The sequence below is a fragment of the Aquicoccus porphyridii genome, from assembly GCF_008369105.1.
Taxonomy (GTDB): Bacteria; Pseudomonadota; Alphaproteobacteria; order Rhodobacterales; family Rhodobacteraceae; genus Aquicoccus; species Aquicoccus porphyridii.
Genome location: NZ_VINQ01000012.1, coordinates 55,297 through 111,288, shown reverse-complemented (window position 1 = coordinate 111,288; position 55,992 = coordinate 55,297). Strand labels below are relative to the sequence as shown.

At 64.8% G+C, this 55,992-nt stretch carries 54 protein-coding genes (2 of these 54 cut by a window edge); 25 read left to right on the top strand and 29 right to left on the bottom strand.

Translation table 11 applies throughout. The annotated features are described in order from the left end of the window. The 6 genes in view from nosZ to FLO80_RS15065 are tightly spaced (at most 4 nt apart) and all read left to right on the top strand, a layout consistent with a single transcriptional unit that may run on beyond the window. On the top strand, positions 1-655 hold the end of the coding sequence (nosZ, locus tag FLO80_RS15090; protein WP_111362517.1) for a TAT-dependent nitrous-oxide reductase. It extends 1,307 nt beyond the left edge of the window; the window shows 655 of its 1,962 coding nt (coding positions 1,308-1,962); its start codon lies beyond the left edge, outside the window; it ends in the stop codon at positions 653-655. 3 nt (positions 656-658) lie between these two features. Continuing rightward, positions 659-1,993: a nitrous oxide reductase family maturation protein NosD gene (locus FLO80_RS15085; RefSeq protein WP_111362516.1), complete on the top strand. Its 1,335-nt coding sequence runs from the start codon at positions 659-661 to the stop codon at positions 1,991-1,993. Further along, the gene (locus FLO80_RS15080) at positions 1,968-2,861 is read left to right on the top strand and encodes an ABC transporter ATP-binding protein (protein ID WP_111362515.1); all 894 of its coding nucleotides are present in this window, start codon (positions 1,968-1,970) and stop codon (positions 2,859-2,861) included. The genes FLO80_RS15085 and FLO80_RS15080 overlap by 26 nt, the downstream gene beginning before the upstream one ends. Then, positions 2,858-3,679, top strand: coding sequence for an ABC transporter permease (locus FLO80_RS15075; protein ID WP_111362514.1), 822 nt, complete (start codon positions 2,858-2,860; stop codon positions 3,677-3,679). The genes FLO80_RS15080 and FLO80_RS15075 overlap by 4 nt, the downstream gene beginning before the upstream one ends. Continuing rightward, complete coding sequence (locus tag FLO80_RS15070) at positions 3,676-4,245, top strand: nitrous oxide reductase accessory protein NosL (RefSeq protein ID WP_111362513.1); 570 nt, start codon at positions 3,676-3,678, stop codon at positions 4,243-4,245. The genes FLO80_RS15075 and FLO80_RS15070 overlap by 4 nt, the downstream gene beginning before the upstream one ends. 4 nt (positions 4,246-4,249) lie before the next feature. Continuing rightward, complete coding sequence (locus FLO80_RS15065; protein ID WP_111362512.1) at positions 4,250-5,143, top strand: FAD:protein FMN transferase; 894 nt, start codon at positions 4,250-4,252, stop codon at positions 5,141-5,143. 5 nt (positions 5,144-5,148) lie between these two features. Here FLO80_RS15065 and FLO80_RS15060 read toward each other — a convergent pair whose 3' ends face one another. The 3 genes from FLO80_RS15060 to FLO80_RS15050 all read right to left on the bottom strand — a co-directional run bounded on the left by FLO80_RS15060 (position 5,149) and on the right by FLO80_RS15050 (position 8,013). Beyond that, positions 5,149-5,454, bottom strand: coding sequence for a hypothetical protein (locus FLO80_RS15060; protein ID WP_111362511.1), 306 nt, complete (start codon positions 5,452-5,454; stop codon positions 5,149-5,151). A 76-nt stretch (positions 5,455-5,530) separates the two neighbouring features. Continuing rightward, positions 5,531-6,688: a TIGR03862 family flavoprotein gene (locus FLO80_RS15055; RefSeq protein WP_111362510.1), complete on the bottom strand. Its 1,158-nt coding sequence runs from the start codon at positions 6,686-6,688 to the stop codon at positions 5,531-5,533. Further along, the gene (locus tag FLO80_RS15050; RefSeq protein WP_111362509.1) at positions 6,685-8,013 is read right to left on the bottom strand and encodes a mechanosensitive ion channel family protein; all 1,329 of its coding nucleotides are present in this window, start codon (positions 8,011-8,013) and stop codon (positions 6,685-6,687) included. The genes FLO80_RS15055 and FLO80_RS15050 overlap by 4 nt, the downstream gene beginning before the upstream one ends. Positions 8,014-8,078: 65 nt before the next feature. Here FLO80_RS15050 and FLO80_RS15045 point away from each other — a divergent pair, with 65 nt between their 5' ends. Continuing rightward, positions 8,079-8,384, top strand: coding sequence for an HNH endonuclease family protein (locus FLO80_RS15045; RefSeq protein ID WP_111362508.1), 306 nt, complete (start codon positions 8,079-8,081; stop codon positions 8,382-8,384). 115 nt (positions 8,385-8,499) lie between these two features. Here FLO80_RS15045 and FLO80_RS15040 read toward each other — a convergent pair whose 3' ends face one another. Together FLO80_RS15040 and FLO80_RS15035 are read right to left on the bottom strand one after the other, a co-directional pair. Beyond that, the gene (locus FLO80_RS15040; RefSeq protein ID WP_111362507.1) at positions 8,500-9,111 is read right to left on the bottom strand and encodes an enoyl-CoA hydratase/isomerase family protein; all 612 of its coding nucleotides are present in this window, start codon (positions 9,109-9,111) and stop codon (positions 8,500-8,502) included. Further along, a complete protein-coding gene (locus tag FLO80_RS15035) occupies positions 9,108-9,860 on the bottom strand; it encodes an SDR family oxidoreductase (protein WP_111362506.1) in 753 nt (250 codons plus the stop codon). The genes FLO80_RS15040 and FLO80_RS15035 overlap by 4 nt, the downstream gene beginning before the upstream one ends. 129 nt (positions 9,861-9,989) lie before the next feature. On the opposite strand from FLO80_RS15035, the gene FLO80_RS15030 reads away from it, so the two are divergent. From FLO80_RS15030 to FLO80_RS15020, 3 genes are all read left to right on the top strand, one after another. After that, a complete protein-coding gene (locus tag FLO80_RS15030; protein ID WP_111362505.1) occupies positions 9,990-11,522 on the top strand; it encodes a DUF2125 domain-containing protein in 1,533 nt (510 codons plus the stop codon). A 130-nt stretch (positions 11,523-11,652) separates the two neighbouring features. After that, positions 11,653-12,999 carry a TldD/PmbA family protein gene (locus FLO80_RS15025; RefSeq protein WP_111362504.1) on the top strand — a complete coding sequence of 449 codons (1,347 nt, stop codon included), beginning with the start codon at positions 11,653-11,655 and terminating at the stop codon, positions 12,997-12,999. Continuing rightward, positions 12,986-13,762, top strand: coding sequence for a 3'(2'),5'-bisphosphate nucleotidase CysQ (locus tag FLO80_RS15020; RefSeq protein ID WP_111362503.1), 777 nt, complete (start codon positions 12,986-12,988; stop codon positions 13,760-13,762). The genes FLO80_RS15025 and FLO80_RS15020 overlap by 14 nt, the downstream gene beginning before the upstream one ends. Before the next feature lie 53 nt (positions 13,763-13,815). Here FLO80_RS15020 and FLO80_RS15015 read toward each other — a convergent pair whose 3' ends face one another. The 6 genes from FLO80_RS15015 to puuE form a co-directional block, all read right to left on the bottom strand. Beyond that, positions 13,816-15,324, bottom strand: coding sequence for a fumarate hydratase (locus tag FLO80_RS15015; RefSeq protein ID WP_111362502.1), 1,509 nt, complete (start codon positions 15,322-15,324; stop codon positions 13,816-13,818). A gap of 110 nt (positions 15,325-15,434) precedes the next feature. Further along, on the bottom strand, positions 15,435-16,517 hold the full coding sequence (locus FLO80_RS15010; protein ID WP_111362501.1) for a fatty acid desaturase: 1,083 nt from the start codon (positions 16,515-16,517) through the stop codon (positions 15,435-15,437). A 167-nt stretch (positions 16,518-16,684) separates the two neighbouring features. Beyond that, the gene (locus tag FLO80_RS15005) at positions 16,685-18,115 is read right to left on the bottom strand and encodes a uracil-xanthine permease family protein (protein ID WP_111362500.1); all 1,431 of its coding nucleotides are present in this window, start codon (positions 18,113-18,115) and stop codon (positions 16,685-16,687) included. Between the two features lie 50 nt (positions 18,116-18,165). Beyond that, positions 18,166-18,651, bottom strand: coding sequence for an ureidoglycolate lyase (locus FLO80_RS15000; protein WP_111362499.1), 486 nt, complete (start codon positions 18,649-18,651; stop codon positions 18,166-18,168). Then, positions 18,648-19,466: a bifunctional allantoicase/(S)-ureidoglycine aminohydrolase gene (locus FLO80_RS14995; protein ID WP_111362498.1), complete on the bottom strand. Its 819-nt coding sequence runs from the start codon at positions 19,464-19,466 to the stop codon at positions 18,648-18,650. Before FLO80_RS14995 ends, FLO80_RS15000 begins: the two co-directional genes overlap by 4 nt. Then, on the bottom strand, positions 19,463-20,875 hold the full coding sequence (gene puuE, locus FLO80_RS14990) for an allantoinase PuuE (protein ID WP_111362497.1): 1,413 nt from the start codon (positions 20,873-20,875) through the stop codon (positions 19,463-19,465). Before puuE ends, FLO80_RS14995 begins: the two co-directional genes overlap by 4 nt. A 296-nt stretch (positions 20,876-21,171) precedes the next feature. Between puuE and smpB the strand changes: the two genes are divergently transcribed. The 4 genes from smpB (at position 21,172) to FLO80_RS14970 (ending at position 24,180) form a co-directional block, all read left to right on the top strand. Next, positions 21,172-21,648 (top strand): SsrA-binding protein SmpB, encoded by a 477-nt coding sequence (smpB, locus tag FLO80_RS14985; protein ID WP_111362496.1) that lies wholly within the window; start codon positions 21,172-21,174, stop codon positions 21,646-21,648. Between the two features lie 120 nt (positions 21,649-21,768). Continuing rightward, entirely contained in the window at positions 21,769-22,047 is a 279-nt protein-coding gene (locus FLO80_RS14980; RefSeq protein WP_111362495.1) for a hypothetical protein, read from the top strand. 91 nt (positions 22,048-22,138) lie between these two features. After that, positions 22,139-22,996, top strand: a complete 858-nt coding sequence (sseA, locus tag FLO80_RS14975; protein WP_111362494.1) for a 3-mercaptopyruvate sulfurtransferase — start codon at positions 22,139-22,141, stop codon at positions 22,994-22,996. Next, positions 22,996-24,180: an amino acid aminotransferase gene (locus tag FLO80_RS14970; RefSeq protein ID WP_111362493.1), complete on the top strand. Its 1,185-nt coding sequence runs from the start codon at positions 22,996-22,998 to the stop codon at positions 24,178-24,180. The genes sseA and FLO80_RS14970 overlap by 1 nt, the downstream gene beginning before the upstream one ends. A 186-nt stretch (positions 24,181-24,366) precedes the next feature. Here the strand turns inward: FLO80_RS14970 and dapA are convergent, their stop codons facing one another. Continuing rightward, on the bottom strand, positions 24,367-25,242 hold the full coding sequence (dapA, locus tag FLO80_RS14965) for a 4-hydroxy-tetrahydrodipicolinate synthase (RefSeq protein ID WP_111362492.1): 876 nt from the start codon (positions 25,240-25,242) through the stop codon (positions 24,367-24,369). Positions 25,243-25,400: 158 nt separating this feature from the next. Here dapA and FLO80_RS14960 point away from each other — a divergent pair, with 158 nt between their 5' ends. Next, positions 25,401-27,380: a lytic transglycosylase domain-containing protein gene (locus tag FLO80_RS14960; RefSeq protein WP_188078306.1), complete on the top strand. Its 1,980-nt coding sequence runs from the start codon at positions 25,401-25,403 to the stop codon at positions 27,378-27,380. On the opposite strand, the gene FLO80_RS14955 is transcribed toward FLO80_RS14960, so the two are convergent. Continuing rightward, positions 27,345-28,211 (bottom strand): DMT family transporter, encoded by an 867-nt coding sequence (locus FLO80_RS14955; protein ID WP_111362490.1) that lies wholly within the window; start codon positions 28,209-28,211, stop codon positions 27,345-27,347. The genes FLO80_RS14960 and FLO80_RS14955 overlap by 36 nt on opposite strands. Further along, the gene (gene mnmC2 / locus FLO80_RS14950; RefSeq protein ID WP_146611003.1) at positions 28,208-28,879 is read right to left on the bottom strand and encodes a tRNA (5-methylaminomethyl-2-thiouridine)(34)-methyltransferase MnmC2; all 672 of its coding nucleotides are present in this window, start codon (positions 28,877-28,879) and stop codon (positions 28,208-28,210) included. Before mnmC2 ends, FLO80_RS14955 begins: the two co-directional genes overlap by 4 nt. 64 nt (positions 28,880-28,943) lie before the next feature. Here mnmC2 and FLO80_RS14945 point away from each other — a divergent pair, with 64 nt between their 5' ends. Beyond that, positions 28,944-29,978 (top strand): NAD(P)/FAD-dependent oxidoreductase, encoded by a 1,035-nt coding sequence (locus tag FLO80_RS14945; RefSeq protein WP_111362489.1) that lies wholly within the window; start codon positions 28,944-28,946, stop codon positions 29,976-29,978. A 3-nt stretch (positions 29,979-29,981) separates the two neighbouring features. Here FLO80_RS14945 and FLO80_RS14940 read toward each other — a convergent pair whose 3' ends face one another. From FLO80_RS14940 to FLO80_RS14920, 5 genes are all read right to left on the bottom strand, one after another. Continuing rightward, the gene (locus FLO80_RS14940) at positions 29,982-30,788 is read right to left on the bottom strand and encodes an HTD2 family dehydratase (RefSeq protein WP_111362488.1); all 807 of its coding nucleotides are present in this window, start codon (positions 30,786-30,788) and stop codon (positions 29,982-29,984) included. Positions 30,789-30,829: 41 nt separating this feature from the next. Next, positions 30,830-32,710 carry a polysaccharide biosynthesis protein gene (locus tag FLO80_RS14935; protein ID WP_111363148.1) on the bottom strand — a complete coding sequence of 627 codons (1,881 nt, stop codon included), beginning with the start codon at positions 32,708-32,710 and terminating at the stop codon, positions 30,830-30,832. A gap of 284 nt (positions 32,711-32,994) precedes the next feature. After that, entirely contained in the window at positions 32,995-33,777 is a 783-nt protein-coding gene (locus FLO80_RS14930) for a carnitinyl-CoA dehydratase (RefSeq protein ID WP_111363146.1), read from the bottom strand. After that, positions 33,777-35,804, bottom strand: coding sequence for an acetate--CoA ligase family protein (locus FLO80_RS14925; RefSeq protein ID WP_111362487.1), 2,028 nt, complete (start codon positions 35,802-35,804; stop codon positions 33,777-33,779). Before FLO80_RS14925 ends, FLO80_RS14930 begins: the two co-directional genes overlap by 1 nt. A 15-nt stretch (positions 35,805-35,819) precedes the next feature. After that, positions 35,820-36,983 (bottom strand): acyl-CoA dehydrogenase family protein, encoded by a 1,164-nt coding sequence (locus FLO80_RS14920; protein WP_111362486.1) that lies wholly within the window; start codon positions 36,981-36,983, stop codon positions 35,820-35,822. 76 nt (positions 36,984-37,059) lie between these two features. Here FLO80_RS14920 and FLO80_RS14915 point away from each other — a divergent pair, with 76 nt between their 5' ends. Continuing rightward, on the top strand, positions 37,060-38,004 hold the full coding sequence (locus tag FLO80_RS14915; protein ID WP_111362485.1) for a GlxA family transcriptional regulator: 945 nt from the start codon (positions 37,060-37,062) through the stop codon (positions 38,002-38,004). Between the two features lie 4 nt (positions 38,005-38,008). Here the strand turns inward: FLO80_RS14915 and FLO80_RS14910 are convergent, their stop codons facing one another. Both FLO80_RS14910 and FLO80_RS14905 read right to left on the bottom strand, forming a co-directional pair. After that, positions 38,009-38,764 (bottom strand): class II aldolase and adducin N-terminal domain-containing protein, encoded by a 756-nt coding sequence (locus FLO80_RS14910; protein ID WP_111362484.1) that lies wholly within the window; start codon positions 38,762-38,764, stop codon positions 38,009-38,011. 27 nt (positions 38,765-38,791) lie between these two features. Continuing rightward, the gene (locus tag FLO80_RS14905) at positions 38,792-39,229 is read right to left on the bottom strand and encodes a VOC family protein (RefSeq protein WP_111362483.1); all 438 of its coding nucleotides are present in this window, start codon (positions 39,227-39,229) and stop codon (positions 38,792-38,794) included. 126 nt (positions 39,230-39,355) lie between these two features. Between FLO80_RS14905 and FLO80_RS14900 the strand changes: the two genes are divergently transcribed. The 4 genes from FLO80_RS14900 (at position 39,356) to FLO80_RS14885 (ending at position 42,711) form a co-directional block, all read left to right on the top strand. Continuing rightward, the gene (locus FLO80_RS14900; protein WP_111362482.1) at positions 39,356-40,834 is read left to right on the top strand and encodes an AMP nucleosidase; all 1,479 of its coding nucleotides are present in this window, start codon (positions 39,356-39,358) and stop codon (positions 40,832-40,834) included. A 132-nt stretch (positions 40,835-40,966) separates the two neighbouring features. Then, the gene (locus FLO80_RS14895) at positions 40,967-41,254 is read left to right on the top strand and encodes an HU family DNA-binding protein (RefSeq protein ID WP_111362481.1); all 288 of its coding nucleotides are present in this window, start codon (positions 40,967-40,969) and stop codon (positions 41,252-41,254) included. 214 nt (positions 41,255-41,468) lie between these two features. Then, positions 41,469-41,756 carry a sll1863 family stress response protein gene (locus FLO80_RS14890; RefSeq protein ID WP_111362480.1) on the top strand — a complete coding sequence of 96 codons (288 nt, stop codon included), beginning with the start codon at positions 41,469-41,471 and terminating at the stop codon, positions 41,754-41,756. Positions 41,757-41,835: 79 nt separating this feature from the next. Further along, positions 41,836-42,711, top strand: a complete 876-nt coding sequence (locus FLO80_RS14885) for a DMT family transporter (RefSeq protein ID WP_111362479.1) — start codon at positions 41,836-41,838, stop codon at positions 42,709-42,711. Between the two features lie 250 nt (positions 42,712-42,961). Here the strand turns inward: FLO80_RS14885 and FLO80_RS14880 are convergent, their stop codons facing one another. From FLO80_RS14880 to dapE, 3 genes are all read right to left on the bottom strand, one after another. Further along, on the bottom strand, positions 42,962-43,906 hold the full coding sequence (locus tag FLO80_RS14880; RefSeq protein WP_111362478.1) for an AEC family transporter: 945 nt from the start codon (positions 43,904-43,906) through the stop codon (positions 42,962-42,964). Then, entirely contained in the window at positions 43,907-45,013 is a 1,107-nt protein-coding gene (gene aroC / locus FLO80_RS14875) for a chorismate synthase (RefSeq protein ID WP_111362477.1), read from the bottom strand. A gap of 210 nt (positions 45,014-45,223) precedes the next feature. Beyond that, positions 45,224-46,372 (bottom strand): succinyl-diaminopimelate desuccinylase, encoded by a 1,149-nt coding sequence (gene dapE / locus FLO80_RS14870; RefSeq protein ID WP_111362476.1) that lies wholly within the window; start codon positions 46,370-46,372, stop codon positions 45,224-45,226. A gap of 301 nt (positions 46,373-46,673) precedes the next feature. On the opposite strand from dapE, the gene FLO80_RS14865 reads away from it, so the two are divergent. After that, entirely contained in the window at positions 46,674-48,287 is a 1,614-nt protein-coding gene (locus tag FLO80_RS14865; RefSeq protein ID WP_111362475.1) for a Hint domain-containing protein, read from the top strand. 8 nt (positions 48,288-48,295) lie between these two features. Continuing rightward, a complete protein-coding gene (locus FLO80_RS14860) occupies positions 48,296-49,354 on the top strand; it encodes a Hint domain-containing protein (protein WP_111362474.1) in 1,059 nt (352 codons plus the stop codon). A gap of 13 nt (positions 49,355-49,367) precedes the next feature. Here the strand turns inward: FLO80_RS14860 and FLO80_RS14855 are convergent, their stop codons facing one another. After that, the gene (locus FLO80_RS14855) at positions 49,368-50,021 is read right to left on the bottom strand and encodes an RluA family pseudouridine synthase (protein WP_111362473.1); all 654 of its coding nucleotides are present in this window, start codon (positions 50,019-50,021) and stop codon (positions 49,368-49,370) included. A gap of 113 nt (positions 50,022-50,134) precedes the next feature. Between FLO80_RS14855 and FLO80_RS14850 the strand changes: the two genes are divergently transcribed. Both FLO80_RS14850 and FLO80_RS14845 read left to right on the top strand, forming a co-directional pair. Beyond that, positions 50,135-50,554 carry a nuclear transport factor 2 family protein gene (locus tag FLO80_RS14850; RefSeq protein WP_111362472.1) on the top strand — a complete coding sequence of 140 codons (420 nt, stop codon included), beginning with the start codon at positions 50,135-50,137 and terminating at the stop codon, positions 50,552-50,554. A 42-nt stretch (positions 50,555-50,596) separates the two neighbouring features. Beyond that, positions 50,597-51,244, top strand: a complete 648-nt coding sequence (locus FLO80_RS14845; protein ID WP_111362471.1) for a class I SAM-dependent DNA methyltransferase — start codon at positions 50,597-50,599, stop codon at positions 51,242-51,244. A gap of 87 nt (positions 51,245-51,331) precedes the next feature. On the opposite strand, the gene FLO80_RS14840 is transcribed toward FLO80_RS14845, so the two are convergent. The 4 genes from FLO80_RS14840 to FLO80_RS14825 all read right to left on the bottom strand — a co-directional run. Further along, on the bottom strand, positions 51,332-52,738 hold the full coding sequence (locus FLO80_RS14840) for an FAD-binding oxidoreductase (RefSeq protein ID WP_111362470.1): 1,407 nt from the start codon (positions 52,736-52,738) through the stop codon (positions 51,332-51,334). Between the two features lie 95 nt (positions 52,739-52,833). Continuing rightward, the gene (locus FLO80_RS14835; protein ID WP_111362469.1) at positions 52,834-53,928 is read right to left on the bottom strand and encodes an acyl-CoA dehydrogenase family protein; all 1,095 of its coding nucleotides are present in this window, start codon (positions 53,926-53,928) and stop codon (positions 52,834-52,836) included. Between the two features lie 13 nt (positions 53,929-53,941). Then, positions 53,942-55,138 carry an acyl-CoA dehydrogenase family protein gene (locus FLO80_RS14830; RefSeq protein WP_111362468.1) on the bottom strand — a complete coding sequence of 399 codons (1,197 nt, stop codon included), beginning with the start codon at positions 55,136-55,138 and terminating at the stop codon, positions 53,942-53,944. Positions 55,139-55,148: 10 nt separating this feature from the next. Beyond that, positions 55,149-55,992, bottom strand: partial view of a 3-hydroxyacyl-CoA dehydrogenase NAD-binding domain-containing protein gene (locus FLO80_RS14825; protein ID WP_111362467.1) — the 3' end only. It continues 1,271 nt past the right edge of the window; 844 of the gene's 2,115 nt are visible here — the last part of the coding sequence; its start codon lies off the right edge, out of view — the gene reads right to left on this strand; the stop codon is at positions 55,149-55,151.

Sequence of the window (55,992 nt, the reverse complement as noted above, 5' to 3'; positions counted from 1 at the left end):
GTCGGACGTGCATTACCAGCCGGGCCACAACTCGACCTCGATGGGCGAAACGCTCGAAGCGGATGGCAAGTGGTATATCTCGATGAACAAGTTCTCGAAGGACCGCTTCCTCAATGTCGGGCCGCTCAAACCCGAGAACGAGCAATTGTTCTCGATCGAGGATGGCGGCATGACCCTCGTGCATGACGGGCCGACCTTTGCCGAACCGCATGACAGCATCATCGTGCGCCGTGACATCGTGAACCCGGTCAATATCTGGGATCGCAACGACCCGACATGGGCCGACGCGCGCGCCCAGGCCGAGGCCGACGGCGTGGATATCGACGACTGGATGGACACCGTGATCCGCGACGGCAACAAGGTGCGGATCTACATGTCGAGCCAGGCCCCGATGTTCTCGATGGAGAAGTTCGAGGTGACGCAGGGCGACGAGGTGACGGTGATCATCACCAACCTTGATGACATCGACGACCTGACCCACGGGTTCTGCATGGGCGATCACGGCATCGCGATGGAGATCGGACCGATGGCCACCGCGTCGGTGACCTTCACCGCCGCCAAGCCGGGGGTCTACTGGTATTACTGTCAGTGGTTCTGCCATGCGCTGCACATGGAAATGCGCGGCCGCATGCTGGTCAAGCCGAAGGCGGCCTGAGCCATGCTGCACCGGTTTGCCCTTGCGGCGCTTCTGTGCATCCTCGCCGCGCCGCTTGCGTGGGCGGCCGAGGTGCCTGTGCGGATGGGCGACGGTGCCCTGGAAGATGCCATCGCCGGGGCCGCACCCGGCGATGTGCTGATCCTGTCACCGGGCCGCTACCATGGCCCGGTGACCCTGTCGCATCCCATCACCCTTGACGGGCGTGGCGAGGCCGTGATCGACGGCGGCGGCACCGGATCGGTGATCACCGTGACCGGCGAGGACATCACCGTGCGCGGGCTGGAAATCACCGGCTCGGGCAATGATCATCAGGAAATCGACTCGGGCGTGCAATTGACCAAGACGGCCCGCCGTGCCGTGGTCGAGGACAACCGCATCCTCGGTAATCTCTACGGCGTCGACATCCACGGCGCGAATGACAGCATCGTGCGTGGCAACACCATCGTGGGGCGCACCGATCATCGCATGAACGACCGTGGCAACGGCGTCTATGTCTGGAACGCGCCGGGCGCGCAGGTGATCGGCAACGACATCCGCCTTGGCCGCGACGGCATATTCACCAACGTCTCGCGCCGCAACGTGTTTGCCAAGAACATCTTTCGCGACCTGCGCTTTGCCGTGCATTTCATGCACACGGGCGATTCCGAGATCCGAGGCAATATCAGCATCGGCAACACGCTGGGCTATGCGATCATGTTCTCCGATCGGGCGGTGATCCGGGACAACCTGTCGCTGGGCGACCGCACCCACGGGCTCATGCTCAACTATGCCAACAGCGCCGATATCACCGGCAACCTGATCCGTGGCGGCACGCATGAGAAATGCACCTTCATCTACAACGCGCACAAGAACCTGATCGCGGGCAACCGCTTCGAGGGCTGCGAGATCGGCATCCATTTCACCGCCGGGTCCGAGCGCAACGGCATTACCGGCAACGCCTTCATCGGCAACCGCACGCAGGTCAAGTATGTCGGCACCCGCGATGTCGAATGGAGCCTTGGCGGGCGCGGCAATTTCTGGTCCGACCACCCGGCCTTCGATCTCGATGGTGACGGGCTGGCCGACAGCGCGTTCCGGCCCAACGACCTGATGGATCACATCCTGTGGTCGCAACCTTCGGCCAAGCTCCTGATGGGCTCGCCCGCGGTGCAGCTCGTGCGCTGGTCGCAGGCCGCCTTTCCCGCCACGCTGCCCGGTGGCGTGGTCGATAGCGCGCCGCTTGCCCGTCCTGTCGAAATTCCGGTTCCGCCCGGGCTTCTGGCCGATGAGGCCGAGGCCATCGCGGCGGCGAAAACACGAAAGTTGAACGATGCTGACCCTCTCGAATCTCACTAAACGCTTCGACGGCGTGGCGGCGCTCTGCGACGTGTCGCTCTCGGTGGCGGCCGGTGAGCGCGTGGCGCTTCTGGGCCATAACGGGGCGGGCAAGTCCACGCTGATGAAGATCGTGCTCGGCCTCATCCCGCATGACGAAGGCACGGTCGAGGTGCTGGGCGCCGCGCCCGGATCGACCCGCGCGCGTGACGGCGTGGCCTACCTGCCCGAGAACGTGGCGTTTCACCCGGCGCTGAGCGGGCGCGAACAGATCGCCCATTACCTGCGCCTGCGCGGGCTGCCCGCCTCGGGCGCGCTGGCGCTGCTCGACCGGGTGGGCCTTGGCGATGCCGCGCACCGCCGCATCGGCACCTATTCCAAGGGCATGCGCCAGCGCGTGGGCCTCGCGCAGGCGCTCATCGGCACCCCGCGCCTCATGGTGCTCGACGAGCCGACATCGGGGCTCGACCCGGTGTCGCGGCGCGATTTCTACGCGATCCTCGACGGGCTGGCCGCCGAGGGCACGGCGATCCTGCTCTCAAGTCACGCCCTGACCGAGGTCGAGGCCCGCACCGACCGCATGGTGATCCTCTCGGGCGGCGCGATGGTGGCCGAAGGCTCAATGGCCGATCTGCGGCGCCGTGCCGACCTGCCGGTGCGTATCGCGGTGACACCCTCCGATATCCCTTGTTCGACCACCACGCTGCTCAAGGCGCTGCCGGGGTCCGTGCAACAGGGCGAACAGGTGATCCTCGCCTGCGCGCAGGACGAGAAACTTGCCGTGCTGGGCCGGATTGCCGGGCTGTCAGACCGGATCGCCGATATCGACATCCAGCCGCCCAGCCTCGAAGACATCTACAGCCATTACAGCCGGAGGGCCGGACAATGAATCGCATCCTCTCCATGGCGCAGACCGAGTTCCGCATCGCCTTGCGCAACCGCTGGGTGGCCGTTTCGGTCGCGATGATGGTGCTCTTTTCGCTGGTCCTCTCGGCGGCGGGCTCCGCGCCCACCGGCGCGCTGGGGGCGGACCGGCTTTCGGTGGTGGTGGCCTCGCTCACCTCGCTCGCGGTCTATCTCGTGCCACTCATTGCCCTGTTGATGAGTTTCGACGCGTTGGCGGGCGAGGTCGAGCGTGGCACGCTGCCGCTTCTGCTCACCTACCCGCTGTCGCGGACCGAGATCCTTCTGGGCAAGCTTCTCGCCCATGTCGCGGTGCTGGCCATTGCGCTCGCCGCCGGCTACGGGCTGGCCGCGCTGACCGCGTGGATGGGCGATGCGCGCGCGCTTGCCGGGTTGCCAGCGCTGTGGCGGCTCTTCTGGTCGTCGATGGTGCTGGGCGCGGTGTTCCTCGGCGCGGGCTATGGGCTTTCGGCGCTGTCGCGGCGCCCTTCGGGGGCGGCGGGGCTGGCGATCGGGCTCTGGCTCGGGCTGATCGTGCTTTACGATCTGGGGCTTCTGGCCGCGCTGGTCGCCGATGACGGCGGGCGCTTCACCACCGATATCTTCCCATGGGCGATGCTGGCCAACCCCGCCGATGCCTTTCGCCTGTTCAATCTCTCCGCGTCTGAGGCAATGGCCGCCACCACGGGCCTTTCGGGCGCGGCCAATTCCATCCCGGCCTGGGCCGCGCTCAGCTCGCTCGCGCTCTGGCCCTTTGCCGCGCTGGCGCTGGCCGTCGCAGCGTTTCGCAGGGTGACCCCATGAAACGCATTCTCCTTCTCGCCATCCTCGCGCTCGCCGCCTGCAAGGAAGAGGCGGCAGCACCCCCACCGCCCGCCACCATGACCGCCGAGGCGGCGGGCCATTTCTGCCAGATGGACCTCTTGGAACATCCCGGGCCAAAGGCGCAGGTGCATCTCGACGGCATGCCCCATCCGCTTTTCTTCAGCCAGGTGCGCGACGCCGAAGCCTATCGCCGGATGCCCGAGCAAAGCCACGCGATCCGCGCGATCTATGTCAGTGACATGGCCGTGGCCCCGGATTGGGAGAATCCCGGCGCCGACAACTGGATCACCGCCAGTTCGGCGATCTATGTGGTCGGGGCGGCCATCGTTGGCGGCATGGGCGCGCAAGAGTTTGTCCCCTTTTCCGACCGCGCCGCCGCCCGCGATTTCGCCGACCGGCACGGTGGCGTGCTGATGGATATGGACGATATTCCCGACCATCTCGTCTTTGCCCCTGAAAACGCGCCCGAGAACGCACCATCGGGCGACGATGACAGTGAATACCTCGACCGCCTGCGGGCGATCACCAACACGAGCGGAGGATAAACCCATGCGCCGCCTGACCCGCCGCCGCCTTCTGACCATTTCCGCCGCGCTGCCTCTGGCCGCGGGCCTACCCGCGCTGGCGTCCGGGCAACCCCGCACTTGGCGCGGCTTTGCCATGGGCGCGCGCGTCGAACTGCGCCTCGCCCATCCCGAAGGTGAGCGTCTTGCCCGCATGGCGCTGGCCGAGATTGCGCGGCTCGAACAGGTGTTCAGCCTCTACAAGACAGACTCGGCGCTGATGCGGCTCAACCGCGCGGGGCGGCTCGATGCGCCGCCACCCGAACTTCTCGAGTGCCTCGCCCTCTGCGCCTCGGTTCACGCGGCCAGCGGCGGGCGGTTCGACCCCACGGTGCAGCCCCTGTGGGCGGCGCTGGCCAATGCGCATGCCGCGGGCCGTGCCCCGGGCGAGGACGAGATCGCACAGGCGCGCGCCCTGATCGGCTGGCGCGGGGTGGACTTCACAAGCCAGGCGGTGCGCTTTGCCCGCCCCGGCATGGCGCTCACGCTCAACGGCGTGGCACAGGGCGTGGTGGCCGACCGGGTCGCCGCGCTTCTGCGGCGTGAAGGGCTGGAGCTTGGGTTCATCGACACCGGCGAGATGCAGGCCATCGGGCCGGACTGGCCGGTGCGGCTTGAGACCGGCGGCGCGCTCAGCCTGTCGGATCGCGCCTTGGCAAGCTCGGCCACGCTGGGCACGGTGCTGGATGCCGACGGCACACAGGGGCACATCCTTTCGCCCCTTGGGGAAACCCCGCCCGCCCGCGCGATCAGCATCTCGGCCCGCTCGGCGGGACTGGCCGACGCACTCTCGACCGCGGCCTGCCTCATGCCCGACGCGCAGGAGATCACCGATATGGTCGCCCGCTTCGGCGGTGCCCGGATCGAGGCGCTGACCTGATCGGCTCAGCCCTGCTCCGGGCCTTCCTGCCGCCGGATCAACCACGCGGCCCCCAGCCCCACCACGAGGCCCAGCCCGGTCAGCGAAGCCAGCACCAGCCGGATATGATCCATCAGCGCGCCGAGGTCGCCGCAATTGCCCCGGTCACAGGCCACGCCGGCCGCAGAATGCAGCCCCTGCAAGGCGACAAGGCACAGGATCGCGATTCCGAAGGCCATCGCCACGCCATGCCGCGCGCCCATCACGATTGGCAGGGCGGTGGCCACGGCCATGCCCGCGAACCAGAAGAACCCCAGGAAGAATAGCCCCATCTCAGCCCCTTTCGCGCGCGTGAACCGGTGTTCGCCCCCGTGTGCCACGCCACGGGCCACCGAACATTGACCATTGTCAATTCCGGCCCGCCACCCAGGCCGCCGCATGCGCCCCCGCCCAGCGTCCGGTGGCAAGGCAGGCCGTTAACAGATACCCACCCGTCGGCGCCTCCCAATTAAGCATCTCGCCCGCCGCGAACCAGCCCGGCCGGTCGCGCAACATCAAGCCCTGATCCAGCGCTTCGAACCGCAGTCCCCCGGCGGTCGAAATCGCCTCGTCCATCGGGCGCGGGCCGCCATGGCGCACGGGCAATGCCTTCAAGAGCGGGGCAAGGTCATCGGGCAGGGGCCGGGCGAACTCCATCACCAGCGCCTGTTTCACCGGGTCGAGCTTGAGCCGCTTGCGCAGCGTGTTGGCGAGGCTCTCCTTGGGCCGCCGCGCCGCCAGCCGGGCGCGGATGTCACTTTCCGTAAGGTCGGGCAGAAGGTCGAGCATCAGCGCCGCCCCGTCGCGCATTGCGCCCGAGACGGCATAGACCCCGCCGCCCTCGATCCCACGGGCCGAGATCACGAACTCCCCGCGCACCCGCACCCGTCCTGCATGCAGGATCACGTTCTTGACCGGCTGGCCGAAATGCCGCGCCATGTGGTCCGACCAATCGACTTTGAATCCCATATTGGCAGGCCGGAACGGGGTCAGCATGTCCGCAGGCAAACCGCCCGTCCACGCCCCGTCCGACCCCAACCTCGCCCAGCTCGCCCCGCCACAGGCCAGCACGGTGACATCGGGCGCCAGCACCTGTGGCCCCTCGGGCGTGTCGAACGCCGCGCCCCCGACCCAGCGCCAGCGCGTGCGGATCGCAACGCCCAGCCCGTCGAGCCGCCCGAGCCACGCGCGCAACAGGGGCGACGCCTTCATCGCGCGCGGAAAAACCCGTCCCGACGAGCCGGTGAACACCGCCTGTCCCAACCCTTCGGCCCATGCGCATACATCCGCAGGCCCGAACGCCGCCAGCATCGGGCGCAGCGCACCGGACCTGTCGCCATAAGCGGCAAGAAATGTCTCGAACGGTTCGTCCTTGGTCAGGTTCAGCCCCGATTTCCCGGCCATCAGGAGTTTGCGCCCGACCGAAGGCTTGGCCTCGGCCACGGTCACCGAAACCCCCGCCCGTGCCAGCACTTCCGCCGCCATCAGCCCCGCAGGCCCCGCCCCGATGACCAAGGCATGGCTCATGCGGCGGGCGGCGCGGCATTCGGCAGACCGCGATGATGCACGACACGCTGTGGATAGGGGATCTCGATCCCGGCATCCTTGAGCGTGTTCCAGATGCAGAACAGCACCTGGTGGCGGTACTTGTGGGGCAGGTCCTCGATCCCCTCGACCCAGTATTCCACGGCGAAATCAATCCCGCTCTCTCCGAAGGCGCGCAACTCGCATTCCGGCGGTTCCGGGTCCTGCCGGACGAAATCGAGCCGGGCAACCGCCGCCTCGATCAGCGGCGGAATGAGGTTGATGTCGGTGTCATAGCTGACCGAGAATTCGGCGTCATACCGGTGAACCGTGCCCGCGTCCGAGTAATTGACCACGCGGCTGGTGATGAAATCCTCGTTCGGCACCACGATCCAGCGCCCGTCGATGGTCTGAAGGATCGCCGCCCGGGCGGTCATCTTGACGATTGTGCCTTCCTCGCCATTGTCGAGCACGACATAATCGCCCACCGTGGTCTGCCCTTCGAGCAGGAGGATGATCCCGGAGACGAAATTCGCCGCGATCTGTTGCAGCCCGAGCCCGATCCCGACGCCGATCGCGCCCCCCAGAACGGCAATCGCCGTGAGGTCGATCCCCATGATCGACATGAGCAACAGGAAAGCCGCGCCGAAAATGATGATCTGGCTGGCCTTCATCGCCAGTTCGCGGGTGGCGGGGCGCAATTCCTCCTGCTTGCGGATGAATTCCTCGGACTGGCTGTTCGACCACCGCCCCAGCCAAAAGAGAAGCGCCCCGGACACGGTCCCGCGAATGATCGCGAGCGCCGAAAAGCTGATATTGCCCAGATTGACCGAGACCGCCGCCAGCTTCGCGGCGGCCAGCCCCAGCAGGTCGAAAAGATAAAGGAACGCCATCGGCATCAGTACGAACCGCCCCAGAACCTTGAGGAACGGGTCGGTCACGATCTCGCGCACGAAAAGCCGCGCGGCGAGGAACAGGAACACCCGCTTGCCGAAGGCGATCACCTCGCCCGAACCGAAAAGCGAACGTGTCACGCCCTCGCCCATCGCGGTCAGGGCATAGGCCAGAAGCGGCATCAGAAGCGGCAGGAACATCAGCACGAACCGCCGCGCCGAAGCGAACGGGCTCTCCTGCGCCTCGGGCGGGGTCAGCAACTGGGCAAGCGCCGGCCGCAGCCGCCGGGTGAGCAGCATCGCCAAAAGCCACGCCACCACCAGAAGCCCGAATTGCGACCACGCGGCGGGACTCAGCAACCACCCCTTGGCGATCTCCCACCCGTGAAGCGCATACCCCACGGCCTGTTGCACGATCTCCGGCTGGCTTTCCATTCGCGTCCCTCACTCGTAAACTCGTGCATCCATTGCCGATTGATCCGCCCCGCGCAAGAGGCCCGATGCCCGAAACCGATCCGATTTGCCCGCTTTGCGGACGCCCCATCCCCGCCGATGCCCCGCAAAGCCGTCACCATCTCGTCCCCCGCCTGCGCGGTGGCAAGGGCGGCGAGACAGTGCTCTTGCATCAGGTCTGCCACAATGAAATCCACGCCACCCTGTCCGAAACCGAACTGGCACGCGATTACAGCACCATCGCGGCCCTGCGCGCGCATCCACGGCTGGCAGCATTCATCGCATGGGTGCAAAAACGCCCGCCCGGGTTCAGATCGAAGACACCCGGCAAGCGGCGGATGCGCGGCAAGTGAGCGGGGCAGGGGGCGTTGCCCCCTCTGGCTTCGCCATTCACCCCCAGAGTATTTCGGGCAAGATGAATGCGAGGGCGTTTTGGGGCATACCCGGTGCAAGCTTTCCTGAAACGCTTCAGCGCGGGATCAGCGCCTTGATGCCATGGGCGATGGTGGGGTCTTGGGCGATGGTGTCGGCGGCGATGGCGCGGGCCTCGTCCACGAGGGTGTCGCCGTCCACGATCCGGTCGATCAACCCGATGCGCAGAGCCTCTTCCGCCTCGATCTTCTGCCCGCCCATCAGGATCAGCTTGGCGCGCGCCGGGCCGATCAGCGCGGCCATGCGCGCGGGGTCCGAAGGTTGCGGCAGAAAGCCGAGCTTCATCACCGGGTAGAAGAATTTCGCCCCCGGCACCGCCAGCCGCAGATCACAGGCCAGCGCCATGCCCATCGCGCCACCCGCCAGCGTGCCGTTGAGCGCGGCGATCGAAAGCCCCGGCAGCGCCGCGATGGCGCCCGAAAGCCGCTCCCAAAGCGGGCTGGTGGCCAGCCCCGCGCGCGCCGCGTCAAGATCGGCCCCGGCCGAGAACACGCGCCCCCGCCCGGTCAGGATCAGCGCGCGCGCCTCCTGCGCCGCCTCGGCGATCTCGGCCAGTTCTTCGAGCATCGCCGCGGTGAGCGAATTGGCCTTGTCGGGACGGTCGAGCGTGGCAACCCACAGCCCGCCGTCTTTCACCAGCTCGATCATGCCACGCCGATCCGGCTGCGAATGGCCTCGTCGCGCAGGGAGATCTCCTGCCCGAGATGGCCGTCGGAATCGGGTCCGCACATCCACATCAGGCATTTGGCGGGCCATTCGGGCGGGATATGGTCGTCCCATTCCATCATGCTCACCGGGTTGATGCCACTGGCCTTGATTTCGCGCTGCATCTGTGTGGCCACGGTGCCGGGCGACAGCCCCATGATGCGCAAGCCCTTGCCCGCGCCTTCCAGGTGCGCCACCCGGGTCAGCATCGCGGCACCGGCCTTGGACGCGCAGTAATGCGACCAGCCTTCAAGCGGGCTATGCGCCGCGCCCGAACTGATGGTGATGATCGTGCCGCCACCGGCCTTTTCCATCACCGGCATGGCCGCGCGCATCCCGTGATAGACACCCTTGAGATTGATATCTATCGCATGGCCCCAGCCCTCGGGGTCCGAAGCATCAAGCGGGGAAATCGGCTCGATCACCCCGGCATTGCCGATCAGGATGTCGAGCCCGCCAAAGTCGCGCACCGCCAGATCGACGGCCGCCTGCACATCGGCGAACCGGCTCACGTCACAGGCCACTGCCCGTGCCTTGGGGCCGATGTCCTCGGCGATGCGGGCGATATCGGTCTCGGTGCGCGCCGCCAGAACGACCTGCGCGCCCTCATCCGCGAAGAGTCGCGCCGCCGCCTCGCCGATGCCCCGGCTTGCGCCGGTGATCAGTGCGGTTTTTCCTGTCAAGTAGGTCATTCACGTCTCCCTGTTCTTTCCGCTCCAGTGGTAAACGTCCCGCGGGGTGCGGTCCAGCGTGACCGAGGGTTGATTCTCGGCCTGCAAAGCCCGAAACTGAAAAACGAGATTTCAAGAGAGGACAGTCAGATGTCGAACTTCAGAATGCTATGCGGCACGACCGCGGCGATCGGTTTCATGTCCGGTTCGGCCGCGCTGGCCGATGTGACCGCAGACCAGATTTGGAACGATTGGAAAAGTTATTTCGAAACATTCGGTTACGAGGTCACAGCCTCCGAGGCACGGGTCGGCGACACGCTGACGGTGCGCGACATGCGCATGATGATGCCGCTGCCCGAAGATGAGGGCATGGTCGCGATCACGCTGGGCCAGATCGGATTCGTCGATCGCGGCGATGGTTCGGTATCCATCGAGCTGCCCTCGCCCGTGCCGATGGTGATCGACGTGGAGGCTGAAGGCGAGGACCCGGTCAAAGTCAGCCTCGATTACCTCAATACCGGGCTTCAGATCCTTGCCACCGGCTCCCCGGAAGAGATCGCGTATACCTATTCCGCCGACGAGATCGGCGCGCGCCTCACCGAGATTATCGCCGAAGGCGAGGTCAAGGATGTCGGCACTGCCGAACTCAACATCAAGAGCGTCAGCGGTGCGTCGACGGTCAAGGTTGGAAACCTGCGCGATCTTGTCTCGTCGATGACCACGGGAGAGATCAGCTACGCGATGGATTTCGCCAATCCAGAAGACAGCAGCGAATTCTTCAATCTCACTGGCGGTGCGGACGGGATGAGCTTCGAGGGCTCCACCACCTATCCGACCGACGGGTCGTTCGATCCCGAGAACGTGGATGCGATGCTGCGTGCCGGGTTTGCCTTCGATGGCGGATTTTCCTATGAAAACGGGCACATGAATTTCGAATTCGAGGATGGCAGCGATCAGGCCAAGGCCCAGACATCGACCGAGTCGGGTGTTTTCGCGGTCGGAATGTCGCCCTCGGGGCTGAACTACGATATCATGTCGCGCGGGTTGACCGCCGCCTTTCAGGGCGGAGACCTGCCGTTTCCGGTCGATTTCGCCTTTGCCGAGGCCGGGCTGAATCTGCTGATGCCGATACAGAAATCCGACGAGACACAGGATTTCGCGATGGGTCTCACGCTGGGCGACTTCACCATGTCCGACATGATCTGGGGCATGGTCGATCCCGCCGAGCAACTGCCGCGCGACCCGGCCACCGTCGCGCTGGACCTGACCGGCAAGGGCAAGCTTTCCTTCGACCTGTTCGACCCCGAGCAGATGGAAGCGCTCGAGCGTGGCGAGATCGACATGCCCGGCGAGGTCGAGCGGCTCGACGTCAACCGGCTCGAAGTCACCGCCGCGGGGGCCTCGCTCACCGGCGAAGGTGGCGTCGATGTCGATTTCCCGACCGTGATGATGACCCAGGGCATGCAGGGCACCGAAGGCGCGCTGCGGCTGCGCCTGTCCGGGGCCAACGGCCTCATGGATACGCTGGTGGCGATGGGTCTCGTCCCCGAGGATCAGGTCATGGGCGCGCGCATGATGCTGTCGATGTTCGCCGTCCCCGGCGATGGCGAGGACGTGCTCACCTCCACCATCGAGGTCAAGAACGACGGGCAGGTTCTGGCCAACGGCCAGCGGCTCAAGTAACCCGGCTTTCGGGCACCCGCCACCGCGCGGGCAACGGGGCCGTCGGGCGATCCGGCGGCCCTTTTCCCTTGGCCGGGCTTGCACCGGGCGCGCGGTCTGTCTACCTGAACCCGATGCAGGAGGCCGCACCATGACCCAATCGCTTGAAACCCTCACCCGCGCGCTGCTCGACGCCGCGAAAAAGGCCGGGGCCGAGGCCGCCGATGCCATGGCCGTCGATGGCCGGTCGGTCTCGATCGACGTGCGCGCCGGGCAGTTGGAACAGGCCGAACGCGCCGAGGGCACCGATCTCGGCCTGCGGGTCATCATGGGCCGGCGTCAGGCCGTGGTCTCCGCCTCCGACATCCGCCCCGAGACCATGGCCGCCATGGCCGAACGCGCCGTCGCCATGGCCCGCGAAGCGCCCGAAGACCCGCATGTCGGGCTGGCCGATCCGTCGCAGATCGCCCGCGACTGGGACATTGCCGCGTTCGAGCTTTCCGACCCCACGCCCGAGCCCGACCCCGCCGCGCTCGAAAACGATGCCCGCGCGGCCGAGGCCGCTGCGCTCGCGGTCAAGGGCGTGACACAGGTGCAATCGGCCAGCGCGGGCTATTCCGCGCGCCGTGTTCACCTCGCCGCGACCAACGGCTTTTCCGGCGGTTACGCGCGCACCGACCGGTCGCTCTATGCCGTGGCCATCGCGGGCGAGGGCCGCGCGATGGAGCGCGAACATGACGGCGATTCCCGCATCTTCCAGGCCGATCTGCGCACCGCGCAGGACATCGGGCAGACGGCGGGCGAACGCGCCATGGCCATGTTCGGCGCGCGCAAACCGCCCACCGGCGCCTGGCCGGTGCTCTTTGACGAACGGATCGCCGCGTCGCTTGTCGGCCACCTTCTGGGCGCGGTGAACGGGGCGTCGATCACCCGGGGCGCATCCTTCCTGCGCGACGATCTGGGCAAGCTGATCCTGCCCGAAAACCTGTCGCTCATCGAAGATCCGCACCGCCCCCGCGCCACCGGCTCGCGCCCCTTCGACGCCGAAGGGTTGCCCACGCGCACACGCGCCATCGTCGAGAACGGTGTGCTGACGGGCTGGACGCTCGATCTCGCCAATGCCCGCAAGCTCGGGATGCAAAGCACCGCCAACGCCGCGCGCGGCACCGGCGGCGGGCCGTCGCCCAGCACGTGGAACGTGGCACTGACGCAAGGCGCGCAAAGCCGCGAAGAGCTGATCCGCGACATGGGCACCGGGCTTCTGGTGACCTCGCTCATCGGTTCGACCATCAACCCCAACACCGGCGATTATTCGCGCGGCGCCTCGGGCTTCTGGGTCGAGAACGGGCAGATCGCCTACCCGGTCAACGAATGCACCATCGCGGGCAACCTGCGCGACATGTTCGCCAGCATGCGGCCCGCCAACGATGCGCGCCCGTGGCTGTCGCGCGTGGTGCCGTCGATCCTCGTCGAGGGGCTGACGCTTGCCGGAGAATGATCTCGCCCTGCTGATCCACGTTGCGCGCGAGGCGGGGCGGATCGCCACCGGTTATTTCGGTGGCCCCTACATGTCCGAGGACAAACCCGGCGGCGCCGGTCCCGTGACCGAGGCCGACCTCGCCGTCAACGTGATGCTGCAAGAGACGCTCCGCGCCCTGCGCCCCGCCTATGGCTGGCTCTCCGAGGAGAGCGAGGACAGCGCGGCGCGGCTCGGGCGCGAGCGGGTGTTCATCATTGATCCGCTCGACGGCACCCGCAGTTTCATCAGCGGTGAAAAGACATGGGCGCACGCGCTGGCCGTGGTCGAAAACGGTCGGCCCATCGCCGGGGTGGTCTATCTGCCGCTCAAGGACCGGCTCTATGCCGCCGCGCGCGGGCAGGGGGCCACGCTCAACGGTGCGCCGATCCGCGTTTCCGATCATCAGGGCCTTGCCGGGGCATCGGTGCTGGCCGCCCGCCCCGCGCTCGATACCCACCACTGGAAGGACGGCGCGGTGCCACCGGTCACCCGCGCCTACCGCCCCTCGCTTGCCTATCGCCTCGCACTTGTGGCCGAGGGGCGGCACGACGCGATGCTGACCCTGCGCGACAGTTGGGAATGGGACATCGCCGCGGGCGCCATGATCCTTGAAGAGGCGGGCGCCCACGTCACCGACCGCCATGGCGCGGCGCTCGTCTTCAACAACGCGCATCCACAGGTCGCTGGCGTTGTGGCCGGTGCGCCCGGCGTGCAACCCGGTTTGCAGGCCGCACTGGCGTGAAACGGCGCCCCCACGCGCCCCGGATCAGGTCCGGGCCGTGCGCCGGGGCGCTCTCACACCCGTTCGGCGATCTTCTTCTTCCACTCTGCCGGGCCGGTCCGGTGGATCGAATTTCCGCCCGTGTCCACCGCCACCGTCACCGGCATATCCTCGACCCTGAGCTCGTAAATCGCCTCCATGCCAAGGTCTTCGAATGCCACCGGCTTTGCCGCCTTGATCGCCTTTGACACGAGATAGGCCGCGCCCCCCACCGCGATCAGGTAGGCCGCCTTGTGCTTCGCTATCGCCTCGAGCGCCACCGGCCCGCGTTCGGCCTTGCCAACCATCAGCTTGAGCCCGGTATCGGCCAGGATCCGGTCGGTGAACTTGTCCATCCGGGTCGAGGTCGTGGGCCCCGCGGGCCCGATCGCCTCGTCGCCCACCGCATCCACCGGCCCCACGTAATAGATCGCCTTGCCCCTCAGATCGACAGGCAGGGCCTCGCCCCGGTCGAGCATCTCGATCATCCGCTTATGCGCCGCGTCGCGCCCGGTATAAAGCGTGCCCGACAGCAGAAGTGTTTCACCCGGCGTGAGGCTCGCCAGCACGTCATCGTTCAGGTTATCAAGGTCGAGCTTGCGGCTCTGCGCCCCCGCGGCCTCCAGCAGGATATCGGGATAAAGGTCCATGCTGGGTGGCGTGAACTCCGCCGGCCCCGACCCGTCGAGCGTGAAATGCACATGCCGCGTCGCCGCGCAATTCGGGATCAGCCCGACCGGCAGCGAGGCCGCATGCGTCGGGAAACTCTTCACTTTCACGTCCAGAACGGTCGTCACCCCACCGAGCCCCTGCGCCCCGATGCCAAGTGCATTGACCCGCTCGTAGATCTCGCAGCGCAATTCCTCGGCCCGGTCCTTCGGCCCACGGCGCAACAGTTCGGCCATGTCGATGGGTTCGGAAAGCGCCTGCTTGGCCAGCGCCATCACCCGGTCGGCATTGCCGCCCACCCCGATGCCGAGGATGCCGGGCGGGCACCACCCCGCGCCGAGGCTCTCGACGGTTTCCACAACCCAATCGGCGACATTCCCGCTCGGGTTCAGCGTGGTGAACTTGGCCTTGTTCTCCGACCCGCCGCCCTTGGCCGCGACCTCGACCTCGACCGTGTCGCCCGCGACCATCTCCACGGTCAGCATGCAGGGCGTGTTGTCGCCCGAATTCCTGCGCGCACCAAACGGATCGACCACCACGCTGGCGCGCAGCGGGTTGGTGTCGCGCTGATATCCCTGCCGCGTGCCCTCGTCGCAAATCTCCTGCAACGAGCGTTTGAGCTTCAGCGGCGCTTCGACCCCCACCTTGACGTGGATATTCGCCGCGCCCGTATCCTGACAGATCGGGCGGCGGCCCATCGCGCACATCCGTGAATTGACGAGGATCTGCGCCATCGCGTCCCGCGCGCCCTTGTTCTCTTCGCGCTCCCACGCGGCGCTCATCGCCTCGACGAAATCCGCCGGGTGGTAATAGGAAATGTATTGCAGCGCCTCGGCGATGCTCTCGATCAGGTGCTCTTCGGTAATGGCGGGCATGGTCCGGTCTCCCTGCTGGCTTCGGGGCGCTTTTTAGCAAGGATCACGCGCGACGTAAGCCGCAAAATGGTGTGCCGTTGCATACCGCAACCGCCCGCCGGCCCGAACGATCAGCCGTAAAGCGCGCGCGCCTGCTTGAACGACATGAGCCGCCGGGCCTCTTCATCCCAGAGGTTGAGCCGCACACTGCCAAGGCTTTCGCGGATCGTCATGCGGTTGCTCGCCGCCAGCACCGGATGATCGCGCAGCACATCGGGCAGGCGATAGAACGGGATACGGCTATAGAGGTGGTGGACATGGTGAATGCCGATATTGGCACTCAGCCATTGCAGGACCGGCGGCAGCACGTAATGCGAACTGCCATGCAGCGCCGAATCGTGCAATTGCCAATGCGCGTCATCCTGCCATTGCGTGTTCTCGAACTGGTGCTGCACGTAAAACAGCCAGATCCCCGCCGTTGACGCGATCAGCGTGCTGGGCAAGAAGATCAGCAACAGCGGCATCACCCCGCCGAAATACAGGATCATCCCCAGACCGGTGAGAATCGCCAGATTGGTCAGCATCGCGCTCAGCCAGTAGCGCCCCTGTTTCATCAACCCGACCGGCACCCGGTTCTGGATCAGGAAAAGATACCCCGGGCCAATCCCGAACAGGGTCAGCGGATGGCGATAGATCCGATAGCTCAGACGCGCCAGCAGCGACGAGTCCCGGTATTCCTCGACCGTCATGGTATGAACATCGCCCATGCCCCGCCGCCCGAGGTTGCCCGCCGTGCTGTGATGCTCCGAATGGGTGCGCCGCCAGACGTCATAGGGGGTCAGCGTCACCACCGCGATCACCCGCCCGATCCAGTCGCTGACGCTGCGGTTGTGAAAGAACGACCCGTGGCCGCAATCGTGCTGGATCGCGAAAAGCCGCAGCAGGAACCCGGCATTGAGACAGGAAAGCGCAAAGGCCAGAAGGTAGCTGATCGAAAGCGCCCACCATGCCAGTGCCCAGAGACCGATGAACAACCCCGCGGTCAGGCCAAGCTCGAAGGTGCTGCGCAGGATGTCGGGCTCGCGGTAGCGGGCCAGCACCTTGACCCAGTCACGTGCATCGCGCGAATCGGCGGCCGGGTTCGTGTCGGGGCAGGGGTCCTTTGCTTCGGTTGTCTGCGTGCTTTCCTGTCGGCGGGTCTGGTGGCGGGTCATCGGCCTCGGTTTTCTTGTCATGGATCATGCCCCGATACCTGACAGATCCTGTATGGCAAGTGAAATCTGGGATTATGACCAAAACGCCGCGGATTGCGCCGCAATCGTGATCGCTATGGGCGAAACACCGTGCAGGACGGGGCGGCGCGATGACCGCCCCGCCCGACTCACTTGTCGAGATCCTCGGGCAGGACGAGGTTGAGGATGATGGCCAGCGCCGCCGACGGCAGCAAGCCGCTGGTCAGCAGGATCTGCGCCGTGCGCGGCAGGTGCTGCAATGCCTCGGGCACCAGTTGCAGGCCAAGCCCCACCGAAAGCGATGTGGCAAAGATCACCATGTTGCGGCGGTTCCAGTTTACATCCGACAGCATGTTGATCCCCGAGGCCGCGACCATGCCGAACATCACGATCACGCCACCGCCCAGCACGTGCTCGGGCATGGTGCGGATGAGCGCGCCAACCACCGGCATGCAGCCCGCGATGATCAGGAACACCGCCCCGATGGTCACGACATGGCGGCTCATCACGCCGGTCATGGCGACAAGGCCCACGTTCTGGCTGAACGATGTGTTGGGCAACCCGCCGAACACCCCGCCCACGGCGGTGCCCAGACCATCGGCAAAGGTCGCGCCCGAGATCTCGCGGTCCGTGGCCTCGCGCCCGGCACCGCCCTTGGTGATCCCGTTGACATCGCCCACCGTCTCGATCGCCGAGACGACGGCCATGAAACACATGCCGATCACGATGGCCCAGTTGATCTCCCAGCCGTATTTGAACGGCATCGGCACCTCGAACCACGCGGCATTGCCGATATTGGCGAAACTCACCTGTCCCATGACGAGCGCGACGACATACCCGGCAAGAATGCCAAGGAACACCGCCGCGATCGAGATGAACCCACGGGTAAAGAACTTGAGCAGCAACGTGACCACCACCACGACCAGCGCGGGCAGCCAGTATTGCAACGTGCCGAACCCGGTGGCCAGCCCCGTGCTGCGCGGGTCAAGCTCGACCGGCACGCGCGCCGCCCCCGCCGCCGATTGCAGGTGGATGGCGTTGTACTTGAGAACCCCGCCCGCCGAATACTGAATGCCCACCTTGACCAGCGCCAGCCCGATCATCAGCACGATCAGCCCGGTGACGAGCGGCGGCAGGGCAAAGCGGATGCGCCCGACGAAAAAGCCAAGGCAGAAATGGAAGATACCGCCCAGAACCACGCCCGTCATCAACCCGCCAAGGCCCGCCGTGCCCAGCCCCGCCACCGCCGGGATCATGATCGGCACGAAGGCAAACGACGTGCCCTGCACGATCGGCAGGCGCGCGCCCACCGGCCCCATGCCGATGGTCTGGATCAGCGTCGCAACCCCGGCAAAGAGGATCGACATCTGGATCAGGTAGCTCATGTCCGGAAAACCGAGCGCGCCCTGGTCCGAGCCAAACCCGATCCCCGCGGCCCCCGCCACGATGATCGCGGGTGTCACGTTCGACACGAACATCGCCAGCACATGCTGAATGCCCAGCGGCACCGCGTTCGCCAGCGGCGGCATGTAATCCGGGTTGCGCAACTGCTCCTGCGTCCCGATCGAGGTGGTTGTCATGTCCGTCTCCCTCCGTGTTGTCCGCTCTGCCATTCTTTCCGGCAGTTTGGTTAGATCTCCACCATGATCGGCGGGTCCAATGTGTGTTCTTCAAGGTTCGCACCGTCCCCGATCCGGTCCACCACCGCGAACAGCCCCGGATCGTGCAGCGGCGTGAGAACCCCGTGCCACGTGCCGCGATGGAAATTCACCCCCTGATCGCCGCCGGCCAGAAAGGCGCGCGGCTGGCCGGGTTGGTCGCCCATGTCCGGTGCCACGATCACCAGCCAGTCGTGCCCATGCATCGGCAGAAACGCCTGGCTGCCCTCGGGATGCCGCTCCAGCAGGTCGAGCCGATAGGGCAGCGCCCGCGCCTCGGCGCGGAAGATCGACACACCCGCGCGCCCGCCCGGCCCGAAATCGAGCCGCGCGAGGTCGTGCCAGCGCCCGCACATCCCGCGATTGATGATCCGGTCGGGCTCGCCCACGGCCTCAAGCACCTCGCCGAAAGGCTCGAAAGCCTCCGCCGTCAACCGCTCGGCCGTGATCCCCGTCATCCGCCCACCTTCAGCGGCACATGCCGGTTCACATCCTTGTAAAGCAGATAGCGGAAATCCGCGTCGCCCTCGGCGATGCAGGCCTGCGGGCAGAACGCGCGCAGCCACATGAAATCGCCCGGCCCCACATCGACCCAATCCCTGTTGAGCAGGTATTTTGCCCGGCCCTGAAGCACGTAGATGCCATGCTCCATCACGTGGGTCTCGGCAAAGGGAATGCGCCCGCCGGGCCGGAAGGTCACGATATTGAGATGGCAATCATGGCGCAGGTCATCCGGGGCAACGAACCGCGTCGTGCCCCACTTGTCGGTGCCGGGCATCCAGTCCACGGCGACATCGCGCTCGTTGGTGACAAACGCATCGGGCCGTCCCACCCCCGGCGCCCCGACCCAATGCCTGCGCACCCAGTGGAACCTGAGCGGCTCCGGCCCCGGGTTGTGCAGCCACCAATCCGCCCCCGCCGGAACATAGGCATAGCCGCCCGGCCCCATCTCGTGCGGCGCACCGTCGATGGTCAGTTGCGCGCGCCCCTCGGCCACAAACAGGATCGCCTCGGCACCCGCATCCGGCTCGGGCGTGTCGCTGCCACCACCGGGCGCCACCTCGACCGCGTATTGCGCGAAACTCTCGGCAAAGCCGGTCAGCGGCCGCGCCAGAATCCAGGCGCGGGTATGGGTCCAGCCGGGCAGGAAACTTGTCACGATGTCGCGCATGGTGATCGCCGGGATCACGGCATAGGCCTCGGTAAAGACCGCCTTGCCTTCGGGGTTCACCGACTGGTTCGGCAATCCGCCGGGGGGAAAGGCATAGCTCACAACATATCCTCCAGCCGCAGCCGCGCGATCCGCTCGACCTGTTTGCAGGCTTCCTCGAACTCGACCTCGGTCGGGTTGGCGATCCGCCGCTCGAACGCGGCGAGGATTCCCGCCTTGTCATGGTCGCGCACCGCGATGATGAAGGGAAAACCGTGCTTCTCGACATAGGCGGTGTTCAACTCGCCAAACCGCGCCCGCTCCGCATCGGTCAGCGCATCCAGCCCGGCACTGGCCTGCTCCGCCGTCGACTCGGCCGTCAGCCGCGCCGCCGCGGCCAGCTTCCCGGCCAGATCGGGGTGCGCCTTCAAGACGCCCAGCCGTTCCGCGTCACTGGCCGAGCGAAACGCCCGCGCCAGCGCATTGTGCAGCCCCGCCGCCCGGTCATGCGCCGGGCCAAGCTCAAGCTCCCACGCCCGTTCCGCGATCCACGGCGAATGCTCGAACACCCCGCCGAACCGCTCCACGAACTCCGCGCGTGCCATCGCGCTGGGCCGGTCCCGTCGCACATGCGGATGCCTATCGGCCCAATGGCGCGCGATGTCGATGCGTCGCGGGCACCACACCCCGTCGAACCGCGTGATATACTCGAGAAACCGCGCCAGCCCGGCAATCTTGCCCGGCCGCCCGATCAGGCGGCAATGCAGGCCGATGCTCATCATCGCCGGGCGGCCCTCCTTGCCCTCGTGATAGAGCGTGTCGAACGCATCGCGCAGGTAGGAATAGAACTGCTCGCCGGTGATATACCCCGGCGCGGTGGCAAAGCGCATGTCATTGGCTTCAAGCGTGTAGGGAATGATCAACTGATCCCGCTCGCCCACCTCCAGCCAATAGGGCAGGTCGTCGTCATAGGTGTCGCTGATGTAATCGAACCCGCCCTCTTCGGCGACGAGCCGCACCGTGTTCTCGCTGCACCGCCCAGTATACCAGCCGCGCGGCCGCTCGCCCACCACCTCGGTATGAAGCCGCACCGCCTCGCTGATGGCCGCGCGTTCATCCTCCGGCGCCATGTCCTTGTGCTCGACCCATTTGAGCCCGTGCGACGCGATCTCCCACCCGGCGTCCTTCATTGCCTCGACCTGCTCGGGGCTGCGCGCCAGCGCGCTCGCCACGCCATAGATGGTCAGCGGAATACCCGCCCCGGTGAACAGCCGGTGCAGCCGCCAGAACCCGGCCCGCGCGCCGTATTCATAGATCGATTCCATGTTCCAGTGCCGCTGCCCGGGCCACGGTGCCGCCCCCGCGATATCCGACAGGAACGCCTCGGAACCCGCATCGCCATGCAGCACGCAATTCTCGCCCCCCTCTTCATAGTTGAGCACGAATTGCACGGCGATCCGGGCGGAACCCGGCCATTGCGGATCGGGCCGGTCGGCCCCGTATCCGATCATGTTGCGGGGGTAACGGTTCATTGGATTTCCTGTCATGACACTGCCCTTTTACGGCAGAGATGGATCATCTGTTATCAAAAAAAGACGAAAGCACTTTTCATTTTCTGCCAGAGCTTGAAAATGCGGCCCCGGGGCGCCCGGCGCGTTAACCAAATCGACCCCCGCCCCGGACGCATACCCCGGCAGCCGGATGGCAGCCGGGCAGCAGCCGGGAGTCACCCCCCGATTTTTCGCCGAAAAATCGTGTTAACCGCGCGGGGCGGTGGCTTAACCTTCCCCTCGACAGTGGCCCTGCCGGGCGTTAGAAAACGCCGGCTATGGCCAAGGAAAAAACCAATCCCAACTACAAGGTAATCGCGGAAAACCGCCGCGCGCGCTTCGATTATGCGATCGAGGAAGATCTCGAATGCGGCATCATGCTGCAAGGTTCCGAGGTCAAGTCGCTGCGCCAGGGCAGTGCCAATATCGCCGAATCCTATGCCCATGTGGACAATGGCGAATTGTGGCTGGTCAACAGCTATGTTGCGCCCTACGAACAGGCCAAGACCTTTGGCCACGAAGAGCGCCGCAAGCGCAAGCTCTTGGTTTCACGCAAGGAATTGGCCCGTCTCTGGAACGCGACCCAGCGCAAGGGGATGACGCTGGTGCCCTTGGTGCTCTACTTCAACCACCGCGGAATCGCCAAGATCAAGATCGGCATCGGCAAGGGCAAGAAGGCCCATGACAAGCGCGCGACCGAGGCCAAGCGCGACTGGAACCGCCAGAAACAGCGCCTCCTGCGCCACGGGGAATAGCGAGACGATTCTCCCATAGGGCGAACGCGGCCCGCCATGCTAGGATTGCCCCGACACCAAACGGCGCCCGGGTCAGCCTTTGGTAAGGATTTTGGTTTAGACCCCAGGAGGAAAGTTAACGTGGAACTCTTGATCAGCCTGATTTCCGGCGCCATCGGAGGCAATGTCGCTGGCGGCCTTCTGAAGAATCTCAACCAGGGCACGCTCATCAACTCGATCGCGGGCATCGTCGGTGGCGGCCTTGGCGGGCAGATCCTGACCGCGCTCGGTGCGGGCGGTCTTGCGGCTGGTGGCGGCATGGATGTCGGCGCCATCCTCGGGCAGATCGCGTCGGGCGGTGTCGGGGGCGGCGTCCTGCTGGCCATCGTCGGCGTGGTCCGTAACATGCTGGCCAAATGAACCGCTTTGCCGGGCGTCCGTCATGGGCGTCCGGCCTTGTCAGTTTCGCCCCCCCGCGCTAGTCATGACATGAACCGCATGGGGGGCAAACATGGCGCAAGACGATACCGGAACCCTGGTCTCGACCGAATGGCTCGCGGCCCATCTCAAGGACCCTGATCTTCGGGTGCTCGACGGGACGTGGCACATGCCGGGCGATCCGCGCGATGCCAAGGCCGAATACGCCGCCGCGCACATCCCCGGCGCGCGCTATTTCGACATCGACGACATCGCCGACGCGCGCTCGGACCTGCCGCACATGGCCCCGCCGATCGAGAAATTCATGAGCCGTCTCAGGGGGATGGGCGTCGGTGACGGACATCAGGTGGTGATCTATGACGCCCACGGGCTGCAAACCGCGGCGCGGGTCTGGTGGCTCTTCCGCCTGATGGGTCAGGATAATGTCGCCGTGCTCGACGGCGGGTTTCCGAAATGGCTGGCCGAGGGGCGCGCGGTCGAAGACCTGCCCCCGGTGATCCGCGACCGCCACATGACCGCACGGCGTCAGAACCAACTGGTCAAGGACGTGACACAGGTCTCGGCAGCCGCCAAGCTGGGCGATTACGAGATCATCGACGCGCGCTCGGCCGGGCGTTTCGCGGGCACCGATCCAGAGCCACGACCCGACCTGCGCCCCGGCCATATCCCCGGGTCGAAAAACCTGCCCTTCCCCGATTTGCTCAACGAAGACAAGACGATGAAATCCCCCGAGGAGTTGCGCGCGGTCTTCGAGCGCGCCGGGGTGGACCTCACCAAACCCGCGATCACCTCCTGCGGGTCGGGTGTGACCGCCTGTGTCATCGCCCTCGCAATGGAGCGGATCGGCAAGAAGGACTGGTCGGTCTATGACGGTTCCTGGACCGAATGGGGCGCCTTTCCCACCCTGCCTGTCGAGACCGGAGACGCCTGATGTTCAATGCCCTGTCGCAACAGCCGGTCGACAAGATCATGCAGCTCATGCACATGTTCCGCGAAGATCCGCGCGAGGACAAGATCGACCTTGGCGTCGGTGTCTACAAGAACGCCGAAGGTGTGACCCCGGTCATGCGCGCCGTGAAGGCCGCCGAGAAAACCCTTTGGCAAGAACAGGATACCAAGGCCTATGTCGGGCTGGCGGGCGACCCCGCCTTTGCCGATGCGATGGCTTCACTGGTGCTGGGCGACGCGGTGCCGCGTGACCGGGTGGCCGCCGTGGCCACGCCCGGTGGCACCGGCGCGGTCCGTCAGGCGTTCGAGCTGATGCTGATGGCCAACCCCGGGGTGCGCGTGTTCGTCAGCGACCCGACCTGGCCCAACCATATCGGAATCCTCAACTATCTCGGGATCGAGATCGTCACCTACCGTTATTTCGACGGTGAAACCGGCGCGGTGGATTTCGCCGGGATGATGGAGGATCTGCGCCAGTTGCGCGCCGGTGACGTGGTTCTGCTGCATGGCTGCTGCCACAACCCGACCGGCGCCAACCTGACCCTGCCGGAATGGCGACAGGTGATCGAGCGGCTCAACGCGACCGGGGCCGTGCCGATGATCGACATCGCCTACCAGGGTTTTGGCGACGGCCTCGACGCCGATGCGGCCCCCACGCGGCTGGTGGCCGAATTCTGTCCTGAAACGCTGATCGCGGCGAGCTGTTCCAAGAATTTCGGCGTTTACCGCGAACGCACCGGCATCCTGATGGCTGTGGCCCATGAACCCGCACCGAAGGCGCTGGCGCAGGAAAACCTGACCTCGCTCAACCGCATGAACTATTCCTTCCCGCCCGATCATGGCGCGCGGGTGGTGACGATGATCCTCACCGACGACGCGTTGCGCGCCGACTGGATGGCCGAACTGGAGGACACCCGCCTCGGCATGCTCCGCCTGCGCGAGGCCCTGGCGGGCGAGTTGCAGAAACTCTCGGGCAGCGACCGATTCGGCTTTCTCGCGCAGCATCGCGGCATGTTCAGCCTCTTGGGCACCACGCCCGACCTGGTCGAACGTCTGCGCGCCGAACACGGCATCTACATGATCGGCGATTCGCGCATGAACATTGCCGGGCTCAACGACCGCACCGTGCCGATCCTCGCCCGCGCGATCCTCGCCGTCGGGATCTGAGGCTCAGTATTCGAGTCGTAGCGTATCACCGTTGATCGAACGCGCCACTGCCCGGCCTTGAGCCGAGCCCCCCCAGTCTTGTCAGAGGCCCCGGCTCAAGGCCGGGACGGCCGACTCCGATCCGGTGCGACATGCCATAGATGGCAGCCGACTCGCCTTCAACGCAAAGGGCGATGATGCGTAACCTCAGTTCATCAACCCGGCATGGCGCATCGCATCGTCGATGCGCGCCTTGACGCCCTCGGACACGGTGGTGAGCGGCAGACGTACCTCGTCGCTGCACAGGCCCAGCCGTGACATCGCGTATTTCGCCCCGGCAAGCCCGGGTTCGAGGAAGATCGCGACATGCAGCGGCATCAACCGATCCTGGTAGCCAAGCGCGGCGGCATAATCCCCGGCCAGCGTTGCCTCCTGGAACTCGGAGCAAAGCTTGGGCGCGACATTGGCGGTGACCGAGATACAGCCCACCCCGCCATGCGCGTTGAAGCCAAGCGCGGTGGCATCCTCGCCCGAGATCTGGATGAAATCGGTGCCACAGGTGATCCGCGTCAGTGGCACCCGCGCCAGGTCGCCGGTGGCATCCTTGACCCCGACGATGCGCGGCAGCTTGGCCAACTCGCCCATGGTGTCCGGCATCATGTCAACCACCGACCGGCCGGGAATGTTGTAGATGATGATCGGCAGATCACAGCAATCGTGCACGGCGGCGAAATGCGCGATCATGCCCTGCTGGGTCGGCTTGTTGTAATAGGGCGTCACCACGAGGATCGCATCCGCGCCCACGCTTTCGGCATGCTTGGCAAAGCGGATCGCCTCGACCGTGTTGTTCGACCCGGCCCCGGCAATGACCGGCACCCGCCCGTTGGCGGCCTTGACCACTTCCTCAATGACCTGTTCATGCTCGCGATGCGACAGGGTGGGGCTTTCGCCCGTGGTGCCGACCGGCACGATCCCGTGCGAGCCTTCGGCGATATGCCACTCGACCAGCTTCTTGAGCGTCTCGATATCCAACTCGCCGTTCTTGAACGGCGTGACCAGGGCAGGAATGGACCCTTTGAACATGGCGACGCTCCTTCTTTCAATGTCGGGCGGCAGGCCCGGCTGTGCTCGGTCACATGGTGCGCCGGATCGTGCCACCCTTCGGGTTTGTGAATTGAAGGCTAGGGCACGGGCGCTATGCTGGGCTTGTCTATCCGGATTCATGCGAGGAAATGCAAGGGATGTTGCGGCTGGTTGCGTTGATTTTCTGCCTTGCCGGGCTGGTCGGAGCGGCCATGGCCGCGCCCGATCGCGCGCCGCGCCCGCTTGCCAGTGCCCTGCACGCCTCGCAGCGCGGCGATTGGGACCGCGCCGCCGAACTGGCCGCGCGGGACGGTCCTGCCGCCGTCTCGCTGATCGAATGGTATCGCCTGCGCGCCGGGCGCGGCACCCCGCAGCAGGTTCTTGCCTTCCTCGACGGCCACGCGCACTGGCCCGGTCTCGATCTCTTGCGCAAGCGCAGCGAGGCTGCCTTTGAAACCGCCCCGCATGAGCAGGTTCTGGCCTTTTTCGACGGGCACCCGCCGCAAACCGGGCGCGGTGTCCTGCGTCACGCCCGCGCGCTTGCGGCCACGGGGGCCTTGGGCGACGCCGAGGTCGGGCTGGTCCTCGCGTGGCGCAGTTTCCACCTGGGTGCCGATGAACATGCCGATTTCCTGGCGGCTCATGCCGACCTGCTTGCCCCGCATCACACGGCCCGGCTCGACATGGCGCTCTGGCGCGGTCTGGAAAGCGATGTGCGCCTCATGCTGCCGCTGGTCGATGAAGGCTGGCGCGCGCTGGCCGCCGCCCGGCAGGGGCTGCGCGCCGGGGCAGGGGATGTCGATATGCTCATCGAAGCCGTGCCCGAGGCGTTGCAGGACGATCCCGGGCTGGCCTATGAACGCTTCCTCTGGCGTCTCGGCAAGGGTCTGCGCGACGAGGCCATCGCGCTTTTGCTTGACCGCAGCACCACCGCCACCCTGGGCGAGCCGGGCCGCTGGGCCGGTTGGCGGCGCAACCTTGCGCGCGGTGAAATGCGGGCGGGCCGGGCGAATCTTGCCTACCGGATCGCCACCAATCACGGGCTGATCGAAGGCGCATCCTTTGCCGATCTCGAATGGCTGGCCGGGTATGTCGCGCTCACCCAACTGGACGATCCGGCCCGCGCGCTTGCGCATTTCCGCGCCTTTACCGGTGCCGTTGACACCCCGATTTCGCTCGGGCGTGCGGGCTATTGGCTGGGCCGCGCCTACGCGGCGCTGGGGGATGCCACGACCGCGCAGGTGGCCTATGCCGAAGGCGCCAAGTACCAGACGAGCTTTTACGGGCTCCTCGCGGCGGAACAGGCAGGGATCGCCCCGCCTGTCGAACTTGGAGGGGCCGAGTATTTCCCGGCATGGCAACAGGCCGATTTCGCCGACAGCGACCTCGTGAAGGTGGTCGAGCTTGCCCTCGCCATGGGCAACCTGACGCTGGCGGAATGGTTCGTCCTGCAACTGGCCGAAGGTCAGGACCGCAAACGGATCGGGCAGATCGGCAACATGATCGAGGATCTGGCCGCCACCTATCCCGATGCCGCGCATCTGGCCGTGATGCTGGGCAAATCCGCCGCGCGCCGGGGGATCGTTCTGCCCGGCCCCTATTATGCCCTGCACCCGATGAAGGACATGGTTCACACCGTGCCGGTCGAACTGGCCCTCGCCATCGCCCGCCGCGAGAGCGAGTTCGACCCGAGCGTGGCCAGCGGTGTCGGCGCACAGGGGCTCATGCAACTCATGCCCGCCACCGCGAAAGAGGTGGCGCGCGATCTGGGGCTCGATCACGACCCGGCTCAGGTGATCACCGATTGGCGCTATAACGCGACCTTGGGCAGCGCCTATCTTGCCGGTCTTGCGCGCCGCTTCGATGGCAACGTGGTCATGGTTTCGGCAGGCTACAACGCCGGGCCGGGCCGCCCGATCCGCTGGATGCAAGAGCGCGGCGACCCACGCCGGGGCGAGATCGACGTGATCGACTGGATCGAGCATATCCCGTTCCGCGAAACCCGCAATTACGTGATGCGCGTGGCCGAATCGCTGCCCGTCTACCGTGCCCGGCTGGGGCTTGATCCGCTCTCCGAACCGTTCAGCCGCGAACTCACGGGGTCAAGCGTTCTGCCGCTCCCGCCACAGAGTGAATAGCCCCGCCCCCACGATCAGCCCGGCGCCCAGCGCCACGTTGAGTTTCACGACCTCGCCAAAGATCATCACCCCGATGACCGAGGCAAAGACCAGTTGCAGATAGGCAAAGGGCTGCACCGCGCTGGCCTCGGCTACCTCGTAGGTCTTGATCAACAGCCAATGCCCCAACGCGCCGGTGATGCACAGCACCCCCATCCACGCCCAGTCGCTGGCGATCATCGACTCCCACGACCAGACACCGATCAGGGTCATCATCACCGCCCCCATCGTGCCGGTCCAGAAAAACGACGTGGCCGTGCTGTCGCGCCGCGCCGCATAGCGCGTCAAAAGCCCGTAAAGCGCAAACAGAAGCGCCGCGACAAGCGGCACCACCGCCTCGACCGCAAACACCCCGAAGCCCGGCCGCAGGATGATCAGCACACCGACAAACCCCACAGCGATCGCCACCCAGCGACGCCAGCCGACCCGCTCACCGAGGATCGGCCCCGACAGGGCAGCGATCAGAAGCGGATAACAGGTAAAGACCGCGTGGCTCTCGACAAGTCCAAGCAGGGTAAAGGCAAGGATCATCACGCAGATTTCCGTCGCCAGAAGCAGCCCGCGAAAGATCTGCAGGAACGGCTGCGTCGTGGCGGCGGCGGCGGCGATCCCGCCCGCCTTGCGCCGGGCCACCGCGATGACGAAGGCGGCAAAGAACCAATAGCGGATCATCACCACCATCAGCACGTTGTATTCCCCGGCCAGGTGCCGCGAAATCCCGTCCTGTGCTGCGAACACGAAGGTGGTGGCGATCATCAGGAGAATACCAAGGCGGGTGTTCTGCTCGGTCATTTCAAGGGCATCCTTGCGCTGGTCATGTGGCGTTTGCGGCCGAAACCGGCGCGGCGCGTGACCTCGAATCCGGCCGCGTGCAGCGCACGGCGCACATGCCCGGCGGCGGTATAGGTGGCCGCCGTTCCGCCCGGTGCGGTATGCGCGGCCACCGCCTGCATCAGTTCCGGCCCCCACAATTCGGGGTTCCGGGCGGGCGAGAACCCGTCGAGAAACCACGCATCGGCCCGCCCCGGCCAACGCGGCAGCATCTCGCGCGCATCGCCTTCGATCAGCTCGAACCGCAGATCAGGCAGATCGGCCACCGACCCCGATCCAAGCGCCTCAAGCAGGTCACCGCTTTCCGTCGCCAGTTCGGGAAACGCCGAATGGGCGGCCCGCATATCCTCCACGCCCACCGGGAACGCCTCGAAACTGGTGAAATGCAACCGCCCGTCCTGCCCGCTCTCGCGCCAGAGCCGCAAGGCTGCCAAGAGGTTGAGCCCCGTGCCAAAGCCAAGTTCGGCCACGTGAAACCCGTCGCGAAACCGCGCGGCAAGGTCATTGCCGTCAAGGAAAACATGCCGGGTTTCGGCCAGCCCGTTGTCGAGACTGTAATAGGGATCATCGAACCGGGTCGAGACGGGCACCTTGCCCTCGCGCCATTCAAGTTCCGCACTCTGGCTCATTGCGCCCTGATCCCCTAGAACCCCGTGAACGGCGGGACAATGAAGACAGAGGGGCGCTTTGGCAATGGTCGACGTCACGATCCGCGGGGCCGGTGTTTTCGGCCTTTCCATCGCGTGGGAATGCCTCGCGCGCGGCGCAACGGTGCGCGTGGTCGACCCGAACGGCCCGGGCGCTGGCGCCTCGGGCGGCGTGGTGGGGGCCCTTGCCCCGCATGTGCCGGAAAACTGGAACGACAAGAAGGCGTTTCAACTGCAAAGCCTTCTGGCGGCCGAAGACTTCTGGGCCGGGGTGGAAGCCGCCGGGGGCATCTCGCCCGGTTTCGCCCGCTTGGGGCGGCTCCAGCCGGTGCTGGATGACAACGCGCTCGCCCTTGCACGGGCGCGCGAGGCAACAGCCCGAACACTTTGGCAGGGACGCGCCGAATGGCGCGTGATCGCCGCCGACACCACCGCCGACTGGACACCGCACAGCCCGACCGGCTGGCTCATCCACGACACGCTGACCGCGCGCATTCACCCGCGACAGGCGGTCCGGGCACTGGTGGCCGCGATCGGCGCCAAGGGTGGCGAGGTCACGGCAAAGGCAAGCGACGAGGGCGCGGTGATCTGGGCCGCGGGCACATGGGATCTCGACCGGATCAGCACCGCGCTCGGGCGCATGGTGGGCAATGGCGTCAAGGGGCAGGCCGCGCTCTTTGCACTGGATGCCCGCGACCGGCCACAGGTGTTCGCCGACGGCGTGCACATCATCCCCCATGCGGATGGCACCGTGGCCGTCGGCTCGACCAGCGAACGCGACTATGAGCACCCCGAAAGCACCGATGAGCGGCTCGACGCGGTGATCGCCAAGGCCATCGCTGCCATGCCCGTGCTCTCCGGTGTGCGGATCATCGAGGCATGGGCCGGACTGCGCCCCCGCGCCAAGAGCCGCGCGCCGATGCTTGGCCACCACCCGCTTGCCCCGGATCAGTTCATCGCCAATGGCGGCTTCAAGATCGGCTTCGGCATGGCCCCGGGCGTGGCGCGCGCCATGGCCGACCTCGTGCTTGATGGGCGCGATACCATCCCCGACGGCTTCCGCCCCGAAGCCTCGCTCTGACGCTCAAACCTCGGCTTCGGCCTGCATGCATTGCCGCCCGTCCGGGCCGCGCACCCAAAGCGCATGGCCTTTCCGGCACAGCGTCGCGGTCTCATGATGCATGAGCGGCGCCGTCGCCCGGAACGCGAACCCCCTGAGCGGGCCAAGCGTATCCTGCGCCATCAGCATCAGAAGCTGCGCCAGAAGCGGGCCATGCACGACAAGCCCGTCATACCCCTCGACCTCGCGGGCATAGCTCTCATCATAATGGATGCGGTGGCCGTTGAAGGTGAGCGCGGAATAGCGAAACAGCATCGTCGTGTCGAATGTCACATCCGTCGCGTGCTCCTCGCCCGTCGGTGCATCGGGCGGGACAGGGCGGGGTTGGCCCTTTGCCGGGTCGTCGCGATAGACCAGATCCTGCCATTCCGTCACGCACAGCGCGCCATGCTGCCGGATCTCGTGGCGCAACGTGACAAAACCCAGCGGCCCGCTCCGGCCCGTCTTGTGCCGCGCGCTCTCCACCACGCTCTGTTTTTCGGCCACCACGCCCGCCACCATCGGCGCGTGAAATCGCAGCCGCCCGCCAGCCCACATCCGTCGCGGCAACCCCACGTCGGGAATGAGGCCAATGCCGGTGCGCGGATGCCCGTCGCGCCCAAGCTCTTGCGGTGGCCGGGCGTCCCAGAAATAGAGCTGGTGAAAGAACGGTGGCAATTCCGCCCCCGGCTCCACGCCCCCCGCGCGCCCCAGAAGCGCCAGCATCGCAGAGGCGCGGGCCGGGTCGATGACATCGCTCTGGCGGTGTGTATCAAGGGCTTCAGGCGTCATGCGACGCACATGCGATTGCGCTGATACATCGGCAACCGGCCCTAGTTGATCTGCGTTTCGGTCTCATTCGTCGCTTCTTCGAAGCGTTCCACCCATTTTGAAATGACCGCCCGCGCCGCGTTTCGATCCTGCTTTTCAATAGCGATACGCAGATCCTTGAGTGCATTGGCCATTTCAAGCTCGCTCAGGAAATTCTCATGCGCCCGCATGATTTTCTGATGCGGCGTGGTCAGCATGTCCGAGGAGATCAGCAACTCCTCGTGAAGCTTTTCACCCGGGCGCAAGCCGATCTCGATGATCTTGATACCGCCGTCGGGCTTGGTCTCGTCCGCAACCGTCAGGCCCGCACCTTCGATCATCTGGTGCGCGAGTTTACGGATCGGGATCGGTTCTCCCATATCCAGAACGAACACATCCCCCCCGCGCGAGAAAGAGCCGGCCAGAAGGACCAGCCGCGCAGCTTCGGACATGGTCATGAAGTATCGCGTGACCTCTCCATGGGTGAGGGTCACGGGGCCGCCGCGGGCAATCTGTTCCTCGAAAAGCGGAATGACCGAACCCGACGATCCAAGGACATTGCCGAACCGCACCATGGAAAACCGCGTCTTTTCCGAGCGCGTGGCAAGATCCTGCACCACGAGTTCCGCAAGCCTTTTCGATGCACCCATCACGTTGGTGGGTCGCACCGCCTTGTCCGACGAGACGAGGATGAAGTGTTCGACCCCGGCCGCGCGTGCGGCATCGGCCATGATCTTGGTTCCGAAAACATTGTTTTCCAAACCGGAAATTTCGTTGGCTTCCACGATGGTGACATGCTTGTAGGCGGCGGCGTGCAGGACGACTTCGACCCCGTGTTCGGCAAGCGCCTTGTCCACCAGGGACCGATCGCAGACCGACCCCAGAACCGCTTTGATCGGGATGTCACCGGCGAGGTTGTCCAGTTCCTTCATGACGGTGTAGAGCGCAAGTTCCGAGTGATCCAGAAGAACGAGGCGCTCGGGCTTGCATGCGATCAGTTGCCGGCAAAGCTCCGACCCGATCGAGCCGCCAGCGCCCGTGATCATGATGCTGCGGCTGGAATAGGCCTCCGATACGGTCGGCAATTCCTGTTCCAGCCGATTGCGCCCGAGAAGATCGTGAAGCGAAACCGGTGTCATCCGCGCGCCGATGTCGCCACTGCTGATCATCGTGGCGAACGAAGGCAACGAGTGAACCTCGCACCCCATCAGGCGAAGCCGGTGGGCAATGCGCGCCTGTTCCGTCTGTGACGTGGACGGCATCGCCAGGACCACCCTGTCGATGCGATATTCGTTGATAAGTTCGCGAACCTTTGCCGGGACATAGACCGGCAAGCCCGAAATCACGAGGCTTTGCAAGGTCGGGTTGTCATCGACGAACGCAATCGGTTCGATCTTGTCATCGGTTCTGAGTGCCGCGGCCAACTGTTGACCTGTCTGCCCCGCCCCGTAAAGCAGCACCCGCGTGCGGTCGGTGCCCTTGCGATAGATCTGGATCAGGATCTGACGCAAGAGCAGCCGGGTCGATACGCCCGTGATCATCAGGACCATCGTGAATATGAGAATGGTCTCGGTGTTGATCGGATATCCGAGAAACGGGTTCAGAATGGCGGCCGTGCAGCCAATGATGGTCGCATAGATCGCTGTTCTCGCAATGCCCTGAACCTCGAACGCGTTGAGCTTGATCCGGGTGAGTCCGAGATAGTGCGACGACGCCATCGCGATGCCGATCAGGACAACGGAGAGCGGGAAAAGCGCCATGGCGAGATGCCAGTCGGCTTTCATCGCGGCATTCAGGAGCACCGACACGACCAACGCGACCGGCACAAGGCATGCATCGACGATCAGGAAGATCAGACGTTTTTGCTCGCGCGTCAAGGACGTGACCATGTCATAGAAAGCCATCTTGCCCTCCCCGGACTTCAGGTGTGACGCACCCGGAAAAAACGCAACGGTCCGCAATAAACCAAATCGATCTAGTCCAATACTTTGAATGTGATAACGATTCGCGTTCCGATCTCTCGGTTCAGCTTATTCTTTTGGCCATGATCGAGGCAAGGTAAGGTATTCTGATTGTGCGAAAAATCGCTCGCCGCCCCGCCCCGGGGCGGATTCGCACCCCACCGAAAGATCATCTATCGAGTCCAAAGGTGCCCCGGAACCGCCAAATGCGCGCCCTTCGGGTCTGGTCACTTACCTTTCCAGACGGGATCGCGCTTCTCGGCAAATGCGCGCGCCCCTTCAAGCTGATCTTCCGAGGCATAGAGCCGGTCGACCGTCGCCAGCTGCCGCTTGGTGATGCGGTTCATCGTGTCCTGGAATTTCGAATCCTCGGCGTCGCGCACGATGTCCTTGATCGCGGCATAGACCAGCGGCGGCCCCGATGCGAGCAGGCGCGCCATTTCCCACGCCTTGTCGATCAACTGATCGCCCGGGTGAACGTGATTGACCATGCCCCAGCGATGCGCCTCCTCCGCATCGAGCCAGCGGCCGGTCAACAGCATTTCCATCGCGATGTGATAGGGGATGCGCTTGGGCAGCTTGACGCTCGCCGCATCCGCGACCGTCCCCGAGCGGATTTCCGGCAGGGCAAAGCTGGCGTGATCGGCGGCAAGGATGATGTCCGCCGACAGCGCCCATTCCAGCCCCCCGCCACAGCAGATGCCGTTCACCGCCGCGATCACCGGCTTGCCCAGGTCACGCAATTCCTGCAACCCGCCGAACCCGCCGACCCCGTAATCGCCATCCACGGCATCGCCGTCCGCCGCCCCTTTGAGATCCCAGCCGGGGCAAAAGAACTTGTCGCCCGCCCCGGTGATGATCGCCACGCGCAAATCCGGGTCATCGCGGAATTCGGCGAATACCTCGCCCATGATGCGCGACGTGGCAAGGTCGATGGCGTTGGCCTTGGGCCGGTCGAGCGTCACCATCAGGATGTGATCTTCGCGGTGGGTCTTGATCGGGTCAGTCATCATGGGGCCTTTCGGATCAGCGCGTCGGCGGCGATGGCGCCGGTCGCGGTGCATATCAATGGATTGACTTCAACCTCTTCGAGGTCATCGGCATTGGCAAGGGCATAGGCTTGGATCGCCTCGATCGCATCGAGGATCGCCCCGAGGTCGGCCGCAGGCTTGCCGCGAAACCCGGTGAGCAGGGCAAACACCTTCAGCCCGCGCAGCGCGGTTTCCATATCGTCCCGCGCGGCCGGCAGCAAAAGCGAGGCACTGTCTTCCAGAAGCTCGGTCAGCACCCCGCCCGCGGCCAAGGTCAGAACGAACCCATGCGCCGGGTCGCGGGTGATCCCGACCAGAAGCTCGGCCACCGCACCCTGCACCATTTCCTCGATAAGAAAACGGCTGACGGGCATTTCGGCGGCTGCCGCCTCCACGTCCCCCGCACCGAGGTTTAACCGCACCGCCCCCGCTTCGGATTTATGCGCGATCCCCATCCCCTTGAGCACCAGAGGCGGATCGAGCCGCGCGGCCATGGTGGCGCACTCCGCGACCGACCCCGCGATCACACCGCGCGGAACGGCAAGACCATGCCCCGCCAGCGCGACCTTCGCCGCGTCCTCGCTCAGAACCTGTGCGCCATGCCCCGCATCCCCGACGCGCCCCAACGCCACGGGCACCGGGCAGGGCGGGGGGCGCCGCACCGCCGCCTGCACCGCGCCGATGGCCTCGCGCAGCCCCTGCAAGGGCACCACGCCCCCCGCGATCAGCCGCTGTGCAACGTCCTCGGGCATCAACTCGGGCAGGGTGGCGACGACCGCCACGTTGCGATTCGTGCGCACGCGGGCCTCCAGCGCGGCGCGGGTGGCGCATTCCCAATCCGCGGCATCGGTATGCGGATAATCCACGATCAACAGGGTCAGCGCGATCTCCGGCCCGGTCATCGCCGAAAACACCCGCGTCATCGCCTCGGTGTCGCGCCAGATATAGGTGTGATAATCGAGCGGGTTGGCCAGCGCGACCTTGGGGCCAAGGGCATCGCGCAGCACCGAGCGCTGGCCCGGGCTCAGCGGCGGAAACCGCAAGGCGCGCCCATGCGCCGTATCGGCCACAAGGCTGGCCTCGCCCCCCGAACAACTGACCGAGGCAAGCGTGCCCCGCTCCAGCGGCCCCGCCACATGCAGGAGCTTCAGCGTTTCGAGAAAACTCGGAAGGTCATCGACCCGCGCAATGCCCAGCCGATCCAGCAGCGCCTGCGCCCCCGCATCCCCACCGGCCAGCGACGCGGTATGCGAAACCGTGGCCGCGCGCGCCTGGTCCGAGCGGCCCACCTTGATCGCCACCAGCGGCACACCCTTGTCATGGGCCTTGCGCGCAAGGCGCTCCCATGCCCGCAGATCGGCAAACCCCTCGACATGCAGGCCGATGGCCGTGACCCGCGGATCGTCGAGCAACGCGGTCGCGATCTCGGCCTGCGTGGTCTGCGCCATGTTCCCGCATGTGACCGTATAGGCAATCGGCAAGGCACGGCGCTGCATGGTAAGGTTGATCGCGATGTTCGAGCTTTGGGTCAGGATCGCAACGCCCCGCTCGCCCCGGCCACAGCCATGCTGATCCGGCCACAAGAGCGCCCCGTCAAGCGCGTTGATGAAGCCATAGCAATTCGGCCCGAGGATCGGCATCTCCCCCGCCGCGGCAATCAGCCTCTCCTGCACCGCCCCTGCGCCGCCGTCCTCGGCCTGCGCCTCGGCAAAGCCGGATGCGAAACAGACCGCCCCGCCCGCGCCCATCCGCTTGAGAGTCGATACTGCCTCGATCGTGGCCTCGCGGTTGATCCCCACGAACGCCGCGTCGGGCGCATCGGGCAGGTCGTCGAGACGCGCGAAGGCCGGAACGCCCGCGATCTCGCGTGCCTTGGGATGCACCGGCCAGATCGGGCCGTCAAACCCCATCCTGCGCGATTGCTCGATCACCTGCGCGCACCATGCACCACCGCCGATCACGGCAATCGAACGGGGCCGGAACAATCTGGAAAGATCATGCGCCATGGGGTTCGCCGCGCCTCAGCCGCCCAAGGGCCGCAGCAATTCGCGACTGATGATGTGGCGCTGGATCTCCGACGTGCCTTCCCAGATGCGCTCCAGCCGCGCATCGCGCCAGATCCGTTCCAGCGGCAATTCATCCATCAACCCCATGCCGCCATGGATCTGGATCGCCTCGTCCGCGATCATTCCCAGCACCTCGGTCGCCTTGAGCTTGGCCATCGACATGTCGGCCTCGGTGACCGTGCCCTGGTCGAATTTCCACGCCGCTTCCCATGTCAGAAGCTCTGCCGCCTTCAACTCCATCGCCATGTCCGCGAGCTTGAAACTCACGCCCTGGAACTTGCCGATCTGCTGACCGAACTGGCGCCGTTCCGCGGCATAGGCAATGGCGTGTTGCAAGGCCCGGTCGGCCCGCCCAAGACAGGTCGCCGCCACCTGGAGCCGCGTCGCTCCCAGCCAGTCATTGGCGACCTGGAACCCCTGGTGCACCTCGCCGAGGATCGCCGATTTCGGCAGGCGGCAATTGTCGAATTCAAGGATCGCATTGGTGTATCCCCGGTGCGACACGTTGCGATACCCATCGCGCACCGTGAAGCCGGGCGTGCCCTTGTCGACGAAAAAGGCGGTGATGCGCTTTTTCGGGCCGCGCGGGGTGTCCTCTTCGCCGGTGGCCATGAACACGATCGCGAAACCGGCGATATCGGCATGGCTGATGAAATGCTTGGTGCCGTCGAGGATGAAATCATCCCCGTCCTGCCGCGCGGTGGCCTTCATGCCGCGCAGGTCCGACCCGGCCCCCGGCTCGGTCATCGCGAGGCAATCCCACGTCTCGCCCCGGATGCAGGGGTAAAGGTATTTCTCCCTCTGCTCCTCGGTGCCCGCCAGCAGGATATTCGACGGCCGCGCCACACAGGTCCAGTGCAGCGCGTAATTGGCCCGCCCCAGCTCTCTCTCGTAAAGGAGCCAGCTCAGCGTATCGAGACCCGCACCCCCGACCTCCTCGGGCATGTTGGCGGCATAAAGCCCCGCCTCCATCGCCTTGGCCTGCAACTCGCGGATCAACTCCATGCGCAGATGCCCGCTGCGCTCGACCTCGGCCTCGTGCGGGTAAAGCTCGTTCTCGACGAAACCGCGCGTGGTTTCGACGATCATCCTCTGTTCGTCGCTCAGATCGAATCGCATGGTTTTTCCTGTCCTCGTTGCCTGCGAGCAGGCTAAGACGGATCGGAACAGGCTTCATGCAGAATCGGATGAAATCATGCAGACATGGTTGAAACCACGCGCCGCGATGCAGCAGGTGGATATTCTTCTCTTCGATCATTTCTCGGCCCTGTGTCTTGCCAACACCGTTGAACCGATGCGCGCCGCCAACAATCTGGCCGGGCGCGCGCTCTATCGCTGGCGGTTCCTGACCGTGACCGGGGCCTCGGCCACGTCATCGAGCGGCATGCGGGTCGAGGCCGATGGCGCGCTGGCGGATCATCGCGGTGACATGCTGATCGCGATGCCGTCCTACCACTACGCCGCCCACGCCGTGCCGCCCACCTTGCGCGCGCTGCGCGCTGCCGCCACGCGCTATGACATGCTGGCAGGGTTCGACACGGGCAGTTGGCTGCTCGCCGCCGCCGGCCTGCTCGACGGCTATCGCGCCACGATCCACTGGGAAGAGATGTCGCGCTTCGAAGAAGCCTTTCCCGAGGTCGAGGCGCAAAGGCAACGCCATGTCACCGATCGAAACCGGCTCACCTGCTCCGGCGCGCTTGCGGCGTTCGACCTGATGGCGGCGCTGATCGGGGCGCGCCACGGCCACGCCCTGCGGCTCGAGCTCGAGGCGCTCTTCATGAACGCCGACACCGCCGCGCCGCGCGACCTGCCCCAACCCCGGGGCAAGACGGTGGCGCGGGCGGTGGCACTGATGCAGGCCAACCTCGAATCACCCCTGACAATCGAGGAGATCGCCCGGCAACTCGGTCGCAGCCGCCGGTCGCTCGAATCCCGCATGTCGCAAGAGCTCGGCGCCGGTCCACAGGCCGTCTACAAACGCCTGCGTCTCATCAAGGCGCGCAAACTGGTCCGCGAAAGCGATCTCGCGGTGGCCGAGATCGCCCTGCGCAGCGGCTACCACGACCCCGGCGCCATGACCCGCGCCTTTCGCGCCGAATTTGGTGAGACACCGCGCCAGATGCGCCGCGAGGCCGGGTAACGGCTCATGATGCGTAGTTCGAGCCTTCCTCGTCCAGAATGGCCTTCAACTCGCTCAAATGCCGCTCGTCCTGCTCGGGATAGGTCTCAAGCTCGCGCGCGGTCTTCTCGGCGATCTCGTCGGGCAGCACCCTCAGCGGCCGCCCGGTCTGCAGCGCGCGGATATAGGTCTCGGCGGCACGTTCGAAATAGTAGAGCCGGTTGAACGTCTCGGCCACCGTTTCGCCGATGATCATGATGCCGTGATTGCCCATGATCAGCACCTTTTTCGCCGGATCGGTCAACAGCTCGGCACAGCGTTCGCCCTCTTCCTCGAAGGCCAGCCCGCCATAATGATCGTCGATCACGTAGCGGTTGAAGAAAGTGGCACAGTTCTGGTCGATCGGCGGCAAGCGCGAATCCGCAAGGCTGGCCAGAACCGTGGCGTGGATCGAATGCACATGCATGGCACAGCGCGCATGCCCGCAATACCGGTGAATCCCGCCATGCAGCCCCCAGGCCGTCGGGTCCGGCGCGTCCGGCCCCTTGAGGGTTTCGGGATCGTTCGCGTCCACCTCGATCAGATCGCTGGCCTTGACGCGGGAAAAATGCATCTGGTTGGGGTTCATCAGGAACCGCGTCCCGTCATCGTTGACGGCAAGGCTGAAATGGTTCGCCACGCCTTCATGCAGGTTGAGCCGCGCGGCCCAGCGAAACGCGGCCGCAAGGTCCACCCTTTCCTGCCAGTGGTCGATATTCGGACGAAGATTGGTCACGCTCATTCGGGGTCTCCTTTGGATCGGGCGGGTTCAGGACTTGTCGGTGTCATCAAGCGGGCGCGACGGCACCCATGCATATCCGTCGCGATCAAGAATATAGGCTTCGCGCAAACCGTGCGGCTTGTCATGCGGGGGGTGCAGGATGGTCAGCCCGGCGCTTTCGGCCCGTTCGGCGGCCGCATCCGGGTCGCTGTCATAAAGCCGGATCTCGATGCCACCGCCCCGGGGCGGGTTCTCCGGCAGGACGCTCAAAAGCGGGTTCTGCGCATAGGTCGTGTCGGAATGAAGCTGAAAGACCTGATCGCCATAGGTCATGATGGCGAAATCCTCTGACAGACGATGCGCGCCCATGCCAAACACCTCGGCAAGCGCCGCCGCCGTCGCCTCGACATCACGCACAAGAATATTGAGCCCGATCCCGCGAAGGGACGCGCCGAAAGCACCCGGGCTCACCGTTTCGTAATCCATGTGCCGCACCTGCGATCCTTGCCCTCGTGCAACTTGATCCCGGCGCACGGGCATGTCAACGTGCCGTGATCCACAGATTGCAAATCGCCGCGCCGGACCGAAGAGCCGCCAGAAACGGAGACCCCGATGACCGAGTCCGAGACGGAGTTTCTTTCGCCCAAGGTGCCCGCGCCCCAACTGTTCACGGATGCCGCGCAGGCGGTCGAATGTCTCTGTGCGCTCTATGATGATGCGATCGGGTTCCTCAAGACCCGGTTTCTCGCCGCCATGGCGGGCGATATGCCCGGCGCCCGCGTGCGTGCCTGCTATCCGCAGATCCGGCTGGTCACGACAAGTTTTGCCGAGGTCGACAGCCGGTTGAGTTTCGGCCACGTCTCGGAACCCGGAACGCATGTGGCGACGATCACGCGCCCCGATCTCTTTGGCAATTACCTGCGACAGCAGATCGCGCTCCTGATCGAAAATCACGGGGTTCCGGTCGAAATCGGGGTGTCGGAAACGCCGATCCCGGTGCATTTCGCCATGTCGTCCGATCCCGATATACTGGTCCCGCATCAGGGCGCGGCCCGGTTCACGCTGCGTGACCTCTTCGATGTGCCCGATCTCGGCACGACCAACGACGATATCGTCAACGGCACCTTCACGCCCGGCCCGGACGGCGCGGGGCCGCTCGCCCCGTTTTCGGCGCAGCGGGTCGATTATTCGCTGGCGCGGCTGGCGCATTACACGGCCACCGACCCCGAGCATTTCCAGAATTTCGTGCTGTTCACCAACTACCAGTTCTACGTCAGCGAATTCGAGGATTTTGCCCGCAAGGCGCTGGCCGATCCGGCCAGCGGGTATGAGAGCTTTGTCGCCACCGGCAATGCCGAGATTCGCGACCCCGACGCGCCCTTGCCCGGGCCGGCCAAGCTTCCCCAGATGCCGACCTATCACCTCAAACGCAAGGACTCGTCGGGGATCACCCTCGTCAATATCGGGGTCGGCCCGTCGAACGCCAAGACCGCAACCGATCACATCGCGGTTCTGCGCCCGCGTGCGTGGATCATGGTCGGCCATTGCGCGGGCCTGCGCAACAGCCAGAGCCTCGGCGATTTCGTCCTCGCCCACGCCTATCTGCGCGAAGACCGCGTTCTCGACGATGATCTGCCGGTCTGGGTGCCGATCCCGGCGCTGGCCGAGATCCAGATCGCGCTGGAACGGGCGGTGGCCAGCGAAACCCGGCTCGACGGCTATGATCTCAAGCGGGTCATGCGCACCGGCACGGTGGCCAGTTTCGACAACCGAAACTGGGAACTGCGCGAAACCCAGGGCCCGGTGCAGCGCCTCAGCCAGAGCCGCGCCATCGCGCTCGACATGGAAAGCGCGACCATCGCCGCGAACGGCTTTCGCTTCCGGGTGCCCTATGGCACGCTTCTATGCGTTTCCGACAAGCCCCTGCATGGCGAGTTGAAGCTGCCCGGCATGGCCAGCGACTTCTACAAGGGACAGGTCGAACGCCACCTGATGATCGGGATTCGCGCCATGGAATACCTCCGCGAAATGCCGCTCGAACGCATTCACAGCCGGAAATTGCGCAGTTTCAACGAAACCGCGTTTCTTTGACTGCGCGTAAATCGGCACAAAATGCACGTTTTTGGCTTGCCAGTAGCCACTAATCGTTGTGTTCCTAACCTATATTCCGTTATATGACGACAATGAGGCCCAAGTGATCGGGCAGATGCAAGGAGACCGAAAATGGCAAAACCGATGACCAAGACCCAGCTTGTTGCCGCTCTGGCCGACGAAATGGGCAGCGACAAGAAAACCGCGGGCGGCGCACTCGATGCGATCGTCTCGATCATCACCCGCGAAGTATCGGGTGGCGGCGCCGTGACCCTGCCGGGCGTTGGCAAGATCTATTGCCGTGAACGCCCCGAGCGGATGGTGCGCAACCCCGCCACCGGCGAACAGATCAAGAAAGACGCCGACAAGGTGGTCAAGATGACCATCGCCAAGGCGCTCAAGGACAGCGTGAACGGCTGACCGCTACCGATTTCGTACAAGTTTCGTACAAGGGCCGTCCGGTTCAGGGCGGCCCTTTTGCATTCACCGACACGCATCACAAGATCCCGCAGCCCAAGATAGGTCAGCCCGTCTGGCTTAAAGCGTTTCATGGCAATGCATAGGTCTCCTTGCGCCCCTTCGGAAATTGAACCGGGGCCCATGTTCCTGAACCACCCACAAAGGAGAAACCTCAATGTCCGAACGCGATGCCTACATTGAAAAGACCAAGGCAAAAATCGACCAGTGGAACGCCGAGATCGACAAGATGGAGGCGAAGGCACGTCAGACATCGGCCGACGGTGAAATCGCCTACCGGGAGGTCTTGCAGAATTTGCAGGGCCAGCGCGACGCGCTTGAACAACAGCTCAAGGAAGCGCGGCAGGCTGGCGACGCCGCATGGGGTGACATCAAGACGGAACTCGATGCGGCCTGGTCGAACCTTTCGGAGGCCGTGAAAAAGGCCCGGTCGCGCTTCGAGTGAAAGTTGATTGCATCCCGTTGTCCCGGCGTGTCTAAGACATCTGACCTGCCTGGGAAAAAGGCGCGAGCACGGGAACGGGATGGCTGTCAAAACGATATTTCTTGGCCTGGCCTTTGCCTTCATGTGGTCGTCGGCCTTTACCTCGGCGCGGGTCATCGTCGCCTATGCCCCGCCCATGGGCTCGCTCGCGCTCAGGTTCTTCATTTCCGGGCTGATCGGCGTCGCGATCGCCCTCGCGCTGGGCCAGACGCTGCGCCTGACGCGGGCCCAATGGCGCGCGACGATCATCTTCGGGATCTGCCAGAACGCCCTCTATCTCGGCCTCAATTTCGTCGCGATGCAATGGATCGAGGCGGGCCTCGCCTCGATCATCGCCAGCACCATGCCCCTGATGGTCGCGCTTCTGGGGCGCGTCTTCCTGGGCGACACGCTCAGCCCGATGGCGTTCCTTGGCCTTGTCGTCGGCTTTGTCGGGGTTGGGCTGATCATGGGCGGGCGGCTCGATGGCGGGCTCGACTGGACCGGGATCACCTTTTGCATCATCGGGGCGATTGCCCTTGCCGTGGCGACGCTCTCGGTGCGCGGCGCCTCGTCGGGGGGCAACGTGATGATGATCGTCGGACTTCAGATGTTCGTCGGCGCCGCCGGCCTCGCCGTGGTGTCGGCCATGACCGAGACCATGACGGTCACCTGGTCCTGGCAGCTTGTCGTCGCGTTCATCTATACCACGATCGTGCCGGGGCTGATGGCCACATGGGTCTGGTTCACGCTGGTCAACCAGATCGGCGCGGTCAAGGCCGCGACCTTCCACTTCCTCAACCCGTTCTTTGGCGTCGCGGTCGCGGCGGTTCTCTTGGGCGAGAAGATGGGCACGCTCGACGTGATCGGCGTGGCCACCGTCGCGGCCGGTATCCTCGCGGTGCAATTGTCGAAACAACGGCCCTTGGTCGGGTAGGGCGGGTGCCCGACAGGCGCGCGCCTTGTTGATCAAACTTGTTGCTCACGCCCGGGAATAGCGGCGAAGCCGCCCGGGCAGCACCGGGCCGCCCCGACGGCCGGGTGCTTTTGAGAGGGTGCGCGCCATTCCGGGCAAGGGATGACGTTGCGGCATAAAGTGCCCGACGCCGAAGTTGCAAGCACCCGACCGCGGCCCCGTGCTACCCTATCCGTTGGCGTCGGTTGACTTCGATTTGCTGCCACCCACCCTACAACAGCACGAACAACAGCACGTTCAACGTCACGAACGCCCCGCCCGTCGCCAGGATCTGCGCGATCGAGGCCATGCCCTCATGCCCGAGCTCCTGCGCAAAGAGCGCATAGATCGAGAACATCGGGATCGCCGCCGAGATCACCACCGCCGCCGCCAGGTCCGGCGCAAGCGGCGCCAGCCCGACCAGCGGCACCGCCAACAGCGCAAGCGCCACCATCGCCGGATGCACCAACAGCTTGCCCAGCACGATCATCACGGCCACCCCCCGGTTGCCCCGAAACGGCACCCCCACCAGCGCCCCGCCAATCACGAACAGCGCCAGCGCCGAGGCCGAGGCGGCCAGCATCTCGAACACCCGCAGCACCGGCCCCGGCATCCCGACGCCGCTGAGCGACACCACCAACCCGGCCACGAGCGCGATCACCATCGGCCGCCGGATCACGCCCAAGAGGATGCGGCCCAGCTTGCGCAAGAGATCGGCCTCGCCCCGGCCCTTCGACGCCTCCATGATGGCAAGGCAGATCGGGATGATCACGAAATTCTCGACCAGCATGTTGAGCGCAAGTATCTGCCCCGCGATCTCGGGGAAACTCAAGAGCATCACCGGATAGCCGATGAACCCCGAATTCGGACAGGTGGTTCCCATGATCGCCACCGCCCGGCGCCCGGGCGACAGCCCCAGACCGCCAAAGACCGCGAACCCGACCGCGATCGTCGCCAGCGCCCCGACCAGGAACACCGCCATATAGGTCAGGTCGAACACCTCGCCAACATCGCGCGTCGCCACCGCGTTGAACAAAAGCGCGGGCAGCGCGATGTTCATCACGTAGCCGCCGAATTGCGGCATATGCTCGGGGCGAAACACCCCCTTGCGCACACAGACATAGCCCAGCGCGATGATGACATAGATCGGAAACGTGATGCCGAGGATCGCCAGCATTCAGCCGATCCGGCCCCTCGTCTCGCCCATCTGCCCGCGATGCAGCAACAGGTGATCGAGGATGACACAGGCCATCATCGCCTCGCCCACCGGCACCGCGCGGATGCCGACGCAAGGATCATGGCGGCCCTTGGTGACGACCTCGGTCGGCGTGCCGTCGATGCGGATCGACCGGCGCGGCGTCAGGATCGAAGATGTCGGCTTGACCGCAAAGCGCACCACGATGTCCTGACCCGTCGAGATACCGCCGAGGATACCGCCCGCATGGTTCGACGAGAAAACCGGCTGCCCGTCATTGCCCATGAAGATCTCGTCGGCATTCTCGGTGCCTTGCAACCGCGCGGCGGCCATGCCCTCGCCGATCTCGACACCCTTCACCGCGTTGATCGACATCATCGCCGCCGCCAGATCGGTGTCGAGCTTGCCATAGACCGGCGCCCCGAGGCCCCCCGGCGCATGGCGGGCGACGACCTCGATTTCCCCACCGACCGAGTTGCGCTCCTTGCGGATGCCGCCGAGGTAGCTTTCCCATGCGGCGGCAATCTCGGGGCCTTGGGGAATCCAGAACGGGTTGGCGTCGATCGCGTCCCAGTCAAAGGCGTTGCGGTCGATTGCCATCTCGCCCATGCGCGTCATGTAGCCCTTGATCTCGAGCGCGGGGGCAAGGCTCGTCAGCGCCGCGCGCGCCACCCCGCCCGCCGCCACCCGCGCGGCGGTTTCGCGGGCCGAGGATCGCCCGCCGCCGCGCGGATCGCGCAGCCCGTATTTCATGTGATAGGTGATGTCGGCATGACCCGGGCGAAAGGTCTGGGCGATCTCGCTGTAATCTTTTGAGCGCTGGTCGGTGTTCTCGATCATGAGCTGGATCGGCGTGCCGGTCGTGACCCCTTCATAGGTGCCCGACAGGATGCGCACCCGGTCTGGCTCCTGCCGCTGGGTGGTGTGCTTGTTCTGGCCCGGCCGCCGCTTGTCGAGCCAGTGCTGGAGCATGCCCTCGTCCAGCGTCACCCCGGGCGGGCAGCCATCGACAGTGGCGCCAAGCGCGGGGCCGTGGCTCTCGCCCCATGTGGTGACGCGAAACAGGTGTCCGAATGTGTTCAGGCTCATGCGCGGGCTCCTTTGGCGCTGGCATAGCGTTGCGGGCGGGCGCTGCCAAGTCTTGAGCGTGCGTCGCGTTAACCCGATTTGCGAGGCTGTGCGCGGCGGATCGGACGGCAGCCGGGAAACAGCCGGGCGGCAGCCGGATGTCACCCCCTGCAAGAACGCACATGAAGCCGCGTTAACCCCATCGAACGCTGGTTTTTCGCACGATTGGGGTCAGGCGAAAAAGTCGGTCAGGATGCGTTTATAGATCGTCTTGAGCTGCTCGATCTGCTCGGCAGGCACATGCTCGTCGACCTGATGCATGGTCTTTCCGACCAGCCCGAACTCGACCACCGGGCAATGATCCTTGACGAACCGCGCATCCGACGTCCCCCCCGAGGTCGAAAGAACCGGGCTCCGCCCGGTCTCCGCCTCGACCGCCCGCGCCACCAGGTCCGAGAGCGGCCCCGGCGGGGTGAGAAAGCTCTCGCCCGAAATTTTTACTTTCAATTCAATGCCTACGCCGAATTCGGCCGCGGCGCGGTCGGCCTCTTCTTCAAGCCATTTCGACAGCGACGCGCCGGAATGCAGGTCGTTGAAACGAATGTTGACGGCGGCGCTGCACTCGGCCGGAATGACGTTGGTGGCCGGGTTGCCGGTATCCATCGTCACCACCGCCAGCGTCGAGGCATCGAAATGCGCGCTGCCCTGATCCAGCTCGTGACTGGCCAGCCGGTCAACGAGCCGCGCCAGCGCGGGCAGGGGGTTCTTGGCCCGGTGCGGATAGGCCGAATGCCCCTGCACCCCCGTCACCCGAAACCACCCCGTCATCGACCCCCGCCGCCCGATCTTGATCATATCGCCCATGTTTTCAGGGCAAGTGGGCTCACCCACGAGGCAGGCCGACATGGCCTCACCCGCTTCGCCCATCCAGTCGAGAAGGGCAGTGGTGCCGTCCACCGCGTCGCCCTCTTCATCGCCTGTGATGGCCAGCACGATGGCACCGTCAGGCGGGGTCTGGCGCACGAAATCCACTGCCGCGGCCGCGAAGGCGGCGACGCCCGACTTCATATCGGTCGCCCCGCGACCCCAAAGAATACCGTTTTCCAGATCGCCCGAGAACGGCGCATGGGTCCAGGCGGTCTCGTCGCCCGGGGGAACGACGTCGGTATGACCATTGAAGCCGAAGGTTTTCGCATGCCCCTTGTCACCCCAGCGAGCGAAGAGATTGGCCACCCCGCCGCGGTCGACGCGGGTGCAGGTGAAACCGGCCCCGGAGAGCACATCCTCCAAGAGGACGAGCGCGCCACCTTCGGCGGGTGTGACCGAGGCGCAGCGGATCAGGTTTCGGGTCAGGTGGACGGGGTCGAGTGATGTGGTCATGAGGGCGGCCTGCGGTTCCTGTGATCTGCGTTTTCCACGCCTTAGCGCGCTGCGCAGCGAGGTGCAAATGTGGCGGAAAAGACGCGCTATTGTCGGTAAGGACGAAGGTCAGTGAAATGAATAGCTTAACAGGCTCGGCCTTGCCGTGTTAAGGTCGTCCCAAGAATAAACCGAGGCAGGTTGCGGAACGAGGGCGAAAACGCCCCGCCGAGCAGAAAAGAACACGCGGACCCAGTGAGTCCGTCATGTGTCGTGGACCGCATGGTGCGACCTGCCCCCGGAATAACGAGGTGAGCAGGTCATGGTTGCGGCGTCCCAACTCCCGATCAATATCAATGCATCGGCGATGCAGATGGCGCAGACGATATTTGGTGACGGAGTCACGGTTCTCAGTGCTTCCTATACCGGTGACTGGCGGTCGTCGGGCATCTATTCGGACGGTGAAACGGTCTCGCCCGGGGTGACGCCCGGAGACGAGGGCGTGATCCTTTCCACGGGTCGGGCACAGGATTTCACCAATCCCGCTGAAACACGCCCGTGGTGGCAGGGCGGCGGTTCCACGCAAGCGAACCAGAGCGCAAACACCTCGACCAATACGAGCGGCCCCAGCAACAACAGCTGGTTCAACGAGGCGGCAGGTACGCGAACCTATGACGCCTCGTGGATTGACGTGGATTTCGTCCCTGACGGGGACATGATGACGATGCAGTTCGTCTTCTCCTCGGACGAATTTCCGGAATACGCGAATTCGCAGTTTCAGGATTTCGTCGGTGTCTGGGTAAATGGTGTTTTGGTCGAAACGTCGGTCGGTGCGGCCAATCCGGGCAATCTCGTGGGAGGAATCAACCAGAATTTATACAACGACAATACCCAGAGCCAATACAACACTGAAATGGACGGGTTCACCGTCACCATGACGCTGGCCATGCCGGTGACGGCGGGCGAGATGAATTCAATCCGGATCGGGATCGCGGATGTGGGGGATTCATCCTATGATTCCAATCTTCTGATTGCAGGCGGATCGGTGCAGACGGTGCTGATTGCCAATGACGATCTGGTGCACCTGACCGGCGACCAGACCAAGACGCTGGATGTGCTGGGCAATGACGAGAACGCTGGTGGCGGCGCGCTGACCATCACCCATATCAACGGGCTCGCGGTCGGTGCGGGCGATACGGTTTCGCTCAACACCGGGCAGACGGTGACACTCAACGCCGATGGCACGGTCACGCTTGTCGGTGATGGCAATGACGAAGATTTCAATTTTACCTACACCGTCACCAATGACATGCAGGACGACACCGGTTACGTTCTGGTTGAGGCCGTGCCCTGTTTCGTGGCGGGCACGCGGATCGAGACCGCTGACGGGCCGCGTCGAGTTGAGATGCTGGTGCCCGGCGACATGGTGCTGACGCAGGATCACGGACCGCAGCCCTTGCGTTGGGTCGGACGGCGGCGGGTGCAGGCCACTGGCAAGTTCGCCCCGATCTATATCGCGCCCAACACATTCGGCCAGCATGGTGCAGTGGCGGTGTCGCCGTTGCACCGCATCCTTGTGCGCGACTGTGTGTCCGAGCTCTTGTTCGGTGAAGCGGAAGTTCTCGTGGCGGCGCGCGATCTGGTCAATGACCGCACGGTGCGCCCGGTTGTCGGCGGCTGGGTCGAATATGTGCATCTTCTCTTCGACGATCATCAGGTGATCTATTCCGACGGGTTGGCCAGCGAGAGCTTTCATCCCGGTTCGCAGGTGAAATGCAATCTGGAGGCCGAAATGGTCAAGGAAATTCATGCACTTTTCCCCGAGATCGACCTCGAGACCGGAACCGGGTATGGGCCTAGTGCACGCCCTGCGCTGCGCCGGTTCGAAGCTGAGCTTCTGACCCGGGTCAGCGCCGCTTCGCGCCAGGTCGCGTGAGGCCGTCCGTGGGGTGGTTTGCAATCGCAGATACCGAGACGACAAACTTTCGCCCCCCGCGCACGGTGCGCAAGGGGCACTTGCCGTGTGGCACGCTGATGATCGAAACCCGTCTGTCGCCCGATGGTGGGCCGCAGACTCTTTTCGCCTTTGAAAGCCACGATTGCGAGGTGTTCAAGCTTTCGGTGCAGGCGATCCCCGGGGGTGGGGTGGTGTTGGTCATGGCCGAGAACGGCGAGGCATTTCATGCGGCGCTCAATCACGATGCGCAGGACAGGGCCGATCTTTTGCGCATCAGCTATAGTTGGGATCTGCCCCGGGGGCGCGGGCGGCTGGCCATCGAGCGGCCGGAACACGGCAAGATGGTCAAACTCATGTTGGAGAACCCGCGCGCGATGCACGTTGAGGATGTGCAGGCGATGACGTGCGATCCGCGTCGCCGCCTGATGGACCGAGATGTCGAGTTCTTTGCCATCTCCGAGAAGGTTGAGCCGATCGGTCCGGCCCCAAGCCTTGGTGCCGATGTGCCGATCCTTACGTCCGACCGTTATGTTTGCGCGCAGGATTTGCAACGTGGTGATCTGGTCGAGACGTTGGAAGCGGGGCTCGTGCCGGTGCTGCATGCGGTGCGGCGCACCGTTCCGGCGCGCGGATCGTTCCGTCCTGTGCGCCTGCGCGCGCCGTATTTCGGGTTGCGTAGCGATATCGTGGTCGCCCCCGATCAGCGGCTGGTGGTGGGCGGGTCCGAGGTTGAATACATCTTTGGCCGCGAGGCGGTTCTGGTGCCGGCACGGCATCTGGTCAATGGGATCTCGGCGATAAGCCTGAGCGGGTCTCCGACCGTGACTTATTGTCAGGTGATCCTGCCACGGCATGAATCGATGATCGGCGCGGGTTGCCCGATCGAGAGCCTTTATATCGGTCGGCTGCGGCGCAAACCGGCACAACTGGCCCAGAGTGTTCTTGCCAAGATCGACCGGACGCTTCTGCCGGAACATCCGAAATCGAGCTATCCGATGCTCAGGCCGTTCGAGGCGATCACGTTGATGCAGCGCCGCGCGGCGTGACCAGACAAGTTTTTCAGAACGGGGCGCGTGCGCGAAAACGCATGCCGCGCCCGCCCTCGGGGTGGCGCAGTCGCAGCTCCTCGGCATGCAACATCATCCGCGGATAGGCATCGGCATCGTCGGAATAGAACGGATCACCAAGGATCGGGTGGCCAAGCGCGGCCATGTGCACGCGCAACTGATGGCTGCGCCCGGTACGCGGAAAGAGCCGCACCCGGCTTTCGCACGCGTCGCTGCGGATCACCTTGTAGCCGGTCACCGCCTCCTTGCCGGTTTCGTGACAGACCATCTGGCGGGGGCGGTTGGGCCAATCGACGATAAGGGGCAGATCGACCACCCCTTCGGGTGAATCGATGCAACCGTGAACCCGCGCGACATATGTCTTTTTGGTCTGGCGCTTCTCGAATTGCAGGCCAAGGTGGCGCTGGGCATGGGCCGTGGCGGCAAAGACCATCACGCCGGAGGTGTCGCGATCAAGCCGGTGCACCAGCAGCGCGGTGGGGAACCGGGCCACGACCCGTGCCAGAAGGCAATCGGCGAGATGCGCGCCCTTGCCCGGTACCGACAGGAGCCCGGCGGGTTTGTTGACCACGATCAACTCCTGGTCTTCATGCAGGATCTCGGGCGGGTTCTGCGGCGGGTCGTAGTTGTCCGTGGCATGGTTCATGGCCCCGGGCCATACCCCGCGACCGGGCGCGGGGCAACCCGACGTCAGGCTTGCCTGATGCGTCGACGCCGTGCAGCCTTTGCAAAGGCAAAATACAGTGGGAGATGCGCATAATGCATCCGACGATCGAACGTATGATGGAGGTGGTCGCCAAGGGCGAGGACAGCGCGATCGCGTCTCTGATGACCGAAAAGGTGCGATTTCTCCCGCCGACCTATTGGGCGGTCTGGGAGGGGCGCGATGCGGTCGCTGCCGTGTTGGGCCATGTCGGGCAGGTCTTTTCCGATTTCCGCTATCGGCGGGTGATGGGCGCGGGGTGTGACTGGGCGCTGGAGTTCCAGTGCAGGATTGATGACCTGGATGCGGTGGGCGTCGATCTGATCACGCTGAACGAGGACGGGCTGATCGCCGAGTTCGAGGTTGTCATGCGTCCGCTCAAATCGGTAGCGGCGCTGCGCGAGGCGATGAATTCGAGAGTTGCCACCGATCCGCGCTTTGAACGATACGCCAAGGCGCTGCGCTCGGGCGGGTAAGCCCCCCTTGAATGTCGGGCGCGGATGGGGTTGGCTGATAGCATGAACAATGATCCCAGATATGACCCGGACGATACCCCCGACCTCGAGGCGGCCTATGCGCTGCACACACCCGAGGACAGCAAACGGCTTTATCGAAGTTGGGCCGACAGCTATGACAGCGATTTTATCGACGAGATGGATTACCGCCTGCCTCAACATGTGGCGCGGGTTTTCCTGACGGCGCGTCCCGAGGGCCCGGTTCTTGATCTCGGGGCGGGGACGGGAGTGATGGGGCTCTTGCTCGACGGGCAGGTGGCACCGGTGGACGGCACCGACATCTCACCCGAGATGCTGGCGGTCGCGGCGCGCAAGGATGTGTATCGCCGGCTTTTCAAGGGTGATTTGACTACGCGGCTCGACGTGGCGGACGGGGCCTATCGCAGTGTGGTCAGTGCGGGCACCTTCACCACTGGCCATGTCGGCCCGGCTGCACTCGACGAGGTGATGCGGGTGCTGGCCCCGGGTGGGTGTGGAGTGATTTCGGTCAACGCCCGGCATTGGCAAAGTGAAGGTTTTGCCGATGCCTTCGCGGCATTGCGTTCCCGCCTTTCATCCCTTGAGCGGATCGAGGTGTCGATCTATGGCCCGCGCAACACCGGTCCGCATGCTGCCGACAAGGGTCTGGTCGTGCGTTTCCACAAGGATTGAAACCAATCCGGTCCTCTTTCTTGTGAAAATACTCAATTTCACCACGTTCAAGTGTGCCGCGATGCCGGGCGCGGGAAAGACAGGATGTCAGTCCTTGGGCAGAACCTTTCCCGGGTTCATGATCCCGTTGGGGTCGAGCGCCGCCTTGATCGCCCGCATCGCCGCCATCGCCACCTTGTTCTTGCGCCGTGCCATCGAAGGCAGTTTCGTGGTTCCGATCCCATGCTCGGCAGAAAAACTACCGCCAAGTTCAAGCACGATCCCCTCGACCCCTTCCATGAGACGGTTCATCGTGTCTGGATCCTGCGTTTTCGGCCAGATCGCGTAATGCACATTGCCATCTCCCAGATGCGACACCACCATGGGCTGCGCCCCGGGGTCTATGCGGGTGAGCATGGCATCGGCGCGTTCAAGGAAGGTGGCCACCTTGTCGAGTGGAACCGCGATATCGTTATTCTGGACCGGTGGTCGCGACAGGGTCACCTCGGCGGCGGCCTCACGCCTTGCCCACATCTCACGTCGCTGGGCCTCGTTTTGGGCGACCACGGCATCCAGCACGTCGCCGTGCGTGAAGAGCTCTTCCAGCACGGTTTCCAGATGAGAGGAGACCGGGGTCCGCCCGTCCGGTCCGGGCTCGGTGTCGCGAGGAGACGTGGCGCCCACTTCTACAAGGATATTCACGTCATGGGGGGCATCAAAGGGTTCGCGTGACCCCTTCACGACCTTGAGATGCTGTTCGACATAGCTGCGCGGCATGAACTCAAAAGCTTCGACCGCGCCGCCCGTGGCTTCCTGCAACCGGTTCAGCAGGGTCAGCGCCCCGTCGAGCGAGGGCGCGGCCACCATGGCGGTGGCATAGGCGCGCGGTTTCGGCATCAGCTTCAACACGGCCCCGGTGATGATGCCCAAAGTGCCCTCGGAGCCGATCATCAGATGCTTGAGGTTGTAACCGGAATTATCCTTGTGCAGTTCCGACATCAGATCCATTACCGAACCATCTGGCAAAACCACCTCGATCCCGAGAGTCAGATCGCGGGTATTGCCATAGCGCAGCACGTTCGACCCGCCTGCATTGGTCGCCAGATTACCGCCGATCATCGCACTGCCTTGCGCGCCGAAGGTAAGCGGGAAGACAAGCCCGTGATCCTCGACTGCGCTCCGGATATCCGACAGGATCGCCCCGGCTTCGACAATGGCAAGCCGCGCGTTAGGGCGAATCTCACGGATGCGGTTCATCCGTTCAAGCGAGACCATGATCGCGCCTTCGGCCTGTGCCCCGCCAGCCAGGCCGGTATTGCCTGAAACCGGCACGACGGGCGTGCCGGTTTCATTGGCGAGTTTCACGATTTCGGCGACTTCGGTTGTCGATCCTGGTCGGACGACGGCCAGTGGAGTCCAGTTATAGGAGTGAGTGAAATCGTGGGAATAGCGACCCACGTCCGCGCCGGTCAGAACATTGGATGCGCCGGTAATGGCCTGAAGTTTATTGATCATGTGCGATGGTCTCCCTCATGCCGCAGCGTGACCCCTGTCATGCGCCTTGGCAAGGGCGGCAGTCGGCCGGGAGATGATCCCGACCGGGCCTGTTTTCATGCAGCGTGGCCGTGTTCAATGAAGCGGGCAAGGTGAAAATCCTGATCGCCCCATTCATGGTCGATCAGGATGAGCCGCTTGGCGAAATGGCCCAGGTCATATTCCCATGTCATGGCAATACCGCCATGCATCTGGATCGATTCCTCGGCGACCAGCCGCCCGATCCGACCGATCGAGTATTTTGCTGCGGCGATGATGCGGGCGCGTTCGGCACCCGAAAGCGACAGGGCATTGGCGGCGTTGATCACCGCGCTGCGCGCCTGTTCGATTTCAAGCAGCATTTCCGCCATGCGGTGTTGCAGTGCCTGAAACTTGCCGATCACCACGCCGAACTGTTTTCGGGTGCGCAAGTATTCGATGGTCATCTCGCGGACCGTCTGCATGATGCCCAGCGCCTCGGCCGAAAGCGCCAGAACGGCCCGGTCGGCGGCCTCCTGCAGCATCGCTTCGCCTGCACCTTCGTCTCCCAGTAATTGGCCCGCTGCACCATCAAGCGTGAGCTCGGCGGCACGGCCACCGTCGACGGTGACATAGTCGCGCAGGCTCACCTGATCGGCGCCCACGAGAAAGAGCGACACGCCCTTGTCGGTGCGCGCGGACACGATGAACCCGTCACAGCCGGAGGCATACTTCACCACCGACTTGGCACCGGTCAGCGCCCAGCCGTCGCCCGTGGCTTCGGCCCGGGTTTCGACATCCGTGAGATCGTAAAGCGCCTGCGGTTCTTCGGCGGCCAGCGCATAGCGTGCGGCGCCCGCGATGATGTTCTCCACTGCGTCCGACTGACCTGCGGCGGCGAGGATCGACCCGGGGACAAGCGCGTTGTCCATCACCGGCTCGTTCACCAGCCGCTTGCCCAGCTCCTCGAACACGACGGCAATATCAAACCCTTCGCCGCCGAAACCGCCCTGATCCTCGGGAAACAGCGCGGCGATCACGCCGAGCTCGGCCAGAGCCTCGTATTGTGCGGGCTGGAAGCCCGGTTCGGTAGTTCCGGCCTCAACGCGGGCGGCAAGCGGGTATTTGTCACGCAGGTAGCGGTCGATCGTGTCGGCCAGCATCCGGCGGGTATCGGTGTGGGTGAATTCCATGTTTTGTCCCCCTTCAGAGCCCGACAATCATCTTGTTGATGATGTTCTTCTGAATCTCGGTCGATCCGCCATAGATCGTTGTCTTGCGATGGTTGAAATAGACGCCCGATGCATTCTGGAACCCTTCCGGCGCAACATAAGGACCATTGAAGCCCTGATCGTCGGCCTCGGGTGTGAGCGCCTGCGCACTACGGCCAAGGGCGCGGCGGGTCAGGTCGGTCAGTTCCTGTTCGATCTCGGTGCCGAGGATCTTGAGCATCGAGCTTTCCGCCCCCGGCGAGCCGCCGGCTTCGGCTTGTGCCAGAACGCGCAGGTTGGTGATTTCCATGTTCATCAGCGCGATCTCGACCTTGGCCATGCGGGCGGCAAAGAACGGGTCTTCGGCCAGCGGCTTGCCGTTTCGTTTCTGGTTGGCCGCAAGTTCTTTGAGCCGGGCCAGTTCCTGATTGGATTTGCCGACGCCAGCAATGTTCGTGCGCTCATGCGTCAGCAGGTACTTGGCATAGGTCCAGCCCTTGTTCTCTTCGCCCACGAGGTTTTCGACGGGCACTTTCACATCGGTGAGCCAGACCTCGTTGACCTCGCGGCCGCCGTCAATTGTCTGGATCGGGCGCACTTCGATGCCGGGGGTTTTCATGTCGATCAGCAGGAAAGAAATGCCCTCCTGCGGTTTGCCGTCGGTCGAGGTGCGCACAAGGCAGAAGATCCAGTCGGCATGCTGACCCAGCGTGGTCCATGTTTTCTGGCCATTGACGATGTAGTGATCGCCGTCGCGCACCGCAGCGGTCTTGAGGCTGGCAAGATCCGACCCGGCACCCGGTTCGGAATAGCCCTGACACCACCAATGGGTGCCGTCGCACATACGCGGTAGGTAATAGTCCTGCTGTTCCTTGGTACCGAATTTCATCAGCACCGGGCCCAGCATCTTGAGGCCAAAGGGCAGGATTCGGGGCGCGCAGGCATAGGCCATCTCTTCTTCGAAGATGAATTGCTTGACCGGACCCCAGCCGGTGCCACCGAATTCGGCCGGCCAGGAATAGGTGAGCCAGCCCTTTTCGTGCAGGATAAGTTGCCAGCGAACCATATCGTCCTTGGTCAGGGGCGCATCGCTGCGCACCTTCCGGGCCAGATCGGCGGGCAGGTTTTCGGCCAGCCAGCCGCGCACTTCCTCGCGGAATTCGACTTCTTCCTGGGTGAAATTGAGATCCATGCCGGTCTCCTCAGCTTGCGGCGCGTTTGTTGAGGTCGTCGAAGCTCTCGCCCTTTTCGACCATGTCGATGATGAGTTGCGCCGGTTTCCAGAATTTGGGGTCTTCCTTCTCGAATTCGCGCAGATCGTTCAGCACGTTTTCAAGGCCATACATGTCGGCGTATTTCATCGGCCCGCCGCGATAACGTGGAAAGCCGTAGCCGAAGAGAAAGGTCACGTCGATATCCGAGGGTTTGAGAGCGATCCCCTCTTCCAGAACCTTGGCGCCTTCGTTGATCATTGCAGCGAGATAACGACGGATGATCTCATCCTCGGTGAACTCTCGCGGCGCGATGCCCAGATCGCGGCGTGCCTCGTCGATGATCTTTTCCGCGTCGGGGTTGGGGGTGCCGCGGCGATCGCCCTCCTTGTAGACATACCAGCCCTTGCCGGTCTTTTGCCCGAACCAGCCGTTTTCGCAAAGCCGGTCGGCGATCGTGCCGTTATAGCGCGCGTCGTTCGAGCGGGTGGCGGCCTTGTTCTTGCGGTTGGACCAGCCGATATCCAGCCCCGCAAGATCGCCCATCGCATGAATGCCCATTGGATAGCCGAAGTTCACCAACGCCTCGTCAACCGCATAGGGCGAGGCACCGTCTTCGACCATATAGGCCGCTGCAGTGGCGTATTTACCAAGGATGCGATTGCCGATGAACCCGTCGCAAAGTCCCGCGCGCACCGGCACTTTCTTCATCTTCTTGGCCAGATCAAAGCCGGTGGCGATGGCGTCATCGGTTGCATTGCTGGGGATCACGATTTCGAGAAGCCGCATGATATTGGCGGGCGAAAAGAAATGCAGGCCGATCACGTCCTCGGGC

Excerpts from the sequence above, each read along its gene's own strand:
- FLO80_RS15085 (WP_111362516.1), top strand. The coding sequence starts at position 659 with ATGCTGCACCGGTTTGCCCTTGCGGCGCTTCTGTGCATCCTCGCCGCG.
- FLO80_RS15080 (WP_111362515.1), top strand. The coding sequence starts at position 1,968 with ATGCTGACCCTCTCGAATCTCACTAAACGCTTCGACGGCGTGGCGGCG.
- FLO80_RS15075 (WP_111362514.1), top strand. The coding sequence starts at position 2,858 with ATGAATCGCATCCTCTCCATGGCGCAGACCGAGTTCCGCATCGCCTTG.
- FLO80_RS15070 (WP_111362513.1), top strand. The coding sequence starts at position 3,676 with ATGAAACGCATTCTCCTTCTCGCCATCCTCGCGCTCGCCGCCTGCAAG.
- FLO80_RS15065 (WP_111362512.1), top strand. The coding sequence starts at position 4,250 with ATGCGCCGCCTGACCCGCCGCCGCCTTCTGACCATTTCCGCCGCGCTG.
- FLO80_RS15060 (WP_111362511.1), bottom strand. The coding sequence starts at position 5,454 with ATGGGGCTATTCTTCCTGGGGTTCTTCTGGTTCGCGGGCATGGCCGTG.
- FLO80_RS15055 (WP_111362510.1), bottom strand. The coding sequence starts at position 6,688 with ATGAGCCATGCCTTGGTCATCGGGGCGGGGCCTGCGGGGCTGATGGCG.
- FLO80_RS15050 (WP_111362509.1), bottom strand. The coding sequence starts at position 8,013 with ATGGAAAGCCAGCCGGAGATCGTGCAACAGGCCGTGGGGTATGCGCTT.
- FLO80_RS15045 (WP_111362508.1), top strand. The coding sequence starts at position 8,079 with ATGCCCGAAACCGATCCGATTTGCCCGCTTTGCGGACGCCCCATCCCC.
- FLO80_RS15040 (WP_111362507.1), bottom strand. The coding sequence starts at position 9,111 with ATGATCGAGCTGGTGAAAGACGGCGGGCTGTGGGTTGCCACGCTCGAC.
- FLO80_RS15035 (WP_111362506.1), bottom strand. The coding sequence starts at position 9,860 with ATGACCTACTTGACAGGAAAAACCGCACTGATCACCGGCGCAAGCCGG.
- FLO80_RS15030 (WP_111362505.1), top strand. The coding sequence starts at position 9,990 with ATGTCGAACTTCAGAATGCTATGCGGCACGACCGCGGCGATCGGTTTC.
- FLO80_RS15025 (WP_111362504.1), top strand. The coding sequence starts at position 11,653 with ATGACCCAATCGCTTGAAACCCTCACCCGCGCGCTGCTCGACGCCGCG.
- FLO80_RS15015 (WP_111362502.1), bottom strand. The coding sequence starts at position 15,324 with ATGCCCGCCATTACCGAAGAGCACCTGATCGAGAGCATCGCCGAGGCG.
- FLO80_RS15010 (WP_111362501.1), bottom strand. The coding sequence starts at position 16,517 with ATGACCCGCCACCAGACCCGCCGACAGGAAAGCACGCAGACAACCGAA.
- FLO80_RS15005 (WP_111362500.1), bottom strand. The coding sequence starts at position 18,115 with ATGACAACCACCTCGATCGGGACGCAGGAGCAGTTGCGCAACCCGGAT.
- FLO80_RS15000 (WP_111362499.1), bottom strand. The coding sequence starts at position 18,651 with ATGACGGGGATCACGGCCGAGCGGTTGACGGCGGAGGCTTTCGAGCCT.
- puuE (WP_111362497.1), bottom strand. The coding sequence starts at position 20,875 with ATGAACCGTTACCCCCGCAACATGATCGGATACGGGGCCGACCGGCCC.
- smpB (WP_111362496.1), top strand. The coding sequence starts at position 21,172 with ATGGCCAAGGAAAAAACCAATCCCAACTACAAGGTAATCGCGGAAAAC.
- sseA (WP_111362494.1), top strand. The coding sequence starts at position 22,139 with ATGGCGCAAGACGATACCGGAACCCTGGTCTCGACCGAATGGCTCGCG.
- FLO80_RS14970 (WP_111362493.1), top strand. The coding sequence starts at position 22,996 with ATGTTCAATGCCCTGTCGCAACAGCCGGTCGACAAGATCATGCAGCTC.
- dapA (WP_111362492.1), bottom strand. The coding sequence starts at position 25,242 with ATGTTCAAAGGGTCCATTCCTGCCCTGGTCACGCCGTTCAAGAACGGC.
- FLO80_RS14960 (WP_188078306.1), top strand. The coding sequence starts at position 25,401 with ATGTTGCGGCTGGTTGCGTTGATTTTCTGCCTTGCCGGGCTGGTCGGA.
- FLO80_RS14955 (WP_111362490.1), bottom strand. The coding sequence starts at position 28,211 with ATGACCGAGCAGAACACCCGCCTTGGTATTCTCCTGATGATCGCCACC.
- mnmC2 (WP_146611003.1), bottom strand. The coding sequence starts at position 28,879 with ATGAGCCAGAGTGCGGAACTTGAATGGCGCGAGGGCAAGGTGCCCGTC.
- FLO80_RS14945 (WP_111362489.1), top strand. The coding sequence starts at position 28,944 with ATGGTCGACGTCACGATCCGCGGGGCCGGTGTTTTCGGCCTTTCCATC.
- FLO80_RS14940 (WP_111362488.1), bottom strand. The coding sequence starts at position 30,788 with ATGACGCCTGAAGCCCTTGATACACACCGCCAGAGCGATGTCATCGAC.
- FLO80_RS14935 (WP_111363148.1), bottom strand. The coding sequence starts at position 32,710 with ATGGCTTTCTATGACATGGTCACGTCCTTGACGCGCGAGCAAAAACGT.
- FLO80_RS14930 (WP_111363146.1), bottom strand. The coding sequence starts at position 33,777 with ATGACTGACCCGATCAAGACCCACCGCGAAGATCACATCCTGATGGTG.
- FLO80_RS14925 (WP_111362487.1), bottom strand. The coding sequence starts at position 35,804 with ATGGCGCATGATCTTTCCAGATTGTTCCGGCCCCGTTCGATTGCCGTG.
- FLO80_RS14920 (WP_111362486.1), bottom strand. The coding sequence starts at position 36,983 with ATGCGATTCGATCTGAGCGACGAACAGAGGATGATCGTCGAAACCACG.
- FLO80_RS14915 (WP_111362485.1), top strand. The coding sequence starts at position 37,060 with ATGCAGACATGGTTGAAACCACGCGCCGCGATGCAGCAGGTGGATATT.
- FLO80_RS14910 (WP_111362484.1), bottom strand. The coding sequence starts at position 38,764 with ATGAGCGTGACCAATCTTCGTCCGAATATCGACCACTGGCAGGAAAGG.
- FLO80_RS14905 (WP_111362483.1), bottom strand. The coding sequence starts at position 39,229 with ATGGATTACGAAACGGTGAGCCCGGGTGCTTTCGGCGCGTCCCTTCGC.
- FLO80_RS14900 (WP_111362482.1), top strand. The coding sequence starts at position 39,356 with ATGACCGAGTCCGAGACGGAGTTTCTTTCGCCCAAGGTGCCCGCGCCC.
- FLO80_RS14895 (WP_111362481.1), top strand. The coding sequence starts at position 40,967 with ATGGCAAAACCGATGACCAAGACCCAGCTTGTTGCCGCTCTGGCCGAC.
- FLO80_RS14890 (WP_111362480.1), top strand. The coding sequence starts at position 41,469 with ATGTCCGAACGCGATGCCTACATTGAAAAGACCAAGGCAAAAATCGAC.
- FLO80_RS14885 (WP_111362479.1), top strand. The coding sequence starts at position 41,836 with ATGGCTGTCAAAACGATATTTCTTGGCCTGGCCTTTGCCTTCATGTGG.
- FLO80_RS14880 (WP_111362478.1), bottom strand. The coding sequence starts at position 43,906 with ATGCTGGCGATCCTCGGCATCACGTTTCCGATCTATGTCATCATCGCG.
- aroC (WP_111362477.1), bottom strand. The coding sequence starts at position 45,013 with ATGAGCCTGAACACATTCGGACACCTGTTTCGCGTCACCACATGGGGC.
- dapE (WP_111362476.1), bottom strand. The coding sequence starts at position 46,372 with ATGACCACATCACTCGACCCCGTCCACCTGACCCGAAACCTGATCCGC.
- FLO80_RS14865 (WP_111362475.1), top strand. The coding sequence starts at position 46,674 with ATGGTTGCGGCGTCCCAACTCCCGATCAATATCAATGCATCGGCGATG.
- FLO80_RS14855 (WP_111362473.1), bottom strand. The coding sequence starts at position 50,021 with ATGAACCATGCCACGGACAACTACGACCCGCCGCAGAACCCGCCCGAG.
- FLO80_RS14850 (WP_111362472.1), top strand. The coding sequence starts at position 50,135 with ATGCATCCGACGATCGAACGTATGATGGAGGTGGTCGCCAAGGGCGAG.
- FLO80_RS14845 (WP_111362471.1), top strand. The coding sequence starts at position 50,597 with ATGAACAATGATCCCAGATATGACCCGGACGATACCCCCGACCTCGAG.
- FLO80_RS14840 (WP_111362470.1), bottom strand. The coding sequence starts at position 52,738 with ATGATCAATAAACTTCAGGCCATTACCGGCGCATCCAATGTTCTGACC.
- FLO80_RS14835 (WP_111362469.1), bottom strand. The coding sequence starts at position 53,928 with ATGGAATTCACCCACACCGATACCCGCCGGATGCTGGCCGACACGATC.
- FLO80_RS14830 (WP_111362468.1), bottom strand. The coding sequence starts at position 55,138 with ATGGATCTCAATTTCACCCAGGAAGAAGTCGAATTCCGCGAGGAAGTG.